The following is a 57,671-nucleotide window of genomic DNA, read 5'->3' on the forward strand; positions in this document are numbered from 1 at the left end:
CACTCGATGTGGCAAAAGCCGATGTGTTTGAATACATTGAGCGGTTCCACAACCGCCGGATGCGACGGAGGACCGCCAAGCGCGATCTGAAGTTCTCAACCCTTTCATAACTGTCCGTGATTTCGGGGGTGAACCCAGCTGCGGAGTCGAGCCGCAGATTCCAGTGCCAGTAGGGTTCGCAGAGAGGGCGGTCGATACATGGATGGATTGTTACTTTAATTCACATCTCGCGTCCATATTTCTCGTTCGGCACCGGTCGGCGCGGGACCTATCGTATGCAACATCCACCGGCCAGGTCCGCGACCACTTTGCCCTGACCGGTGCGCCCAGCCCCTTTGAGCAAGACCAACCGACATGACCAAATTCAGCTTTTTAGACGACTACAGCGAGGGCGCCCATCCAGAAATCCTCCAGCGCTTGGTCGCGACAAACCTGAGCCAGCAGACCGCCTATGGCGCCGACGAATACAGTGCTGACGCGGCGGCTCTGATTGCAGCTCAGCTTGGGCCAGGTTTCGCCGGCGCCGTGCATTTTGTGGCCAGCGGAACCATGGCGAACATCGTTTCCATTGCGAGCTGCCTGCGGCCACATGAGGCAGTTATCTGTGTCGAATCGGGTCATATCGTGACGCGAGAGGCCGGCGCGATAGAGGCCACCGGCCACAAGCTCATTACGGTTCCAGCAGTCGACGGCAAGATCACTCCTGTCGAGATAAAGCGCGCCTTGGCCTCCAATGCGCACTTCCCGCATATGGCGCGCCCCAAGCTCATCTACCTATCCAACGCGACCGAAACCGGGACTGTCTACACCTTGGGTGAGCTGAAGGAGATTTCCGAGTTGGCGCGGGCCAATGGGCTGATCCTGTTCCTCGATGGCGCGCGACTTGGCGCCGCAATGGCTTCCCGCAAAAACGACATGACTCTGGCCGATATCGCTCAGTTGGTCGACCTGTTCTGGATTGGTGGGACCAAGGTGGGCGCGCTACTCGGGGAGGCTATTGTGGTTGTCAATCCGGCCCTCACAGAAGATTTCGCATTCAATCTCAAGCAACGCGGCGGGATGCTGGCCAAAGGACGGTTGCTCGGCATCCAGTTCCAAGCACTTTTCGGAGATAGGAATCTGTTCTTCGAACTGGCCGTGCATGCAAACGCCATGGCAACACGTTTGGGAGATGGAATTCTGAAGGCTGGCGGCCAGTTGGTGGCCGAAGCGCAAACCAATCAGCTGTTTGCGGTTCTTCCCGACCGTGCAGTGAGCGCGCTGCAGAAACGCTTTGCGTTTTACATTTGGGACAAGGCGGATGCGGGTCACTCTGTGATCCGACTGGTAACTTCCTGGGCCACCGAGGAAGCGAAGGTGGACGCATTCCTGGATGAGCTGCGCACCGCCATGGCTTAGTTACAATGACCCCGCCGAGAACTCACCCAGGTGCTGGTTTCCTCAACGCAGACACCGCTGAGTAATGCCACGCAGGAAACAATTCGAGCGACAGCATTGATACTAGCCCACGGCTTCGGCGATATGCGTCGTAGCGGCTATCGCTATTATCAACAACTTCATGGGCAACGCTTTCAGTCATTCCGCCGCGATAGCGCAAGAGCGTGATCGACTCAAGTCCGAATCGATCCACGGGTATCCGCGACTTTGGGGAATAATGCGCTTCATCTGGAAGGAAAAGCGTGCCACCTTGTTGGAACTCGTGGTGGCCATGGTCTTTGTTTATGGCGCAATGATTGCAATCCTTATCGCGTCAGTTTTAACAACGTTACGCGCGATCGAGTGATCTCATGACCTCTGGCTTGTGTAGATCTTCCCAGCTTTTGTACGGATCTTCTATCGGGCCACGCGTCGCTTTATCCATTCCGGGCAACCAACACCTGTTCGAGATTCACACCCTCAAATCGTTCAATTGGGTGGTTTCGTTGCGTTTCGCGACGCTGAACCGCCATTGCGCATTGCAGCTTGCTTTCGTTTGATACCAACTCCTAGACTCCGCTACATCACAGGTGTCCTGCCGCCGTCATGGTGCGCAGGGTGAAACGGGAAGCCGGTCAGATGCCGGCGCTGCCCCCGCAACGGTAGGCGAGAAAGCCCGACGGATGACCACTGCGCTTGGCGCGGGAAGGTGTCGGATTGATGCGTCATGCATCGCTCGCAAGCCCGGAGACCGGCCTGTGCGGGATGTCTGGAAAGACATCCATCTCGGGCGTTGCGGTGGGCGACTCGGCGAGCTGATTGGGCCGCCGTCTGTGCCCGTCATCTTGTCCTGTCCCCCACCCCGCCTTTGTTCGCGGGTGTGCGATTTGGAGACGGGAAATGAATGAGATGCATCGTGTTGCGGTCAATGCCGCAACGGTCAAGCTGCTGATCGACGGAGAATTTGTCGAGTCCGGCAGTACCCAATGGTCTGACGTGGTCAATCCGGCAACGCAGGAAGTGCTGGCGCGGGTTCCCTTCGCCACCACCGCTGAAGTTGACGCGGCAGTCGCTGCTGCAAAAGAGGCCTTCACGAGCTGGCGCAGGACGCCTATTGGCACCCGCGCGCGCATTTTCCTGAAGTACCAGCAGCTTATCCGTGAACACATGGGCGAGCTGGCCGCCACTCTCACCGCCGAGCAGGGCAAGACCCTGCCCGATGCCGAGGGCGATGTGTTCCGTGGCCTGGAAGTGGTCGAGCACGCCGCCGCCATCGGCAATCTGCAGCTGGGTGAGATGGCCAACAACGTCGCCAACGGCGTGGATACCTATACCCTGCTGCAGCCACTGGGTGTATGCGCCGGTATCACGCCGTTCAATTTTCCCGCGATGATCCCGCTGTGGATGTTTCCGATGGCGATCGCTACCGGCAACACCTTCGTGCTCAAGCCGTCGGAACAGGATCCGATGGTGACGATGCGGCTGGTCGAGCTGGCCCTGGAGGCCGGCCTGCCGAAGGGCGTGCTCAATGTCGTCCACGGTGGCGAGCAGGTCGTCAATGCGATCTGCGATCACCCCGATATCAAGGCAATTTCGTTCGTCGGTTCCACCCGGGTCGGCACCCACGTCTACAACCGTGCCTCACTGGCCGGCAAGCGCGTGCAATGCATGATGGGCGCCAAGAACCATGCTGTGGTACTGCCTGATGCCAACAAGGAACAGACCCTCAACGCAATGACCGGAGCTGCCTTCGGCGCAGCCGGGCAACGCTGTATGGCAGCGTCGACCGTGGTGCTGGTGGCTGAGGCACGCGGCTGGTTGCACGACCTCGTCGCCAAGGCGAAGACGCTGAAAGTGAATGCTGGCACCGAGCCAGGCACTGATGTCGGCCCTGTTATCTCCTGCGCCGCCCGCGAACGCATCCAGGCGCTGATCGCCTCCGGACTGGAACAGGGTGCGACGCTGGAGCTCGACGGGCGCAGACCGGTCGTGCCTGGTTTCGAGCGCGGCAACTTCATCGGGCCCACTATTTTTTCTGGCGTGAAGCCGGGCATGCGCATCTACGACGAGGAAATCTTCGGCCCTGTATTGGTGATACTTGAAGTGGAAACGCTGGAAGATGCTATCGCACTGGTCAATGGCAACCCCAATGGCAATGGCACTGCGGTGTTCACCCAGAGCGGTGCAGCGGCGCGCAAATTCCAGGAAGAGATCGACGCTGGCCAGGTTGGCATCAATGTACCCATTCCCGTGCCGGTTCCGCTGTTCTCGTTCACTGGTTCACGTGCGTCCAAACTTGGCGACCTCGGCCCTTATGGCAAGCAGGTGGTTACCTTCTATACCCAGACCAAAACGGTGACCGCACGTTGGTTCGATGACGACACCGCTGCCCATGGCGTCAACACCACGATCAACCTGAAGTGATGGCCGCCGTCATGACCCTGCACGCCGTACTGCCGCCGCCGCTGGGCGAAGACCAGCTCGCCTTCCGTCAGGCCGCGCATGATTTCGCGCTGGCCGAACTTGCCCCGCACGCTGCGCAGTGGGATGCCGAAAGCATCTTCCCCCGCGACGCCATTGCCAAGGCTGGCGAGTTGGGCTTCTGCGGGCTGTATGTGGACGAAGCCGCCGGTGGCAGTGGGCTGAGCCGGCTCGACGCCACCATCGTGTTCGAGGAACTGGCAGCGGCCGATCCATCGACTACCGCCTTCATCAGCATCCACAACATGGCGACGTGGATGCTGACCGCACATGCCCTCCCTGCCCTGCGTGAAACATGGGGCGCGGCGCTAGCCAGTGGTGCGAAGCTGGCCTCGTATTGCCTGACCGAACCAGATTCGGGCTCTGATGCCGCCTCGCTGCGGACCCGCGCAGTACGTGAGGGCGACAACTTTCTATTGGATGGCAGCAAGGCCTTCATCTCCGGGGCTGGCGCGACCGACATGCTGGTTGTCATGGCGCGCACCGGCGGGGGGGGCGCAGGCGGCATCAGCGCCTGCGCCGCCCCCGCCGATTCCCCCGGTGTCATCTACGGCCGCAAGGAGGAAAAACTTGGCTGGCATAGCCAGCCCACACGCGGCGTCACTTTCGAAAACGTGCGCGTGCCGGCGGCCAACCTGCTGGGCAAAGAAGGCGAAGGTTTCAGAATCGCCATGAAGGGCCTGGACGGTGGCCGCCTCAACATCGCGGCCTGCTCGCTGGGTGCGGCGCAGGGTGCACTCGACGCCGCGCGCCGCTACCTGGGTGAACGCCGCCAGTTTGGCAAGCAGCTTGCCGATTTCCAGGCACTGCAGTTCAAACTGGCCGACATGGCAACCCAACTGGTTGCCGCGCGGCAGATGGTGCATACGGCAGCAAGCAAGCTCGATGCACACACCAGCGATGCCAGCGTCTGGTGTGCAATGGCCAAACGCTTCGCGACCGATGCCGGATTTTCCGTATGCAACGACGCCCTGCAACTGCACGGCGGCTATGGCTACATGCGCGAATACCCCATCGAGCGCCTGCTGCGCGACTGCCGCGTACACCAGATTCTGGAAGGCACGAACGAAATAATGCGCGTGATCGTCGCGCGACATCTGTTGAATACCGAAGAGGAATTGCGATGACCGTTGCCGCCAACAATCACTACCGCAGCCGTGAATGGGCTGGTCTGAAATTGGAGATCGACGACCACACGGCCGTGGTCACCCTGTCCAACCCGCCGGCCAACACCTGGACGGTGCATAGCCTGACAGCGCTACGTGAGCTCATCAAGGCGCTTGACGAAGACCATGGCATCTATGCGTTGGTTGTCACTGGCGAAGGCGAAAAGTTCTTCTGCGCCGGTGCCGACCTCAAGCAGTTCGCCAGTGGCGACAAGGCGTTGGCACGGGAAGCCGCACGCCGCTTCGGGGACGCATTCGAAGCACTGGCCGCATTCCGCGGTGTGTCGATCGCAGCGATAAACGGCTACGCAATGGGAGGCGGGCTGGAATGCGCCCTTGCCTGCGACCTGCGCATCGCCGAAGAACAGGCACAGATGGCGCTACCCGAAGCGACCGTTGGCCTGCTGCCCTGCGCCGGTGGCACCCAGAACCTGCCGCGTCTGCTCGGTGAAGGTTGGGCCAAGCGCATGATTCTATTGGGTGAGCGCGTCGATGCCAGCACCGCGTACCGGATTGGGCTGGTCGAAGATGTGGTCCCCAAAGGCCAGGCCAAGGCACGCGCTCTCGATTGGGCCAAGCAGGCGGGGAAGCAAAGCCCCAGCAGCGTGGCGGCCTGTAAGCGTCTGGTGCAGGCCACCCGCAATCAGCACCACACCACCGCGCTGCTTGCCGAGCGCGAAGCGTTCGTCGATCTGTTCGACCGCGCAGATCAGGCCGAGGGCGTCAACGCCTTCCTCGAAAAGCGTGCGCCGCAATGGAAGAACGCATGAACGCGGATGCTACCGAGGCACCGGTTCTGTTCGAGGAACGCGCTACCAGCAATGGTATGCGCCTGGGCATCGCCACGCTGAACTCACCAAAGGCTCTCAACGGCCTGTCATTGGAGATGGCAGGGCTGTTGAGCACGCAACTCAGCCAATGGGCGAGCGATGACAGCATCATCCTGGTCATCCTTCAGGGATCGGGCGAGAAGGCCTTCTGTGCAGGCGGCGACCTGCATGGCCTGTATCGCGGCATGCGCGAGCACCAGCAGCGCAATCGTTGGGAAGGCGATGCCTTCGCCGACCCGCGCGGCAATCCTCACGCAGAAGCCTTCTTTGAAACCGAATACCGGCTTGATTACAACATCCACGCCTACCCCAAGCCTTTACTGTGCTGGGGCCACGGCATCGTGATGGGCGGCGGCATAGGGTTGATGTCCGGGGCCAGCCACCGCGTTGTCAGCGAACGCTCTAAGCTGGCCTTCCCGGAAATCACGGTCGGACTATTCCCGGACGTGGGTGGCAGCTGGTTGCTGCATCGCGTGCCACAGCGTGCCGGTCTGTTCCTGGCGCTCACTGGCGCGCCGCTGGACGCCGGCGATGCCATCCACGCGGGCATGGCCGACGTGTTCATTCCCGAAGCACGGCGCAGTGACGTATTCGAGGCGTTGGCAGCGGAAGCGTGGATCGCCGACGGCAAGCATGCACAGCTGGATGCAGTGCTCGCTCGCTTTACCCAAGCTACCTCACCTGGACCGTTACAGCTCAACGCACCGCGCCTAGCCGCCATCTGCGCGCACGACACACTGGAGGCGATTGTCGGCGCTATTGCCGCGCTCGATGCCGGTGACGATCCCTGGCTGCGCACTGCGCAGACCACGCTGGCCGCAGGCTCTCCAGGCTCTGCTCGCCTGGGTTACGAGTTGCAGCAGCGCGCCGCAGCCTTGTCGCTGGCCGACATCTTCCGCATTGAGTACACCGTCGCCCTGCACTGCGCGGCACACGGTGATTTTGCCGAGGGCATCCGTGCGTTGCTTATTGACAAGGATCGCAGCCCACGCTGGCAGCCGGCAACGCTGGCCACCGCAACATCGGTCTGGGCGGAGGCATTCTTTGCCGCGCCATGGCCAGCCGACGCACATCCCTTGGCCGATCTCGGCCGCTGACGGAGAAACAGTTATGTCCCGCATTGCCTTCATCGGCCTTGGCAACATGGGTGGCCCTATGGCCGCCAATCTGGTCAGGGCCGGCCATCTGCTGAATGTCTTCGACCTCTCCCCTGCCTCGATCGCGACCGCCGTTGCCACCGGCGCCACGGCCGCGCCCAGCGCCGCCGAAGCGGTTGTTGATGCCGATATCGTCATCTCGATGCTGCCGGCCAGCCGCCATGTAGAAGGGCTTTACCTCGGCGACGCAGGCCTGCTGGCCCGCATTGCCGCCGGCGCCCTGATCATTGATTGCAGCACCATTGCACCAGCGTCTGCACGAAAGTTGGCAGAAAGTGCGGCAGCGCATGGTCTGGCCATGATCGACGCGCCGGTCTCCGGTGGCACCGCCGGTGCGGTTGCCGGCACGCTGACCTTCATTGTCGGCGGCGACAACGATGCACTCGAGCGCGCCCGGTCGGTGCTGTCCGCCATGGGCAGGAACATCTTCCACATGGGAGGCAGCGGTGCCGGCCAGGTGGCCAAACTGTGCAACAACATGGCGCTGGGCGTAATCATGGCCGCCACTGGCGAAGCGCTGGCGCTAGGCGCGGCGCATGGGCTGGATGCGGCAGCGCTTTCCCAGATGATGGCCGTCAGCACCAGCCGCAGCTGGGCCACCGAAGTCTGCAATCCGTGGCCTGGTGTACTTGAGAACGCGCCTTCCTCGCGCCAATACAGCGGTGGCTTCGGCAACGACTTGATGCTCAAAGACCTAGGGCTAGCAGCCGAAGCGGCGGTGGCAATGGGCGCCACCATTCCCCTGGGAGAGCTGGCCCGCAATCTGTACGCAATGAACAGCCGCCAAGGCAATGGCGGACTGGATTTCTCCAGCGTGATCAAGCTGATGACAGCAACCACATGACCAGCAGCCGTGAAAAGCTGGTTCTCCCCAACGGCGAGCATAAGCTGCTGCTGCACTCCTGCTGTGCGCCCTGCTCGGGCGAGCTGATGGAAGCGTTCGTCGAATCGGGCATCGACTACACCATTTATTTCTACAATCCCAACATCCACCCATTGAAGGAATACGAGCTCCGCAAGCAGGAGAACATCCGCTTTGCCGAGAAACACGGCGTGCCTTTCGTTGATGCCGACTACGACACCGACAACTGGTTTGCGCGGGCCAAGGGCATGGAGAACGAACCCGAGCGCGGCATCCGTTGCACCATGTGCTTTGACATGCGCTTTGAACGCAGTGCGCTGTATGCGCACGAGCATGGCTTCCAGGTCATGACCAGCTCGTTGGGCATCTCGCGCTGGAAGAACATGGCGCAGATCAACGACTGCGGTCATCGCGCCGCTGCTCCCTACGACGGACTCAGTTATTGGGACTACAACTGGCGCAAGGGCGGCGGCAGCTCGCGCATGATCGAAATCAGCAAGCGCGAGAATTTCTACCAGCAGGAATACTGCGGTTGCGTGTATTCGCTGCGCGACAGCAATCGCCATCGACGTGATCTGGGGCGCGACAAGATCCGCTTCGGGGTAAAGTTCTACGGCACTGAGGATGCCGAAGGATGAGTCTGCGCGGCGCCTGCTTACTTCTACAGGTAGCGGGCTGATGGCAAAGCCCACTTACCTGGTCACGGTGGTGCACCAAGGCAAGGAAGCGTTGTTCCAGGATCTCCTGAAACAGAAGTCGCAGCAGCGCTTTTCCGCCGATGCGGTAATCCTGTACGCCGAGGAACTAGCGTTCGTCGAGCCGATTCGCGCGAGCAACCGACGCGAAGCCTTGGTTCTGGCCCGGGCGCTGCATCCGGGTCATGCCATCGCTGCTCGGATCGTCAAGCGGGCAGCGCGACCCGGTCGCAGATGAACTTGGCAATGGTCGGACACACGCGGCACCTGACTCTTTGGCCAGCCCTGCTCATACTTACATACGCGCAACCACCTCATAGGCTGCGGCGTTGTTTGGTGCCTCTCCTGCGTTCCTACTGGCTACGGGCGCGGTAATGCTCCACCCAGTCCACGGACTTTTCGATACCGCCGAACGGGAAGACATGCAGGCTCACCGTTCCATGTGCTTCCGTCAGCCCGCTGGCCAGGCGATCAACAAACCGATCCGGTCCCGCCGTTCCAAACAGCTTGCCAATCGAAATACCGTACTTGGACCAGATTGACGCGCTCGCGCTGACGCCGCACATCGCCGCGTAGCGCGCCAGTACCGCAACCCCTGCTGGACCTGGCACGCCCACACGCACCGGGTACTCGATGCCGCGCTCTCGCAGTGCCGCCAACCACATCAGCACGATGTCCGCATCAAATCCGAACTGGGTGACGATCAGCGGTGCCATGCCCCGGCTTTCGATGCTGCGGCACTTGCGCGCAAGCATCTCCCAGCGCTCGCCTTCACTCATCACCGGGTGACCTTCCGGATGCCCGGCCACACCAACGAGCTTGATGCCTAAGCGTTCGAGCACGCCGGTTTCAATCAATGATGCGCTATCCGCAAACGGACCTTTTTGGTTTGGCGAGTCCCCGGCAATCACAAAGCAACGCTCGACACCGGCCTCATCAACCGCACGAATGATGAACGACTCCAGCTCAGCGAGTGAGGCAATGCGCCGTGCCGGTACATGCAACATGGGTTCAAAGCCCAATCCACGAACTGTCGCGGCTGCAGCCAACCGGGCTGCGTTGTCTTCACCCGGCAGGTAGGGAATGAAAACAGTCGATCCGGATGCGATCCGGGCTGCTGCTGCGGTCAGCGCTGGAAGAGCTTTGGCGCTCACTTCCAAGGAGTAACCAGCGGTGATGTCGTTCACGTGCATGGGCATATCGGGATGATTCAAGGGTCTTACCGTAATGGCTTTCAAGTGAACACTCCGCCCCGCTCTCTGATCGAGCGGACGAGGCGCCAGTCAGCAGCTTGCTCGTGGTGTTCGCCAAGCAGCGTCGGTGGTCTAGGTTCAACGACGTGGCTTATCGTCTGCCGCCTTTCCGATGCTCGAAGCAGCCACTGCGGTTGAATGCCGAGCCAGTTCGATGAAGGCACGCACGTAGTCGATGCTGGTGTCCGTTTCACGCGCACCGAGGAAGATCTGCTTGGCGATGCCGCGTGCGCCCAGCCGCACCGGCACCACGTCCATCCTGCTTGCATACTCCTCCACCAGCCAGCGCGGCAGCGCGGCCACGCCGCGGCCACTGGCCACCATCTGCACCATGATGTCGGTGGTTTCGATGGCTTTGTGCCGTCTGGGGGTGATGCCCGCAGGCAACAGGAACTGGCTGTAGATATCCAGACGCTCGATATCCACCGGATAACTGATCAATACCTCGCGGGTCAGCTGCTGCGGCTTCACGTACGCAACGGAAGCCAGTGGATGGTCCTTGGCTACCACCAGTACCTGCTCGTAGTCGAACACTGGCTCGAACTTCAGGCCCGGCTTGAACAAGGGATCAGGCGTGACCAGCAGGTCGATCTCGTAGCCAAACAGCGCCCCGATTCCGCCGAACTGGAACTTCTGCCTGACATCCACGTCCACGTCCGGCCACGCCGCCAGATAAGGCGACACCACCTTGAGCAGCCACTGGTAGCAGGGATGGCATTCCATACCGATGCGCAGCTCCCCGCGCTCGCCCTGGGCGAACTGGCCCAGGCGCTCTTCGGCCAGGTCCAGTTGCGGCAACACCCGGTTGGCAACCGCCAGCAGGTACTGCCCGGATTGGGTAAGCCGCAGGCTGCGACCTTCGCGCAGCCAGATGTCGGTGCCCAGCTGCTGTTCGAGCTTGCGGATGCTGTGGCTCAGGGCTGACTGGGTCAGGTTCAACACGCCCGCTGCGGCAGTCAACGAGCCCTGCTTTTCGACCTGCTGGACGATGCTCAGATGGATGCGCTCAAGCATATGAATGAATTTTCTTCATGGAATGGTGAAATTAAACCATTTTACCTCATGGAAAACCGCAACTAGGATCGAACCTCAGCAGCGGCTCCATTCAGCTGGCGACGACCCAGCCCACATGAAGGCAAACATGATCCACCCTCCCCCACTTCGCGTCGTAGCAGTTTCCGGCGGCCTGCAGCGTCCCTCCAAGGCCGCAGCTCTGGTCGAGCATTTGTCGAACCTGATTGCTGCCGAGGTCCAGTGCGAAACCCAGCTCGTCGAGCTGGGCCAGCTTGCCCCTCACCTTGCCGGTACGGTCAGGCGCAGCGAACTGCCAGATACGGTGGAGCTCGGTTTGTCAGCAGTCGAGCAGGCTGATGTGCTGGTGGTGGCCACGCCGGTCTACCGCGGCTCGTATACGGGGCTGTTCAAGCACTTCTTCGACTTTATTGACCAGGATGCGCTGATCGACACACCGGTCCTGTTGGCCGCAACCGGCGGCAGTGAGCGCCATGCGCTGATGATCGATCACCAGTTACGACCACTTTTCAGTTTCTTCCAGGCACGCACGCTGCCGCTGGGCGTGTACGCCACCGACAGGGACTTCGCCGGTCACACGCTGGACAACGAGGATCTGATCCAACGCGCCAAGCTCGCGGTCGAACGGGCATTGCCGGTGCTTGAGCTGACCCGCCGCACGGCAGCAAACCCCAACAGAACCATCGCAGCTGCCTGAAATTGAACTCCCCCACCGAATCAGCATGACGTTGTGCTGGACCCTATCCGCAGAACCTACGGTAGCGCACCGCAATGAAAGACAATTTTGAATTCAGCATCAAGCGCATCTGCTTCGATGAAAACTACCAGCCATTGGACAGTACCCGGCTGACGACCAACTTCGCCAACCTGGCCCGGGGCAACAGCCGCCAGGAAAACCTGCGCAATACGCTGAAGATGATAGACAACCGCTTCAACAGCCTCGCCGACTGGGACAACCCGATGGGCGACCGCTATGCCGTAGAGCTTGAAATCATCTCAGCCGAGATGGGTGTGTCCGGCGAAGGTCAGACAGAGGCATTCCCGCTGATCGAGATACTGAAAACAACCATCGTTGACCGTCAGACCAAGACGCGCATCGAAGGGATTGTAGGCAACAACTTCTCCTCCTATGTGCGTGACTACGACTTCAGCGTGCTGTTGCCGGACTACAACAGCAACCGGGCTGCTTTTGCCGCACCGGATGACTTTGGCGACCTCCACGGAAAGCTGTTCAAGCACTTCGTGAACTCGCGCGTCTACAAAGAGAACTTCAACAAGCCGCCGGTGATCTGCATCAGTGCCTCGAGCAGCAAGATCTACCACCGCACTGCCAACCAGCACCCCGCACTGGGCGTGGAATATCTGCAGAACGAGCTGTCCTCAACCGACCAGTACTTCGCCAAGATGGGGATGCAGGTCCGCTTCTTCATGCCGCCGGACAGCGTTGCGCCGTTGGCGTTCTACTTCTTCGGCGACCTGCTGGGAGACTACACAGATCTGGAATTGATCGGCACCATCAGCACGATGGAGACCTTCCAGAAGATCTATCGGCCCGAGATCTACAACGCCAACTCCGCAGCAGGAAGTGTCTACCAGCCCAGTTTGAAGCACCAGGACTACTCACTGACGAAGATTGTCTATGACCGTGAGGAACGCAGTCAGTTGGCAATCAAGCAGGGACGCTTTACCGAAGAGAACTTCATCAAGCCTCACCGGCAAACACTTGAACAGTGGGCCGCCACCTGCGCGCTCTGATCAACCCAAGGAATTAGAAATAGCCCGCCATGAAGAAATTGTTGCCCACCTCAACCGCCGGCAGTCTTCCCAAACCCGCTTGGCTCGCCCAACCCGAGAAACTCTGGTCACCGTGGAAGCTGCAGGACGAGGAACTGCTCGAAGGCAAGCAGGATGCGCTGCGTCTTTCCCTGCACGAACAGTTGCAGGCAGGTATCGACATCGTCAGTGATGGAGAGCAGACCCGCCAACACTTCGTCACCACCTTCATCGAACACCTCGACGGCGTTGATTTCGAGAAGCGCGAGACAGTGAGGATCCGCAATCGCTACGACGCCAGCGTGCCAACCGTCGTCGGCGCCGTCAGCCGGCAGAAGCCGGTGTTCGTCGAGGATGCCAAGTTTCTGCGTCAGCAGACCAAACAGCCGATCAAGTGGGCCTTGCCCGGCCCGATGACGATGATCGATACGCTCTACGATGATCACTACAAGAGCCGCGAGAAGCTTGCCTGGGAATTCGCCAAGATACTCAATCAGGAAGCCAAGGAACTTGAAGCGGCCGGCGTTGACATCATTCAGTTCGATGAGCCTGCCTTCAATGTCTTCTTCGATGAAGTGAATGATTGGGGTGTTGCCGCCCTTGAGCGGGCGATTGAAGGGCTCAAATGCGAGACCGCCGTGCACATCTGCTACGGCTACGGCATCAAGGCCAATACAGACTGGAAGAAGACCTTGGGCTCAGAGTGGCGCCAGTACGAAGAGTCTTTCCCGAAACTGCAGCAGTCCAACATCGACATCATCTCGCTGGAATGCCAGAACTCGCATGTACCCATTGACCTGATCGAACTGGTACGTGGCAAGAAAGTAATGGTGGGCGCGATCGACGTGGCCAGCGACATCATCGAGACCGCCGAGGATGTAGCCAATACCCTGCGCAAGGCGCTGCAATTTGTGGACGCAGACAAGCTCTATCCGTCCACCAACTGCGGCATGGCACCGCTGCCTCGCCACGTGGCCAGAGGCAAGTTGCATGCACTCAGTGCAGGTGCGGAGATCGTTCGTCGCGAGCTGTTGGCCTGAGTTCTGTGGCCCGGGCGAGCATGCAGCGCGCTCGGGTTATGAATTCGATAGCCGTCAGACGCAGGTATCGGGGTCTAGTCGAAATGTCGATTGGACGGTAGAAACGCTATCTTCCGCTGCAGCCAGTTATGAACCGCACGCACGCCGGTAGTGCATGGCGACTACGCCGTTGTGAAGTGGCGTCGACGACATCAGCTCCAATCGTCGCGTATTGTTCAACCCGCGCTGGTACAGAGTTGGCCCGTGTCCGGCGATCCTGGGGTGGACGAGGAACTTGTACTCGTCGATCAGATCGAGCCGGTCCAGCCCGGTAGCGAGCATGCCACTCCCGAGCAGTACGCCAGCAGGGGTTGCATCCTTGAGTTTCTGAACGCTCGTGCGCAGGTCGCCGACGATGTGGTGGCTATTGCTCCACGGGAAGTTCGTTCGCGTGGACGCCACCACGTATTTCGGTTTGGTCTCCAGCTTGACCGCCCAGTCGCGCATCGCCGCTGTGGCCTCTTCGTCGCCACGAGCGACCGCCGGCCAATAGGCCTCCATCATCTCGTAGGTGATACGACCCCAAAGCATCGCCCCAGCCTCGTCCATGAGGTGACTGAAGAAGGCGTGGGTTTGTTCGTCGGCGACTCCCTCTTGGTGGTCGACGCAACCGTCCAGGGTGATGTTCAGGCTGAAGGTCAGAAGTCCCATGCGAGCTTGCTCAGAGTTGGGCGTTCCATTGGATTGTCGCTTGTCGACGAGCACCTTGCAGCACCGGACTGGCATCCGTGCCGCGATCAGCCCGCACCCGCGTGCACCCCGGCAACTGACAAGGCCAGGATAATCTGGGCCACATAGTAGAGCGGCAAGCCCCAAAGCTTATTGCTGGCACCCGGTGCCACGAAACGGTTGCGGGCGACTGCGATGTCCGAGATCGCGAATGCCAACGCCCCGACTGCCAGTAGCCACATTCCGGACGCAGCACTCGCCGCTGTCGCAAAGGCGCACATGGCCACTATGGCTGCCACGTACGCGGTAACGGCGATGCGATAGAGGGCTTTCAAGTGATTCCAAAGCCAAGCGAGAACCACGATTCCGATACCGCTCATGAGAGCGAGCCCTGCTACCAACGCCGCACCATCAATAGGCCTGGACGCAAAGGCCATGGCAAAAACTAAGTGAGCAAGCAGGAAGCTGGCCAAGCCAAACAGGAAGAGTCGACTCTTCTGAGAAAGCAGGAGAACGTCGCCCACCCAACTAAGCACAAGCGCCACCAGGATCAATCGACCATAAGTTGATCCCGCTGCGTGGAGTTGAATCGCCAAAGCCAAGAATGCCGTACTGGCGACAATTTTCAGTATGCCTTTGCCGACCTTCCAGCCGCCGTACTCGCAGAAGACAAGCGCGCCACAGGCCACCAGACAAACAATGATTGTGAAGCTGGTTCCGGTCACCATCGTGGTCTGCATTGTCCCCAGCACCATGGTTGTGCCGAGCCGCAGAGCAGGGTTCGGCGTGGGTGATTACTGGCTACCATCTGGCACGGCTCTGTCTCGCTTACCAAGCTGACACCCGCGGCCTTACGCAGGGAATACGCCATCTATTTTTCGTTTAACTTCGACGTCTCATGGCAAAACCATCCTGCTGTTTTGGCTAAGTTCCGCCTATTTTCTCCGGGATTAAATGGTTCGATAAGCCCGTAGATGGTCATTTTACGTCAGGGCTCCACTTTGGGGGTCGCTGACAACAGCGACCACAAGTGTCCAGCTGCAGCACCCAACCGCCACCCGCCGCCAGCCATGCTCAATCGTCTTTCGCGAGACTCGCCCAAGGCGTAGCATCTCTAGCGCCATGCTGCCAGAACGGCAGCCGCTGTCCCGCACCCAGGCCTCCACCGAAGATGAATCCGTTCCCATCGTCACGATGCACATTGAGAGATCATGCAGATGACGTTCCGCAATTTTTCCGCGTTGGCGCTTGTCGTCCTCTCGAGTTTAGCGCCCCTCCTTCGTGCGGAGGAATCGCCCGCCCCTGTTGAAGCCAGGGTGCCGTTCGCCCCTGAAATGTTCATGGGCAGCGACGGTCTGGCCCACCTCGCCTATGAGCTGCACGTCACCAATTTCTATGGCGACACAGGCCCATTGATTCCCATGCACCTGGAAGTCAGTTCGGATACATCCAAGGCTCCGTTGCTGATACTCGACAAACACCAGCTGCGCAAGCAGGCACAGCCCGCGACTGCTGACGCCGAGGCGCTGGTGATTCCTCCAGGAAAGCGACGGATCATCTTCATCTGGATCACATTGGCTGCCGGCGATCCCGCGCCACATCAGCTGAAGCACAAGATCGATTTCGAAACGGACAAGCACACGATCGTTACGCTTGATGGCGCAACGATTCACGTCAACGATCAGGAGCCGATGACATTCGCCGCCCCTGTGCGCGGCGGACGCTGGCTCGCACATGAAGGGCCGGGCTCAGCGCAGTCCCATCATTGGGACTGCTTGGTCGCCGTCAACGGCGAACTTACGATTCCGCAACGCTTTGCGCTGGACCTGGTTGGCGTCGATCAATCAGGCAGAGCCTTGCGTGAAGGCGTGAAAGACCTGCAGAAAACCCAACACACAGATTGGGTCGGGTATGGCTGGGACGTGATCGCGGTCGCCGATGGCATCGTGCGAAACACGCGCAACGACGCGCCCGAGCACCCTCCCCTCAGTCGGCAGCCCGAGCCCCTCGCCTTGACTGCCGATGGTCTGTTCGGCAACTACGTTGTGTTGGAACTCGCACCCGGCGTGTACGCCAGTTACGCCCATCTGAAGAAGGACAGCCTGAAGGTGCGCCCAGGAGACCACGTGCACCGCGGCCAGCTACTGGCGCAGCTAGGACAATCTGGAAATTCGGCGGCCCCGCACCTTCACTTCCAAGTATCGAATGCCGCGACGTTCGAAGGAGCTGAAGGCATCCCCTATACGTTCGAGGCATTCGACCTCCTGGGACCCGAGTCCGAGGCCCAACTGTTTGCACAGGGAGCGCCATGGAAACAACTTCCCCCAGCACCACATCAGCAGCAGTTGCCACTGAATGACGTCGTGATCCGCTTTCCTGATCATTGATTGAAGCACTCCCACCCAAGATCGCTCCGACCTGTTCGCTCGGGCGGACCTCCTTCAACTCAAGGCGATTCAGCTGCCACAATCAGCCCGCTTCACACGCACTGTTATTGTCAGGAGTACGCAGTATGCAAGGCCGCCGCGTTGAGCGAGTCGAAGGTCGCGGGTACGGCATTCAAAGCTTTTCCTGCTGAATTCAGTGATGAATCACGAAGTTGGGCCAGCGAGTATGTGTTTCGCCTGCGACAACGGTGGTTCGCTGCTCCAGATCCCCGGCTACAACAACCCTGTCCACTCGCAGCCGCCGTAGCCGTCGATTGCTGATCGTGAACCCATCCACCTCACCTGACGCCTTCCGGGTAAACGTAATCGTGCCGCGCGAACCCACAAAACGGTCGCCGCCTACAGCTTCGAGCGCAACATCGTATTGCCGCTGCCAGCTGAGCATCAACTTCCCATCTACGATTCGCACCGTATAGGTCTTGTCGGTTTCGTCGCTGTGGTATTGCCCCGCGAATGATGCCAACGCGACGGCACTCGGCATGGGCTCGACTACGCGATTGAAAACTCGTTCAGTCGGCCAGGAATCTTTGATGCGAAGTTCTGGCTGCGCAGCAGCTTGTGCCTCGGCGGCAGGTAGAATGAATCGCCACTCGTGTGATAGCTGGCCCGGACGGAAGGCACCACCACCAATCGGTACGAATGCCGCGGGAACGCCGAGTTGGCGCAGCGCGCCATCCTTCCATTCCATTCGTACCACTTCGTCGGTCAACCGGCTCCAGTAGGTACCTACCAATGCCAACTGTTCGGCTTCCGGCATCTCCTTCGCCGGCGCCAGCGCGGCGGCGGTCATGCTCTCGCCCAGGTACAGGTCGGCCACCTTGCGCACGAGCTCGCCCGGCGCGATGTTGGATCCGTTGCAGAGCGCGACGACCGCGAACCGCTGGTCAGGGAAAAGAATTGTTTCCGTGCGGTAGCCGCCATGCACGCCGTCGTGGCCTACCGCGCGCAGGCCGCGATAACCGGCCAATCGCAAGCCGCCGCCGTAATCGATCACGGTGCCATCATTCAACTTGCCAGAGGTTTGTATCGACGTGATCAGCGCTTGCCCGCCAACGCGTGCATCAATCAGGTTCTGCTCCCACCTGAGCAGATCACCGACCGTGCTGAACACGCCAGTCGAGCCGAAATAATCACTATTGGGGACACTGATCCGCCAGCCACCTTCGCGCGGACTGTACGCCGATGCGCGCCGCGGCACGATCTCGTTGTGGTCGTCGTGGTAATGGGTATTGGTCATTCCGAGCGACTTGAAGATCCGTTCGTCGGCGAATACCCGCAACGACTTTCCGGACACGCGCTGCACGATCGTCGCCAGCAGTGTGTACGCGGAATTGCCGTAGACCACCTCAGTACCTGGATCGAAGTTGGTACCGCGCTGGCGGGCTATCGCCCAAAGCGCGTCTGCTTGTGTATACAGGTCGTCGTCGCGCCAGCCGGCCAGGTTCAGTAGTTGGCCTTGTTCGCGCAGGCCGTTGGTGTGGTGCATCAGCTGCGCGATGGTGATGGTCTTGCCGTAGCCCGGCATTTCCGGCAGGTACTTGCGGATGTCGTCATCGAGCGCCAGTTTGCCGTCCTGCGCGAGCAGGCCAATCGAAAACGCAGTGAACTGTTTGGAGAGGGAAGCGATATAGAACACCGAATCCGGCGTGATCGATACTTCGTTCTCCAGATTCGACATGCCGTAGCCACGTGCGTAGTCCACTTCGCCATCGCGCGAGATCCCCACTGCGCAGCCTGGCGTTGCCCTGCCTGTCCACGGTGCGAAAAGCGCGTCCACCTGCTGGTGTCGATCGCCGGGCCCGGTGTTGGTGGCATCTGCCTGGCTCGACTGCAGTGTGCAGGCTGCGGCGATGGCCGCCATCAACAACACGGAGCGTGTGGCGTACATCGGGATCTGCACCTTGGAATGTAACGGCGGAGCCCTGCAAGCTAGCACTGCGGTGCGCGGCGCATCGCCCCCCAGAAGTCATTCCAGAAGTCATTGATGTAATGCCCGCGCAGTGCCCGCGCTGGTCACGCAGAGTCATCGACCAGGGTCTTCGCAGCCAACGCTTGGCGAGTCGCTGGAAGCTGCCGGAATCCGTGCAATTCAACCCTATCGTTTAGGTTCGTGAGCTTTGCAGTAGCGGCAGTTCCGGCCGGGGGGCGGCAAGGTTTGGCCCTCCAACCCTTCCAGTTGCGCCAACTCCCCGCCTTCAGGCCATCAAATAGCCCCAAAAGGCGGCCTGCGCTCCCCGCTGCAGCCCAAGATTGGCGCCAACCCCCTGATATCTGGGACAATTGCCGCCGACCAGGCGTTCCCGGTCCGCTACAGCATGGACCCGCATCGAGGCGGTCATCGCTCTGCTGTCCATTCACGGCTTGCCGCCGCTCTTTCCGGATTGTCATTTGAACACCACCGACACAGCTGTTGCCCCTGCCCTGCCCTTGGCCGATCGCCTGCGCGAAGCGCTGGATCTGCTGGAGGCCATTGAAGCCGATCGCGGCATGCTCGACGCGCTGCCCGAAGCCGACCGCGTGCGCCTGCACCAGGTCGTGGCCAAGGTATTCCACCCCGAACCGAAGGCGCGCCGGCAGATGCTCAAGAAGCAGGCCCGTGAACGCCATCAGGAAAAGGTACGCAAGTCCGAGGCACTGCTCGACCAGACCGGTATCCGCGCCCTGCGCCGCAAGCCGGTGTTCAGTACGCCGAACTATTTTCCGCCGCACGCTGCTGGCCTGCACGATGCCAGCAACGGTGAAGGCGCTGCCGCAGCCGAAGAGGCCGTGCATTCGCCCGAGCTGCGCCATTGCTATGTGTGCAAGCAGAAGTTCACCCAGCTGCATCACTTCTACGACCAGATGTGCCCGGCCTGTGCCGACTTGAACTACATCAAGCGCACCGAGACCGCGGACCTGCGTGGACGCGTAGCGCTGCTGACCGGCGGCCGGGTCAAAATCGGCTACCAGGCGGGTTTGAAGCTGCTGCGCGCCGGTGCCGAACTGATCGTGACCACCCGCTTCCCGCGCGACTCGGCGGCACGTTATGCCGAAGAGCCCGATTTCGCCGTGTGGGGCCATCGCCTGCAGGTGTACGGGCTGGATCTGCGCCACACGCCCAGCGTGGAAGCGTTCTGCAGCGAGCTGCTGGCCACGCGCACGCGCCTGGACTTCATCATCAACAACGCCTGCCAGACCGTGCGCCGCCCGCCGCAGTTCTACGCGCACATGATGGCCGGCGAAACTGTTGCCGTGCAGAGCCTGCCGGATACCATCCGCAAGCTGATCGGCAACTACGAAGGCCTGCGCAGTGCCGACCTGTTGCCGGTTGCGGCGGCCGCACTGCCGTCGCCGCACGCTGTCGGCAAGGACGGCTTGACCCGCGCTGCCGAGCTGTCGCAGGTTCCACTGCTGGCTGACGAACTATTGGGCCAGCGTCATCTGTTCCCCGATGGCCGCCTGGATCAGGATCTGCAGCAGGTGGATCTGCGCGACAGCAATTCCTGGCGTCTGCGCATGGCTGAAGTGCCGTCGGTGGAACTGCTGGAAACCCAGCTGGTCAATGCCATCGCACCGTTCATCATCAATGCGCGCCTGAAGCCGCTGATGCTGGCCACACCAGAGCGCGACAAGCACATCGTCAACGTGTCGGCGATGGAAGGCCAGTTCTACCGCAACTTCAAGACCACCCGCCATCCGCATACCAACATGGCCAAGGCCGCGCTGAACATGATGACGCGCACCTCGGCCGCCGATTACCAGAACGATGGCATCCACATGAACAGCGTGGATACCGGCTGGGTGACCGACGAAGATCCGGCAGGCCTGGCCGCCCGCAAGGTGCAGGAAGAACGCTTCCACCCACCGTTGGACATCATCGATGGCGCCGCCCGCATCGTTGACCCTATCATCCACGGCTTCAACAGCGGTGAGCATGTATGGGGCCAGTTCCTGAAGGACTATGCACCTACCGACTGGTGAGGCCGCAGCGGCCGATTGAATCGGTAGTCCTGCCACGTGGATCGGGCCAGAACTGCCGACGATTCAAATGCACCCCGAATATAGTGATGCACCACTAAATCAGGCGGTGCAACGTACCCAAATCCAGCATCGGTCCGCACCGACCAATGCTCATCCCCTGTTTCACCAGATCTCCCGCACTTCCGATGGCGCGTAGCCCCGGTACCCGGTGGGACAGTCGACAGCGCACTCGCCTGGCCATAGGATTGCGCCACGACATGGGGGTCTTTGATGAACACAGGGAATGCTGCGGGCATGCTGCTCGTGCTGGTGTTGTTGGCGGGCTGTGATTTTCTTGATCGCCCGCAGGAGCAGGAAAAGCAGGGAGGAAGCCTTGCCGGTGCGGATGCAGGCGAGGACGGCTCATCCCCGCCTGTTTCGCACGCTACTGATATCGACCCTGCCGGTAAAAGCGGCGCCGTTTCATCTGCTCCCACCAGCGCGTCGGCACCGCTGAACGAAAACGCAGCGCCGACTGCAGAAAGCCGCCTGGTGCCGTTCCAACCCAACGCCGCTGCAGCGTCGCCTTCCGGGCCTACGGCCTGCGAAATGCCAGGCCTACCTGCAAAGTTTATCGTCTACGCCGCCGGTGCCTATTCCGGCCGCAAGCTGGACTACCAGATTGACCAAAGCGGCCATGAAGCGACCCAGATTGACGTCGCCGTCAACGAATCCAGCGCCCCCGTGGTGTTGATGCTGGGCGCTTACGAGCCCACAGTCTGGAACATTGGTTGGTCCGCTCAGACACGCATCGTCGGTGTACTGGTCAGTGGCTATCACCGGCAAACCATTGCCGGCTTACCAGCGTCGGTGCCGCGCTTGAACAGTAGTTACGACAACAAGGGCGCGTGCGGCTACTTTTATCTGAGCGAGAGCAGGCTTGATCAGATCAACCCGATCGCGCGTCGGCTGTTTGGTCAGCCGGTGGCGCGGGCATTCATCGCCAACAACGGCTTCGTTACCGTGGGGGCTGCGACCGGCACAGGGATGATCACCGATGCCAGCCAGTCTCCAGACCAGTTCCGCGACCGTAGCGCGCCGCTGGCCGGCGAAGCCGGCTTGCGCGATGCCGTCGCCAAGGGCTTGCTGCGTGAAGCGCGGTCCAGCGACGCACAGGAATGGCAGGTCGCCTACGACGCCGCAAACAAAAAGGATGTCCCGCCCGTATCGGGTGCGAGCGACAACCGGCGTAGCCGGTCCTATCTGCATAACGGCTACGTCGTGCTGAAAGCGATGCAGATTCCTGCTGGGCTGTACGGAGCCCACTCGGCCACCTTCATCGTGCCCTACGGGGTTCCGCGCCCCACCGGCAATCCGGGTCATTCGACGTTGCTGGACTACAACACGATGACCTGCGCCGGGGCCAGTTGTGGGATGGATTAGGAGCCATACCGGGGTATTTCATGGAACGAGAACGCCAGGAACCAACATTCGGCAAGGCCGATCTGAGCGCGGTGGAAATCCGTCCGCGGCACCGGCATGGGGCACGAACTTCCGCCAATGCCCTGCCTTCGGACGAGTCCAGATTCTGGTTGCGGGCGATCATCCTGGTCGTCGCAGCCGTGCTGATCGCCATGGGTTTGATCGAGTGGAATGCAAGACGGCAGGTGGCTGCATTGGAACGCGCACTGACTCCCACGCCAGAACAGCAGGCGAAAATTGAAGCAGAATTGAAGCAACTCGAGCGGCAGATGGCAGCCGCAGACAGCGTTGGCGCAGCGGAAGCCGCTCGGCTGCGGCAACTACTGTGGGAGCAATCCCGGCCTGCCCCACTTCGCGCGGGGCAACGCTGCATCCAAGGGCGTCGACTGGAGCGCATTGAAGGCGGATGGCGCGACCTTCCCAAGGAGCCCTGCTGACAGGGAGCCCCACGCGCAGGCGCTGCGTTGCGGGTAGGATCGGCCTATGAAGTCTCTTCTTGAACGCACCCTGGTGCTGCCACGCGAGTTCTATCGCAGGCATCCCACTGTGGTGGCGCCGGAGCTGCTCAACAAGATCCTGCTACATGACGACGGCCGCTGTGCGCGCATCGTTGAAGTTGAGGCCTACGCAGGCAGCGAAGATCCCGCGGCTCACTCATTCCGCGGCAAGACCGCGCGCAACGCGACGATGTTCGGCCCTCCGGGACATCTGTATGTCTACTTCACCTATGGCATGCATTGGGGCAGCAACGCAGTGTGTGGTGAGCTTGATGAAGGCGTGGGCGTGTTGCTCAGGGCTGCGCAGCCCTTGCATGGTTTGGATCTGATGTATGCACTCAGGCCTGCTGCAAAAGGTCCCGTGGATCTGGCAAATGGCCCGGGCAAGTTATCCCAGGCATTTGGTATCAATCGCGAACACGACGGCGCTGATCTGGTGAGCGGTGATCGTGGCATTCGGATTGTCTCCGATGGGGCGCATCCTCCTGTTACGCCTGGACAAGGCCCTCGCGTCGGCATATCAAAAGCAGTCAACCTGCCCTGGCGCTGGTGGGTTACCGACAACCCCTGTGTTTCTGGAACAACCAAGCGGTAAGGCGCCGGCCTCCGACTGCCTGCAAGCGCGAGCACGCTGCCGTGGAAGACGAGCGCAGGCCGTTGACGCGTTCGTCAGCGCTTTGGATCAGGCAACGACAAAATTCCTATGCACGTCCTTCAAAGCAACGGGTTCTCGCCTTGCGCCTCGCCCTGCAGCCAGTCCAGGAATGCGGCGATTGCCGGTTTGCCCTCTGCGACCGGAAGGGTCACCGCATAGTAGGCAAACTCAGTGGGCCATGGTTGATCCAATGCGATCGCCAATCTGCCGCTGGCCACTTCCGCCTGCACGTAGACATCGCGCACCAAGGCAATGCCCTGCCCCGCCTCTGCCGCGCGGATCAACAGCACATCATCATCGAATGCAGCGCCTCGTTCTATGCGCGGATCGTCCGCGACACCCAGTGCTTTGTACCAAAGCCGCCAATCACTGCGATCGGAGTCCTGTAGCAATGGGAACTTGAGGCAATCGGCCGGCTTGCGGATCGGTTTGCCGCCAGCGAGCAACCCAGGACTCGCTACTGGCAGGAACACCGGTGCAGCGAGGTGCCTTGAAACCAATCCCGGGTACTCGCCAAGCCCATGGCGAATCGCAATGTCGATCCGGTCGCGGCGTAGATCGACCAAGGCAGATGAGGCTTCAACGCGCACCTCGATATCGGGATGCTTCTCGGTAAAACGGCCCAGTCGCGGCACCAACCAGGATGCCGCAAACCCCGGCACGGTGCTGATGGTCAACGTCTGTCGCCCGTTGATAGCCTCCAGTACGGCCATGCTGTCCTGGATGGTGTCGAAGGCGCGAAGCAACGCCGGATACACCTGCGCGCCCGCAGGACTGAGCGCAACACCGTAGCGATTGCGAGTGAACAGCGTGACACCCGTGCGATCACTCAGCAATTTCAGCTGCTGGCTGACCGCACCTGGTGTAACGCCCATGACCTCGGCAGCAGCCTTGAGGCTGCCATGACGACCGGTCTCAACAAACGCGCGCAGCGCCAACAATGGTAGGACCGCACCCATCAGCTCAGTTCCTCTGACTTTCAAGCATGGAAGTAAACGCCATCTCGGCACGCCAACGCCGATCGAACCAAGCCAGCTTGGGGCATGTTTGAAGATGAGAAAAGATAAATTTCATGGGGACAGAAATGCTCCGATCTCGCGGAAGCGAGAATCCGCCGTCGATCAACCGGCGTGCACGCGCCACGTTCTCGCTCAAATGGCTAATTTTCCTGTCTCAATGTGGCGCTTACGGCGTTGTAGACACACGAAGGAAACCTTCTCCAAGGCTGCGAATGGAGTGCCGATACAGAGCCACTAATCATTAGAAAATCTAACTTATACAGCCAAATAAAATCGTTTTCTCAAGCCTTCCCCGGCCCCTAGACTGCAGCCATTCCCAGCTGGCAGGACGTCAGAACAAATGAATCATGAAGCGCCCAAAGGGTGCGGCCTCGGGGACGTACATTCGCAAAACCCCTCACCTCGCTTCCCTCACTAAGCAAACAGCAGCCACCTGCGGTCACCGGGCGCCCGCGTTGTTTCCGCCTTCCCTATTGCTCCCATCGCCACGCCGCCGGCTTCGCCCAGGATGCGCTCGGTGAGCTGCACCCCTAAACAAGGACAGCCTCGTGCACCACCCAACACTTCATCTGTACACCGACAGCTCGCCAAACGGATTCAAGATATCCATTGCGTTGGAAGAGCTCGGATTGCCGTATCAGGTACACCACGTGCGCATCGCCAATGGCGACCATCAGCAACCGACGTTTCTGAAATTACATCCTCACGCGCGGATTCCGGTGCTTGTCGACGAATCCACTGGCATCACCGTTTTCGAGTCAGCCGCCATCCTGCTCTATCTGGCAGACAAGACCGGCCGCCTTCTGCCACAGCAGCCGGCCACACGATGGGAAGCGATTACCTGGCTGATGTTCCATGCAGCCAGCGTCGGACCAATTCTCGGCCAGCGCGTTCACTTCGAGATGTTTTCCGAAGCCCCACTTCCAGTAGCCATTGAGGGCTATCGCCGCTTGAGCAACGAGTTCTTCGCCACCTTGGATGAGCGCCTGGCCGACCAACCTTGGCTTGCCGGAGACGAGTACTCCATTGCCGATATTGCCGGCTTCGGCTGGACGCATATCGCCCGCATCATCGATATGGATTTCAGCGCCTATCCGCATCTGAGCGATTGGCATGTGCGCGTCGCTCAACGACCCGCCGTACAGCGCGGCGTTTTGATCCCCGAACCAGCGACGGCCCATGATTGAGAACCAGAACATGACGTCATTGAACAACAGCTTCCCCACCCCAGCTGCGTTGGCCGGAGCATCAGCCCCTGCTTTCGCACACCACCTTGGTTACCAACGGATGTTCCGCGAAGGCGCGTTGAGCCTGGGCATCTTCCTGCCGCTGCGTTTCTATCGTGGCGACATGCGGGTCCTGGCAGGGCAATCAGCGCTGGTTGGCCAGCTTGATCGCGCCGGATTCGCCGCGGTTTGGGTCCGCGACGTTCCCTTGTTCGATCCATTGTTCGGCGACGCTGGGCAGGTATTCGACCCCTTCACCTATCTGGCGTTCCTTGCGGCGCAAACCGAGCGGATCGCATTGGCTACGGGCAGCGCCATCTTTTCGCTGCGACACCCTATTGATCTGGCCAAGTCTGCAACCACGATTGACCAATTGTCCGGCGGACGCTTGGTGATGGGTATCGCCTCCGGCGACAGGCCGGTGGAGTTTCCCGCCTATGGTCTGGAGCATGCACAACGTGCCGAACGGTTCGCCGATACCGTCAGTTATGTGCGCCAACTGATGCAACCGGGCGTACTGAACATCGACTCCCGCCTTGGCAGCGCCCAAGGGATTGAGCTGCTGCCCAAGCCGGTAGCCGGCGCGGTGCCACTCCTGGTTACCGGCACCTCCCGGCAATCGCTGCAATGGGTGGCCGAGCATGCCGATGGCTGGCTGACGTATCCAGACGCCACGCATCACGCCGGCGGGCCGAAGCGTCTGGCCGAGAAGATACGCGCGTGGCGAGGGTTGATCGGGGACGGCGGGTTCCGTCCGCATGTCACCAACGAGTGGCTGGATCTGGTCGAAGATCCCAATCATCCAAGAACGCCGATCGATGGCGGCTACACCTTGAGGACCGGCCGCAACGGCTTGATCGACCTGCTCGGCGAATGGCAGCAGGCGGGTGTCAATCATGCGGCGCTGGGAATCCAGTTCAGTCAGCGCCCGGCGCAGGACGTCTTGCAGGAACTGGCGGTGCACGTGCTGCCACTATTCCCTTCGCATGCTGCGCCGGTGCGAACGATACCGCATTGGTAGTGCTTTCGGCGTGGCGGACCTGAACGATCCGGACCCACTTCCGGTAGCTACCTCGCCGCAACGAGCTCACTAGCTTCCTTCCTGTTCGAATCCGATGCCGGGACCATGCGGGCCCCGGCATCGCGCGGGGACTTAGAAGTCCATCGTCGCCGACAACAACACAGTGCGCGGTGCACCCAGCGCAAGGCTGGAAAGCAGCGGCATGCCCCAATACGCCTTGTTGGCGACGTTATTGACGCTACCGCGCAGGGTCAGCTTTCGTCCATCAATCTCAGTGGCATAGCGAGCACCGATGTCGAACAGGGTGCGGCCAGCGACCGACAGCGAATTGTCGGCGCTGATGTACTGGCGTGACATCGCGGTAGCGTTGCCGGTCAGGGTCAAGCCCTGTAAACCGGGCACATCCCATTCGGCGCCGAGCTTGGCCTGGCGCTTCGGCACGCCAGTGGCGTTCTTGCCCTGGTTGACGCCGCCAGCGGTGCGGTTCAGCACCGGATCAACGTAGCTCACGCCGCCCATCAAGCGCAGCTGCTCCAACGGCGCACCAAAGAAACCCCACTCGATGCCACGGTTGCGTTGCTGTCCGCCAAACGAGAACAGGTTGCTTACCGGATCGGTATAACTGCTGGGCCGGGTGATCTCGAACACGCTGAAGCTCTGGGTGAAGCTGCCCAGGTCCAGCTTCTGGCCGGCTTCCTTCTGACGCGTCTTGAACGGGGCAAATACGTTACCGGCATTGGCCGCCGTCATTGGCGCGGTCGCGCCTTGGCTCAGTCCTTCCATGTAGTTGGCGTACAGCGACAGCCCATTGGCTGCCTTGTACAGCAGCGCCGCCGCGGGCGTGGTCGCACTTTCGTCATAGCGTGATGTGCGTGCGCCGGTACTGATGTTGTAGGTCTCGCTGACCACCTTCTGGCGACGCACGCCAACTGTCAGCTGCAGTTTGTCGTCGGCGAACGACACGGTGCCCGCTGCACCAACGCTTTGCAGGCGCAGCTCGGTATGCGAGATATGCGGAGTTATCAGCGGCGCCGCCGGCCCCCAAACCGGGTTGTAGATATTGGTCACCCAATCAGCGCCGGGTACGCTGCGGCGGCCATAGTCGTCCTGGTCATGGGCGTAGTGCGTGGCGTTCACTGCCCATTGATGGCCGATTTCACCGGTATTGCCGTTGCCACGTAGACCGACATCGGCTGAGTGCTTGTCCACGTCGAAGGCCAGCTGCCCGATCACGGTCTTGAAGTCACCGGCCGGATTGAGGATCTGCGCGGTAATCGAACCGTTGTACTTGTAGTCGGTCTTGCTGGTGCCGATCGCCGCATAGGCCATCACCTGTTCGCTGATATCGTACTCACTGCGCAGGATCGCGCCCTTGTCGCGGGTTTCCACGAAGGCCCAGGACGGGTTGATCTGGGTACCCGCCTTGGGTGCCTTTGGAATAGCGACGCCCGCTGCCAGACTGACGCCACGTGAGGGGCCGTCGACGCGGTCTTCGGTGCTGTATAGATCGGCCGACAAGCGGCTGCGCTCACCGCGCCAGTCCAAGGCCAGCGATCCAAGCTGCATCTTCTTGTCCTGGTCATCAATCGCGCCGTCGCCGTCGCGATATGCGCCATTGAAGCGGATACCGAACTGTTGCTTCGGGCCGAAGCGGCGGCCCACATCGATGTGCGCACCGAACTGCGCGTCGGAAGCGTAGTCGGCCGCGCAGGCCCGCTGGCTGCTGGCGACGCTGGCGTTCCACTGCCTCGCCGGCGCCGATGCAATCTACTCGGCCATCAACGTCGGTACCGGCATGCCGACGCCCGCACACGCTGCCGAGGAGGCCGAACTGGAAGCAGAGTTCGCGCATGGTATGAATGCCTTGATCGCAGGCGTACTGAGCACACCGCCGCTGCCAACCGCGATCTAGCACGACAGGCAGCGGAAACGGCCTGCTCGGCCCGCCCTAGTGCGGAGCGGGCTTGGGCAGACCATGCGATGCAACGCCAGTGCGGATGGACCCCGGGTAGTCGCTCCAGCCCGCGCAAGCCTCCGTCCGTATCCGTATGTACGGACACCGGTCACTCAGGGAACTCCGCCAGCTTTTTCCTAGGAAAAAGCTTGATTGACCGGTCAGAGTTTCATGGGTTAAAAGGCAGAAAATTCGCCAAACACCAACTGTACCCCGGAGCCCGCAATGCATGACGCAGCGCAGCACCACTGTAAGACGGTGTCCGACCAGAAATGGTCGCTCAGTACCTTCATGGAGTTCTACGAACGGGTGCTGGGCCCACGACTATTCAAGCCCTACGGCCAGCTTCTGGTCCAGGAGATCCGCAAGGATATCGATCCTGCCGCACCGCCAACAAACATCCTAGAAGTTGCCTGCGGCACTGGCCTCATCACCACCCATCTCTACGAGGACCTGGCCAAGCCGCTGAACATGCAGCTTGTCGCCACCGATCTTTCAAAGATCGCCGTAGACGTGGCCAAGAGGGTGCTAAGCGAAGAACTGCAACGCGAGGTCAGCTTTCAACACGATGTTGACATGGCGGACCTGCCATTCGCGGACAACAGCTTTGACATCATCGTCTGCGGCTTCGGTTTGATGTTTCCGCCGGATAAAGCCCGGGTCGCCCGCGAGTTCAAACGCGTGCTGCGTCCGGGCGGAAAGATCTACGGCACGGTATTTCATTACAACGAATTATTCGATCTGGCTCGGCGCCAATCACAGAAGCATTTTGGCACCCCGTCAGCGATCATGGATGCGGCGCTCAGCTTGAGCGATCACACACCCATTTCCCGTGCATTCGCCTTGGAGGGACTCGATCGCGGCGTCAGCGACGTAGCAACCTCGTGCCCTCACAGTTTCTTGCTGGACGATGCCGGTACGCGCGAGTTCCTGTTCAACGTCTGCATCCTGCTGGAAGAGTTCAACCAGTGCGACACTGCTACGCGCGAGCACTATCTGGACACCATGCTTGATGAGTTTCATGAGCAGGCGCCCGACCGCAGCTACCAGGTCAAGGCCTGGTTGCTGCGTGGGCAGGTTGATCTGGCCTGCAAGGAATCGGTCGCACCAGGCCCGCTCCCCGACTTCTCCGCACTGGAAGCGTTCCGGCAACTGACGCCAGAAGTCGCCGAAATGACGGCGAGCAGCCCTATCCCGCTGCATGACGCGCCGTTGCTGCAGCCGTATCAGGCGATGCGAGCAGCGTTCCTCGCCGAGAATCCGGGCTACCCTGACGCCGAAGTTGAAGCACTGCGCAAGGCAGAGTTCGCGCGACTGGATGCCCAGCAGGTGACCTACCTGGACCACGTGGGCGGCACACTGCCGCCGGAGAGCCTGCTTGAGCAGGACTTGCAGGTGCTCAAGAGCTCCATCCTCGGCAATCCACATAGCGGCTCGCAGACGTCGCAGGCGGCTTACGCCCAAGCGCGGATCGAAATCTTCCGATTCTTCAACTGCGCCCCTGACGAGTACGAAATTATTTTCACCGCCAATGCCAGTGGCGCAATCCGCCTAGTGGCCGAGTCCTTCCCGTTTGAAGCCGGCTCCGAGGTTCTGCTGACAAAGGACAACCACACCTCGGTCCACGGCCTGCGCGAGTACGCCAGATCCAAGGGCGCCTCGGTCAAGTACGTTCCATTGGACAAGACCCTGCAGATACACGACAGCTTGATGCAGCGCTCGCTCGAGCAGCTCACCCCCGGGCATCCGCATCTGCTTGCCTACCCTGCACAATCCAACGCCACCGGCACCCGCCACGACTTGAAATGGATCAAGCTGGCACAGGATCGCGGTGCAATGGTGTTATGCGATGCAGCGGCATTCGTTCCGCAGGCGGTGCTGGACTGCTCCATCCATCAGCCGGACTTCATCGCCATATCGTTCTACAAGATGTTCGGTTACCCAACTGGCGCAGGCTGTCTGATCGCAAAGAAGTCCTCGCTTGAGAAGCTCACACCGCCCTCTTTCGCAGGCGGTGCGGTGTGTTACTACTCTGGTCCGTGGTCGCCCACCGACCGGCTGCTTTATCGCGAGGAAGGACAGCGGTTCGAGGTGGGTACGCCCAACTACGCATCCTTCCCTTCCATCGCCCACGGGCTCCAGTTCATCAATCGGCTCGGGCTCGACCAACTCAGCATGCGCTCGAAGACGCTGGCCAGATGGCTTGAGACGCAGTTGTTGGAGCTACGCCACGATATCAAGAGCCAGACCCCGCTCTGTCGCATCTACGGGCCGCCGGAAGACAGCAAGGGCGCGACCATCATGTTGAACTTCTTCGATTGCTACAACGCCGTCTTTCCGAATGCGCTGGTCAGGCGCGCTGCTGATTCGTACGGCATCAGCGTGCGCAACGGCTGTTTCTGCAACCTGGGCGCGGTACAGCAGGCCACCTACACCACCGCAGGCGCAGAGCACTGCGAATTGGACAAAACCGAGAAGATCCTCGATTGCCGCACGTTCGACGACAAGATTCTTGGCAAGGGCGACTGCGGCGCCGTACGGGTCTCGTTCGGCCTCGGCTCGAATTTCGCCGACGCGTATCGCTTCTATCTATTTGCGCGGTGTCTGCTGAACATCGAAAGTCCGCGCCTGAAGGACGCACTGAGCGATACCACTCTGCACTGAGGGCCCACCCAGCAACCGCACCGGAGCTAAGGGGCTGCCGACGACTACTCGGCAGTTTCATCTTTCGCCATCGACCTGCCGATCTTCGGGCTTGCCGCAGCACGCTGACGCCAACTGCGACCGCGTGGGTAGGTCCTGCGGTAATCATTTGCTGCAGACCATCCTGCTGCCCAATCTCGCACACGTCGAGAACCAGATGGCACCCAACACATCAACGCCGCCATCCTGACGTTGGCCACCAAGGCCAACGTCAGGGGAACAGACTTCGTTGGCCCCTCGCTTTACGCAGACAGGGTCGCGTTGTCGATCACGAAGCGGTACTTGATGTCACCCTTGAGCATGCGCTCGTAGGCTTCATTGATGTCTTCGGCACGGATAAGCTCGATGTCGGCCACGATCTTGTGCTTAGCGCAGAAGTCCAGCATCTCCTGCGTTTCTGGAATGCCGCCGATCAGCGAGCCAGCCAGGGTGCGCCGCTTCATGATCAGGTTGAACACATTGGGTGACGGGTGCGGGGTTGCCGGTGCTCCGACCAGCACCATCGCGCCGTCACGCTTGAGCAGTGCAAGGAACGCGTCCAGATCATGCGGTGCCGCCACGGTGTTGACGATCAAGTCGAACTGCTTGGATTTGGCAGCCATAGCCGCCGGGTCGCGCGATACCACGACTTCATCCGCGCCCAGCGCCAACGCCGCCTCGCGCTTGGATTCGGAGGTGGTGAAGGCGACCACATGTGCGCCCATCGCATGGGCCTGCTTGATGCCCATATGGCCCAGACCGCCAATACCGACCACGCCTACTGTCTTGCCCGGGCCGGCGTTCCAATGACGCAGCGGCGAGTAAGTGGTGATGCCGGCGCACAGCAGCGGCGCTACTGCAGCCAACTGTTCCTCCGGATGACCAATGCGCAGCACATAACGCTCATGGACCACGATTTCCTGCGAATAGCCGCCCAATGTCCAGCCCGGCGCATCCGCGGTCGCACCGTTATAGGTGCCGACCATGCCATCGCAGTAGTTCTCCAGCCCGCTGTCGCAGTCGTCACAGTGTTGGCAGCTGTCGACGATACAACCGACCCCGACCAGATCTCCTGGCTTGAAGCCGCTTACGTGCGCACCGACTGCCGCAACCCGGCCGACGATTTCATGGCCTGGTACGCAGGGGTACTGGGTGCCTGCCCACTCGGAGCGCACCTGGTGCAGATCGGAATGGCAGATGCCGCAATAGGCGATGTCAATCTGCACATCATGCGCACCGGGCGCACGACGGCTGATATCCATCGACTCCAGCGGCTTGTCGGCGGCATGGGCGCCATAGGCTTTGACAGACATGGGAACTCCGGCAGTGATTGGGGGCTGGCGGCCATTGTCCACCGGGATGACTCGGTTGATAAGGTAATCAATGCTTCTAGCCACTATTAGCTGGACTAATCAATCAACCGTGCCACACTGCCACCATGGCACGACGTAACCTCAATGACCTGCTGGCCTTTGTCACGGTCGCCCGTGAAGGCAATTTCACCCGCGCCGGCGCGCTGCTGGGTGTTTCTCAGTCAGCGCTAAGCCAAGCCATCAAGGCACTGGAAGAGCGGCTGCAGATACGCCTGCTGACCCGCACCACCCGCAGCGTTTCGCCCACTCCGGCAGGCGAAAGGCTGCTGCTGGCCATCGGCAATCGCTTCGACGAGATCGAAGCTGAACTCGATGCCCTTACGGAATTACGCGACAAACCGGCCGGCTCCCTGCGCCTGACCTGTAGCGATCATTCGTTGCAGACCATCCTGCTGCCCAAACTGCTACCGCTGATGCACCGCTACCCGGATTTACGCATCGAGTTCGACGTCAGTTACGCACTGCGCGATATCGTCGCCGATCGCTTCGATGCCGGTGTACGCCTGGGCGAAAGCATCGACAAGGATATGATCGCGCTGCCGATCAGCCCCAAGGTGCGGATGGCAGCAGCAGCGTCGCCGGCCTATTTCGAGAAACACCCGATCCCGAAAGCGCCTGCAGACCTTACCCAACACAGCTGCATCAACATCCGCTTCGCTACTTCGGGCGGCCTGTACGTATGGGAGTTTGAACGCAACGGCAGGCAAGTGAACGTACGGGTCGAGAGCCAGGCAGTGTTCAATACCTCGCCGCCAATCGTGCAGGCGGCGGTGGATGGCCTGGGTATCGCCTTCCTGCCGGAGGAAGAGTTCGGCCCCCATATCGAACAAGGCAGATTGATCCGCGTGCTGCAGAACTGGTGCCCGCCCTTCCCTGGCTATCATCTTTACTACCCCAGCCGCCGCCAGCACTCGGCTGCGTTCGCGCTGGTGGTGGATGCGCTGCGACTAGCTGGCTGAGACAAGGTGTCCGACGGAACAGGCTCAACCCAGCACCTGCTCCGCCGTAGCGACATGTAGAGACAGCGGATTCGAATCTACGCCGACACTGCGCCCACGCGCCTGTTTGAAGGGCCCCTGGACCACGCCCGATGTCCACTAGCTTGGGTTGTTTGTGCCTTCCCTGCGTCGCCTTGACTCAGTGAAGTCCGGTCATAACGTACCTGTAGCGGTGACAGCCAGTGTGCCGGGTCATCAGTTCTCAAAGTCTGTTATGACAACACGGGCGATCGCGCCATCCTTCAACGAATCAAAACCTTCGTTGATCTGTGAAAGCGCGATTTTCTTCGACACCAAGCCCTCCAGATTCAAGCGCCCCGCCAGCGCCATATCCGCGTAGAAGGGAATGTCACGCTTCAGGTTTGACGAGCCCATATAGACCGTCTCAATCCGATTCTGGTTGAACTGAAGACTGAGGGTATGAAGGTCGATGGTTGTAGCTCCAGCGACGCCGACCAGATACAACCCGCCGCCCTTGGCCAGCATCTGCAAGCCCTGTTCGATCACGGTGCGAATACCCACGAAGTCGAATACATAGTCGGCGCCGTCTGGAAGCAATGCTTTCACCGCCTGTACCGGGTCGACTTCGCTGGAGTTGATCAAGTCGGTCGCACCAAAGCTACTGGCGCGTACAAGTTTTCCTTCGGCCACATCGATAGCGATGATCCGCGACGCACCGGCAAGTACCGCACCACCAATGCCGCTCAATCCAACGCCACCGGCGCCGATGATGATCACTGTCTGCCCGTGCTGCACCTTGGCCGTATTGAGCACCGCCCCCGCCCCGGTGAGCACCCCGCACCCCAATAGCGCGGCCTGCTCGAAGGGCAGCGTTTTCGGTACTGAGGCTATCTGGTTTTCATGCACCAACACCTGTGCGGCGAAACCACCCAGCCCATAGCCTTGATTGATTGCGCTGCCGTCCGTGGCGCGCAAGCGCGCTGGTTCGGCTTCGCCACGCAATGTCGCCTCCGGGTGCAAGCAACCGTGGGTGTGGCCGGAAAGGCATTGCACACATTTTCCACAGAACTGAATCAAGCTGGCGACGACATGATCGCCGACCTTCACATCGAACACAGCATCACCAATGGCCACCACAATCCCGGCGACCTCATGCCCAAGCACTACCGGCGGCGCATAGCCAATGCCAGCAACGGCGACCGTCAGATCGCTATGACACAGGCCCGAGGCCTTGACATCGATAAGCACCTCCCGGCCGATAGGTTGATCCAGCTCGATGTCCCGCACATCGAACCCCCCGCCCAATGAACTGACGACGGATGCCTTCATTGAAATACCCTCCAGATAGTGTTGCATTGCGTAGTGAATAGGAAACCCGATCCGCAGTGGGTCAGGTTGTCGCGAACATCCAGGGAGATCTCGCGGCAACTCTGCTCGATTCACCCACCGCTGCCCTGGAAGCGTGGCGAGCCCCAGAAAGACGACAACTGCTCAACTCTTGGCCAAGCCACTTTCCATCGGGCTGCATGCACCGGCGATATCAGTGCGCCATTGCGAGATCCGACTCGCGACGCGACTGATCCACGGCATTCCCAGGCTCAGCAGCCCATTTTTCCGACACGATGATCGCAACAGTGCACCATGCATTGGCAGGTACATCGGTCCACGACACATTGCGTGATGACTATCTGCTCAGCGCATGAAGCGGAAGATTAGGAGCGTTCGATCTCTACCGGGTAGCCAGATATCAGCAAGTTCTTGCCTGTTCCTCTCAATCCTTGAGACCGCTCAGTACCAGGTCCGTCGCCTGCAGCCCTTCACTCGGGCGAGTTGGCCGCAGAATGCTGTCGCGGAACACCACTGCGTCGCGTGATGGAGGTACGCCGAACATCTTCCTGTACTCACGACTGAACTGCGATGGGCTTTCGTAACCAACAGCAAACGCAATACTTGCAGCGCTTTGTTGCTGTGCAGCCAAGCGCCGCCGCGCTTCCTGCAGGCGCAATCGTTTCTGGTACTGCAAGGGGCTCATTCCGGTTACCGCTTTGAAATGTCGGTGCAATGAAGACAAGCTCATACCCACCTTCCTGGCCAACACCTCTACCCGCATCGGGCACGTGTACTCACGGCGAATGTGGCTGATCGCATTGCTGACCCGTGACAGCCGGCTGTCAGACAGCGCGAGCTGCCGTAGCATCGCCCCCTGTTCGCCGAGCAATAGCCGGTAAAGCACCTCTCGTTCATAAAGGGGCGCGAGCATCGCAATGTCGCCCGGCTGGGCCAATAGCCGCACCAGACGCGTCAGTGGATCCAGTAACCCGTCTCCCAGCGCCCCCACGGCCATACCGGCAGATGGCGGAAGATCATGCAACTGCTCCCCCATGTCCAACAGCACAGTGGCCAGAATCGTGGGATCCAAGCTCAGTGCGACACCCAGAAATGGCCGGGGGCGGCTTGCTTGGCAGACTTCGCCGGTCATCGGCAGGTCCACCGATGTCACCGCATAGCCTTGGGCGGGCAGTTCGAACAATTCCTCGCCCAGCGTCATTCGTACACGCCCCTGCGCGACCACCAGCAACCAAGCCTCGTAGACAGACTCCGAGGCGGCACTGACGTCGTCGGAGCGCATCAGCGCCAGGCGTGGAATGGCAGTAGGCGTAAAGCCGGCATCACTATGCCGGGCAATTGCTTCCTGCAGTTCCATCAACGTGGTCATGCAGTCAGCGTAGCCAGCCTTCAATGGAATGGAATGACCGAAACCCACATTCGCCAACAACCGGCAACTGCAACATGGCCGCTGATCCAATCCAACACCGATCACCTCAAAGCGGGAGCTCTTGCCCCAATGAAGCCTGGCAAGTTCAGCTGGACCCATATCGTCTTGGCAATGCCCAGGCTCGCTCCAGTTACTTCAACAGCGATTTGCCCTTGCTGTGGTGCCGACGCACCAGCTCTTCCAGGTAGATATCCAGCGCTGCCTTGGCATCCTGGGAGGTCTCCTTATGTTTCAACGCCCAATTCAGACGATCCATCAACACCGGGTCACGGCAGTCATCCAAGCTGCTTTCATCCCACTGCCGGGCTTTGCGATAGCGCTTGGCGCGCTCAGCCTGAGATAGCGGCGCAGCGTAAAGCCGTGGCCGGCCGCGCCGTTTTACGGGCGTTGGAGCAGCGTCATCCACGGTGCTTTGATCATCAACCATCATCATTCCCCACAAGATTGCACTCAATATTAATGTGATACATCACTTATTGCGCGCACTTTCGCCACCAGCCGCTCTTGCTCGGCGATCATCGGGAAACGCTCATCTAACGTGCTGTGATTTCCCTCAATGAAACCTCCGTTTCAAAGCAGCCACATCCCGTACCGCAACCACGCCTCCAGTGGAGCACAACGATGCCCACGTCTGCGCACAAAACCCCGCAAAACCAAGCCACGAACCTAGCTGCGACAACACTTGAAGCAGCTATAAGAGCAAGCTGGTTGCAAATGCAAACCAGCCCACCACCGCCCGAAGATCAGACATGTCCTATGAAGCCAGCGCATTGAATAGGACCTGTGGTGCTTACTTTGCGAGCACTACGCAAATAAAGTAACAACAGGCGCATAGCAACCCACAACCTCTTTGCACCTTCATGCCATGCGCCGGCTATCTGCGGCGTAGCTGTCTGCTCTGCAGAGGTTTCTCCCCCTTCAACAACTGAAGCCGATCCGCCATGAAGCCACTCAGCCTCCGCGTTGTTCTCGCGGACGATCACTCAGCCGTGCGTGCCGGCCTTCAGTACGTACTTACAACAGCTGGCACGATTTCCGTTACGGGATCGGCACGCAATTCGACCGAGCTTATGGATGTGCTTGCGCGCAGCCCGTGTGACGTTCTCATCTCCGACTATTCCATGCCGGGCGGGCGTTACGGCGACGGCATAGCGCTGTTCAAACTGGTCAAAAAACGTTATCCGTCCATCAAGATCGTAGTGCTCACCATGCTGGAGAATCCCGGCATCGTGCACTCACTTTTGACCTTGGGCATTTCCTGCATCCTGAGCAAGTCCGATTCGCTCAATCACCTTATGCCCGCCGTACATGGCGCATTTGCCAACGGCCGCTATCTGTCGCCGACCATCACCGAGATCGCCGGAACCGTCACCTCTGGAAGCTCGGGTGTGCAGACACTGACAACCCGGGAACTGGAAGTCATCCGCTTCTTTGTCTCTGGATTGACGGTCAACGAGATTGCCGAGCGCTTGAGCCGCAGCAAAAAAACCATCAGTACCCAAAAAGGCGCCGCGATGTTGAAGTTGGGCTTGAAGCGTGATGTCGACTTGTTGAGATACGGCATTGAATCCGGTCTGGCCGACGCCGAAGCTGGCCCTTCAATCGCCCGCGCGTCCTGAGCCGAGCAGATCACATGCCACCCCGTTCTTCGTCGCGCCCTCACGCCGACAACCGCCACAAGTCAGCCGCCAGAGCCCACTTGGGAGTCAATTCCGAAATCTAAGGGCCAACCAAAAGGCAAGATATCTCAGCCTTATTGGGACAGGTCCTATGGCTGCGCCAGACCGCTTGACACAACATGAGCAAATTCCTTGTGCGGCGCCAATGTGGCGCTCGCATGCGTGCTTTGCTTTTGAGCTGCGGCTGAGAACATACAAAGATGGACAAGAAAACCGCAGACGTGAGACGGCTGCTGATCGATTTCGCCCGACTATCCACCCTCCAGAAGAATCAGTTCCTGGAGACACTCAATCTATTCATGTATGCCTCGCCACAACGCAGGCGCAAGATCATGCTGCAGTGGGAGTCCGGCAAAACCGGGCTGGACGTCGAATGACCCAGCCCGGGTTTTCATGAGGATTGTGCAGTGGCTCTATACCCAACAGCTCAGCTTTCACTTGCCTCAGATGTGGCCGAGTTGCCACCTGAAGAAGTAACCAGCCCGTTCTCCATGGCGTAACGCAGCAGATCAACATCTTTCTCGATGGATAGCTTCTCCATCGCGCTGGCCTTCTGTGTGCTGATGGTTTTCTTGCTGCGATGCAGGCGCTCGGCAATCTCGTTGACCGTCAAGCCCGAGGCATAGAGCCGCACTACTTCGGACTCCCGGATACTCAAAACGCCCGCGGGGTTGCGGCTACGCCTGTTGAGTTCGATGCCCTGCACTACCTTCTCAATGGTGGGCGAGTAGTACTTGCCGCCGCTCTGCGCTGCATGGACCGCAGGCACCAGATGCGTCAGGGCATCCGACTTGCTGACGATGCACGTCACCCCCTGCGTCAGCAAAGTGTGCAGCACGGCCGGATTATCAAGCATGGTAAGCACCACCAGCTTTACTTGCGGGTAGCGCCTGGCGATCATTCCGAAAAGAGCGATCCCGTCCCCGAAGTCGCCGGCCGGCATTGCGTAGTCGGAGACCACGACATCGCATGCAACGCCGCTGAGCAGCGCCATCAACTCAGTCGAATCGGCGGCAGTCCCGACAAGCTCAAGGGTGCCGACCGATGACAGCTCGTACTTCACCCCAGCGATCATGCCCGGGTGATCGTCAGCCAAGATCACTCTGATCTTGAAACCACTCATGGCAAGGCTCTCCGTGAAGTGCGCTGGCAGCTGGCCAATCCAGGCTGAGGAGGCATCCCCTACCCTGCGAGGCACTTCAGGACAGAATTTATGTCACATCACGCTCAAAGACAAAGACTTCTGAGTAAAAATGTGGCCATTCGTTGCACTGAGGGTTAACTCCTTGCAGCCAAGCACTTGGTCAACGCCACACACGGCTGAAGCCCTGCTGCACTCGGACCGGAGGAGCGTTGCCCGCAAGCCGATACGGCGCCCCATAGCATCGCACCTCGCGGATGCTGCGATGCGCTGAGACCCACGCGGAAGATGGGGCTCGATCGCCCCCTCAACTACCCGAGCCCCGCCACCACTGCAGGCACCGCGTAAGCATCCAGCTCCGTCGTGCGCGGCCGGATGGCAAGCGTCGGCTTCGCATGCAAACCCACCAGGACGATCACGCCCAAAGCAGCGTCAACACTACCGGCTCCATACCAATACCCCCCGGGCCGTGCGGTCAGGGGGGATAAAATACACGCTATCGGCATCGGCATCGGCATCGGTGCCGGGCACAGAAAGTACAAGCTAAGCCACCGATCTACGCCTGGCATCTTCCTTGTTGCGCATGGCTCGAGTGCCAGCGCCCCATCGACTCAGTCCTGATGGCCGATGTAGTGCAGGTAGTCGGCCTTGGGCATTGCACGACCGTGCAGGTATCCCTGGGTTGTGTGACAGCCCAAGCTGCGCACCATATCCAGATCCATGTAGGTTTCCACGCCCTCGACGACGACAGTGGCAACCATCTGCCGGGCCATGGCAATGGTACTGGCAAGCAGACAGCGGGCATGGGCATGATCGCGTGCTTCCACCAACATGCTGCGGTTGATCTTCAGCTCGTTGAACGGCACCTGCAACAACCTGTCCAACGAGGAGTCGCCGCTGCCAAAATCATCAATGGCACAGTTGAAACCACGCAGGCGCAGCTGGGTAACCGCCCCGGCCAATGCCGGGTTGCACAACTCGCCGCCGTCCTCGGTGATCTCGATCACCACCCGGCTCGGATCGACACCTGCATGGTAGGCGTGGTCGGCAACAGATTGCGCCCAATGCACACCGGTCGCCACCCGCGCTGGAACGTTGACGGCCATCAACAACGACGAGCCAGAATCTTCACCGGCGATGCAGTCGAACGCACAGGACAACATGTAACTGGTGAGCGACTCAAGCAGCCCCTCGCGCTCAATTGCGGGGAGAAACTCGGCCGGTGCCAGCACCGAGCCGTCGGCCCGGTGCCACCGTGCCAGTACTTCAGCACCGCGCAGAACCCCGGTGATGGCGCAATGCTGCGGCTGGTAATAGGCCTGGATCTGCTGCTCCAGCAGCGCCCCCCGCAGCTCGTCGCGGGAGAACTCCAGCGCACCAGGCTTGACGGGTGACAAAGCGTCATGACTTGTAGCCGCCTGCTCGACCGATGCGGCGATGATGTTCCTGATCTGCTCCGCCTTCAGCGGCTTGCGCAGCGCGGCAACCACGGCAAGCCCTCGATGGGCTGCATAGGCCGATGCCGCGTTCAAAATCCGGCTCGGTTGGCTGCTCACGATGGCCAGCCGGGCGGTCCGGCAACGCTCGGCCAACAGGTCGATCACCTGCAGGCCGGTAAGGTCGACGATATCCAGATCGAGGACGACCAGATCCCAGCTTCGGTCACGTAGTGCAGCCACGGCGCGGGCTCCATCCAGGGCCGAAATAACTTCAGACACACCTGATTGACGCAATACCTTCACCATCGGAAGATGCTGCAATTCATTGCCATCAACCACCAGCGCATTCTGGATCATCCGGGCTTCCGGTCGTGGTGATACAAACTGGGCAAGAGCGTTCATGGGTGATGTCTCCACGCCAGGAGCGGCGGTATCAGGGAAGGGGCTGTTTTCGATGAGGTCATTGTTCCAGCGCAGCCGTCCGGCCTACATCGGCCCAGTCCGAATATTCACCCCTCAACCTTCAGACCAGGCCCTGAAACCGGGCTTTTCGCCACATCAACGGGCAGCAGCCAAACGTGAGTGAAATCCCAAATGGCCTCTGAGACAGGCAGCGCAAAGGAACATACGAGCCCTGATACGCCCTCCCGAGCAAATGCCTTGAAACTGCTGAGCCGGCACCAGCGCGGCCTGCTCTATGTTGGCGGCATCGTCACGACGCTGATCCTGGGGGCGGTGACCACAGTGGTGATCCACTCGCAGATCAGGGACTACATTGCGGAAAGACACGCCGACCAGACCAGTCGCCTGATCGCGCTGCAGTCGGTCTTTGCGATACGCGAAGGCGCAATGCGGATTACTACCGCACAGGAAGAGTACGCATGGGAGTCTCGGCAGGAACCCGACGACGCTCTTGTCAGCAGGTTCGCCGACAACCGCGGCCGCATGACGCTGCAGCGCTCGGCCAATTCACCGCAAGTACTTGTTCTTGGCGACACGGATCAAGGGCAAGCATTGGAGAGCTTTGCCCCTTATCTGAAGTTGGCCGATGAAGTCAGCCACCAGGCCGGCACCTTTGCCCGAGCGCTGACGGCATCCATCTATTTTTTCAACCCGGACAGAACCTTCCTCGGGGCCGGTCCACTGCCCGACAGCAACCTGCTCGCCGCGCACAAGAACGAGTCCACTACGACTCTCATCCAGCGTCTGACGCCTCATCAGCAGCACCCGCCCGCCACAGGCGGCCAGCAACCTACACCTGCTGGGCCGGTGTGGTTGCCCATTGCTGATGACCCGCTCACGGGCAGGCCTTCACTGTTTCTGCAGCAACAGGCCTTTTCCGAAGCGCAGCCATTTGCACTATTTGTTGCGTCTTACCCTGTGACCTTGGTGACTGCATCGCTCGCCTCAACGCAGACCGACGAGTTCTGGCTGATTGCCAGCCCTCAGGGCGATCTATTCCTCGGCCCTCAGCAACCAAACGCCCGTGAGATCGCGCGATTCCCGATCCAACGCTGGGCCACTGGAGCACCCGCGGACAAGCGTGGCAGGTTCGAGAAGATGGATGGGCGTTTTGTCGCAACGGATCCAGTCTCCACCGCCAACGCTGGCTGGCAGCTGATTCACACCTTTTCATGGCGGACCATCATCGCCGCGCTCTGGCCCACCCTATTGGCCTACATCGCTGCGATGCTGCTCGCAATAAGTTTTGTCTGGGCAGTGCTGTTGTTGATTGAACACAAGGTTTTCCGGCCCGGCTATTTACGCTCGGAACGGATCATCGAGAGCGAGAATCTGAACCGGACAATGGTCGAGACCGCGCCCTTCGGGCAAGCACTTCTTTCGCTTTCAACAGGCGAAGTGCTGCTGAAAAACTCGGTCATGGTCTCCTATGCATCGGCGACAAGCGATGCAGCACAACCGTTGCACCTGCGTTTTCTTGATGCGTTCAATGCGCATGACGCCGAGGCCATGGCTTCGCCGGGCATCGAGCTGGACATCCAGACCCGCGACGGCAACCAATGCGCATTGCTGACGAGCATCGTCCCCACCAAATACCAGGGAATGGATGTTCTATTGTGCAACTTCACTGATATCACCCTGCGCAAAAAGGTTGAGCAGGAGCTGGAGAACGCCCGCGCCGCATCGGAGGCTGCGAACGAAGCCAAGTCGACCTTCCTGGCCATCATGAGCCACGAGATCCGCACGCCGCTGAACGCAATCCTGGGCAACCTTGAGCTGCTGGAGCGCACTACGTTGACTACAGAACAAAGCAGTCGACTACACGCGGTCACCTCATCCTCCTCTGCCTTGTTGAACATCATCAATGACATTCTGGACTTCTCCAAGGTCGAGTCCGGACAGATGACGATTGAGTCGATACCTTTCGACCTGAATGAAGTCGCGCAACAATGCATCGATATGTTCTCACCCATGGCCCATGCCAAAGGGCTGGGAATCGAACTCATTGTTGATGATGGCCTGCACCCGCGCTATATGGGTGACCCAACACGCATTCGGCAGGTCATCTTCAACCTCATCAGCAACGCGATCAAATTCACCGAATCCGGCGATGTTCTGGTCGAGGTCTATCTGCAGGATGACTCAGCCAGCGACTCGGCCATCGTGCTCGGGGTGAGCGACACCGGCATTGGCATGAGTGCGGCGCAGCAAGCGGCGCTGTTCACTACTTTCTCGCAGGCCGACTCCACGATCGCGCGACGCTACGGCGGCACTGGGCTCGGACTTGCGCTTTGCAGGCGCCTGGCGGAGCTGATGCAAGGCAGCATCGAGGTGAAGAGCACCCCGGGCAATGGCAGCACCTTCATTGTTACCTTGCCACTGCCAGCTGCAGGCCCTGTCAGGCCCAATGAAAACTCGCTCCCAGACACTACGGTGACACCGCAGCACACCGCGCTGCATGTGCTGGTGGTCGATGACCACCCAGCCAACCGGAAACTGCTGCAGCTGCAGCTCGAGACGCTGGGCTGCAGCGCCAGTACGTTCGAAGACTGTGCTGCGGCGATCGCCACCTTCAGTAGTCAGAACTACGACTTGATTCTGACCGATCTGAACATGCCCGGCATGAATGGCTTCGCATTCTCCAGCACCCTGCGCAAGCAAGGGGTTACTACTCCCATCATCGCGGTTACAGCCCACGCTTCGGACCGCGACAGGTCGCGCAGCAAAGAGGCGGGCATCAACAGCATCCTGATCAAGCCAGTATTACTGGAAGCACTACGCACAACATTGGCTGCAATCAGCAAAAACACCCCTCCCGAGCTGGGCGTGCAGGTGCAGTGGGACATCGCTACCGGCGCATTGCCCCCTGAAGTGCATCTCCCACTGATGACATCATTGGAAGATTCCATTCTTGCGATCCAGCAGGCTCTTCATAACGTGACACCAGACAGCATCAGCCAACAAAGCAACGTTATCGGAAGGCACCTGCACTCTCTTCGCGGCGCGTTCGCCTTCATCCACGAAGCCGCCGTCGCCCAGAAGGCCGCAGCGCTGGAGAGACTTCTGGAACAACAAGCTCTGCGCGACCTGGAAGACGCACTCACTGGGTTTCATACCACTGCTCGGACAGCCCTTGAGCGCAGGCGCCGATAGACTCGCTTCAAGCAGGCATAAGGCCGGAGAGAACTGAGGCCAGCCTCATTGCGCTCACCCGCAGGAAAAATGCATTGAATGGGCCTATCCGCGATTGAAGCTTCGCCACTGCAATGCGGTGCAACCGATCCCCCCGCGGGCGACCGGCGGCCCACGATCACTGTTGCTGCAACCCGTCAGAACTCCCATAACTAAATACCGTCGCACAGACGCCACATCGCCGACTGATAGCTGCGCGCTCCACCTATCGACAACAGAAAAGCTGCTGCATCATTGCAGACCAGCTACTTGCAGGCTTGGTGAACCCTGTTGTCCCACAAGCTCGACATAGCAAAATCCCTTCTCAAGCCCGCTTTGGCATAGGCACGATCCCTGCCTTGTCGTGCTTTCTCGCAGGCACTCATCTTTGGCGCTACGTCACCGCGCCTGCGTTCAAGCCTGACATTGCGGTTCAACTGCGGCCTGTCCCGCTGCAGCTGACCACGGGTTTCAGCCAGGCGCCTGAGCGTCCGTTCATCTATCGGGTCAGGCACAACATTCCAGCGCTTCAGCTCAGCAGCCGTGCAAGGCAGCGATTGATAGGAGTACCCCTCTGCACCTACGCACTTGTAGACCATTGGGCCTTCGCTGCCACCTAAGAGGCAGCCCAGCACTACATATGAGAGAAGTTGCACAACGACACCCCTGGCAGGCCCAATCCCCAACCTCAGGTTGACACTGCCTCGTCGCCAAGGCTGCAGGGGACCAGCCCTGGCGGGCATCGGTGTTGTCCGCTGCAAGAGCTGGGAGCAGATCGCAGCCTTTTCAGCCCAATCTCATTGGACGAAGAAATTTCTTCACAAATCGCTTGCGGGAAATGTGAAGCCCAGCTATTATTTCTTTCTCGGCAACGACGTAACAACGTAACACCGGGGCCATAGCTCAGCTGGGAGAGCGCCTGCATGGCATGCAGGAGGTCAGCGGTTCGATCCCGCTTGGCTCCACCAAATCCAAACATTAGGCCGTTTGGATTGTCGACAATTTGATGAGTATAACGCGTCCCCATCGTCTAGAGGCCTAGGACATCACCCTTTCACGGTGGCGACCGGGGTTCGAATCCCCGTGGGGACGCCATTCATCAGGTACAAACGGACCCAGCCGTATCGGGTCTTTTTTTATCGGAGCAATCTTACAAAGAGATTGCACGGAAGAATAAAAAGCTTCCAATTCGATAAAAAGCCGCTATAATGGCGGGCTAGCAACAACGTGGGGCCATAGCTCAGCTGGGAGAGCGCCTGCATGGCATGCAGGAGGTCAGCGGTTCGATCCCGCTTGGCTCCACCAATTCAGGCCTTAGGCCGCCTGAATCTACAACTTGAGATTTAAAGAATACGCGTCCCCATCGTCTAGAGGCCTAGGACATCACCCTTTCACGGTGGCGACCGGGGTTCGAATCCCCGTGGGGACGCCATTTTTTAGAAAGCTCCGAGAAATCGGGGCTTTTTTTTGTTTGATGTTTTTGCAGGCAGTGCAATCCCCTGCCCGCTCGGGTTGAGCTCATCAGCCTGCAATCTGACGGCCGCGCTGTTGTTCGCGACATTCAACCAACGCGACGTCCTGCGATACCGCGCTTTGTAGGAGCGGCGTAAGCCGCGAAGCCTGGGATCTGCCAGGCACAAGACTGATCGGCAACTTCCGCGATCCTGGTTTTATAGCTGCGCCATTTCCGCGCCTTGATGTGCCGCGGCGAAAGCCATGCCGAGCATGGCTCGGCACTACGGCCCGTGCATTGCAGAATTGGTACTAGTGCTCCGACATCTGCAGGCAAGGGCTGGCATCGACCACGCGGATTCGAATAGCGTTTCCAGCCGCCAGCGCCGCCCCCTGCAAGGTGATGCATCAGAGAGGAAGCCCCTGCCGAGCATGGCTCGGCACTACAGCGCGTGCTTTTGCAGCAGAGGTAGTTGCGTTCCGAAATCTATGAGCCAAGGCTGGCATCAGCTACGCACACTAGACTGGCATCCGCAGCCGTCGGCGAGCTCGCAAGCATCTGCGCAATGACAGAACGGAATGGCCAGCCCGGGTCGATGACTGCGGAAATGCATCCCGAATTCCAGGCAAAGAAAAAGGCACCCAAGGGTGCCTGTTTTCTCTGGTGCCGAAGGGGGGACTCGAACCCCCACGCTTTTAAGGGCGGCGGATTTTGAATCCGCTGCGTCTACCGATTCCGCCACTTCGGCTGGCAGGAGCGGAATTATAGCGGAGCTTTTGGCGCTTGGGCAGACCCTGACTGAAAATATTTGTGTAATGCCTGTTTCGGCGACTGGCTATACTTCGATCGATCCAGGTACAGGGGAAAACGATGGGCTCGCTCGAAGGTACGAGAGTGCTGGTCGTCGAGAACGACGAGTTGAACGCCATGCTGCTGCAGATGCAGCTGGAGATGGAAGGCATGCAGGTGGGCGGCGTCGCCGCCTCGGTCAGCACTGCTCTGCAGATGATCGAGGAGCTGAAGCCTCAGCTCGTGTTCCTGGACTATTGGCTGGCATGCAACGAGAACAGCAGCCCGGTTGCAGAATGCCTGAGGCAGCGCGGTATTCCGTTCCTGGTAGCCACCGGGATGGATATCGATCAGCTGCCCGCAGTGTTCGATGCCGGCGTGAAGCTGTCCAAGCCCTATACCGGCAGCGATCTCAGCCAGGCACTGCAACGCGCGCTTGCTCCGGCTTGAGCTAGTCCTCTGTATTCATGCGTTGTGGGAGCGGCGTAAGCCGCGAAGCAGATAGATCATCGATCGGCACAGATGCCCGGTGCTTCAGCATTGTCAGCTTCGCGGCTTACGCCGCTCCTACAAGATTGATGCGGTCCTGCGGCAGCTGGCTCAGCTGCCGCGCTTTGCCCGTGCAAATGCGTCGGCCAGTGCGTTGTTGGCCGGCGCCGCAGACACTGCCGGTCGGCCGCCACCATTGCCCGCATTGTTGCGCTGGCCTCGTTGACCGTTGTCGCGCCCAGCGCCAGCAGCACGTCCCTGCCCTGCACCACGCTCGTCACGCTCGGACTTTTTGGCCGGCGCGGGCGCATCTTCCAGGCGCCGGGTCAGTGCGATGCGCTTGCGCGCCACATCCACTTCCAAGACTTTGACCTTGACGATATCGCCCGCCTTGACCACATCGCGCGGGTCTTTGACGAAGGTGTCGGACAGGGCCGAGATATGGATCAGGCCATCCTGGTGCACACCGATATCGACGAACGCGCCAAACGCGGCGACATTGCTGACCACGCCCTCCAGAATCATGCCTTCGCGCAGGTCCTTGATGTCCTCGATGCCCTCGGCGAAACGGGCTGCCTTGAACTCGGGACGCGGATCGCGGCCTGGCTTCTCCATTTCCTTGAGGATGTCACGCACGGTCGGCACACCGAACTTGTCGTCGGTGAACTGCTCGGCCTTCAAGCTGCGCAGGTAACTGCCGTCACCCAGCAGCGCCTTGATCGGTCGCGCGGCGGCAGCAACGATGCGCTGTACCACCGGGTACGCTTCCGGGTGAACCGCCGACGCATCCAGCGGCTCGTCGCCGTCGGCAATTCGCAGGAAGCCCGCGCATTGTTCAAAGGTCTTGTCGCCCAGGCGCGCCACCTTGAGCAGGTCTTTGCGACGCTTGAACGGGCCATTCTCGTCGCGGTGACGGACGATGTTTTCGGCCACCGTCGACGACAACCCAGACACGCGCGTCAGCAATGCAGCCGAGGCAGTGTTGACGAATACGCCGACGGCATTGACGCAGTCCTCAACGCGAGCGTCCAGCGCCTTGGCCAGGCGGAACTGGTCTACATCGTGCTGGTACTGGCCAACACCAATGGCCTTGGGTTCGATCTTGACCAGCTCAGCCAATGGGTCCTGCAGGCGACGCGCGATGGAAACGGCGCCGCGCAGCGATACATCCAGCTCCGGGAACTCCTTGGCAGCAAACTCCGACGCCGAATACACCGACGCACCGGCCTCGCTGACCACCACCTTCTGCAGCTTGGGATTGGCACAGGCTGCGATCGCCTCGCCCGCCAATTTGTCGGTTTCGCGGCTTGCAGTGCCGTTGCCGATCGCGATCAACTCGACGTTGTGCTTGATGCACAGCTGCTTGATCGTCTGCAGCGACTGCTCCCACTGCCGGCGCGGTTCATGCGGATACACCGTGTCGGTAGCCAGCAGCTTGCCGGTTGCATCGACCACGGCGATCTTGCAGCCGGTGCGGATACCCGGATCCAGGCCCAGCACGGCCTTCGGGCCGGCCGGCGCTGCCAGCATCAAATCCTTCAGATTGTCGCCGAACACCGTTATGGCCTCGGCTTCGGCTTTTTCGCGGGCCTGGTTGAACAGGTCCAGCAGCAGATGCATATGCAGCTTGGCGCGCCAGGTCAGGCGGCAGGCGTCCAACAGCCAACGATCGGCCGGGCGTTCCTTGTTGGCGATGCCCGCGTTATGCGCGACCCGGCCTTCCGCATACTGGTGACCGGCTTCAGCGTCACTGCCTGGGTCCAGTTCAAGGAACAGGAACTCTTCGCGACGCGCGCGGAACAGCGCCAACAGGCGATGCGAGGGGATCTTCGCCAACGCTTCGGCATGCTCGAAGTAATCGCGGTACTTGGCGCCTTCGGCTTCTTTACCTTCAGCAACGCGGGCCCGAATGATGCCATTGCCAGCCAGCCAGTTGCGCAGTTCGCCAACCAGTGCAGCGTCTTCGCCCCAACGCTCCATCAAGATCGCGCGCGCGCCTTCCAGCGCGGCCTTGGTATCGGCGACGCCCTTCTCGGCATCGACAAAGCCTGCAGCGAAAGTCTGCGGATCCAGCATCGGATCGCCGAGCAGGCCATCGGCCAGCGGTTCAAGCCCCGCTTCGCGGGCAATCTGCGCACGGGTGCGACGCTTCTGCTTATAGGGCAGATACAGATCTTCCAGCCGCGACTTGGTATCGGCGCCCATGATCTGCTCACGCAGCCCATCGCTGAGCTTGCCCTGCTCGTCGATGCTGGACAGCACCGCGCGGCGGCGATCTTCGAGTTCGCGCAGATAGGTCAGGCGACTTTCGAGATTACGCAGCTGGGTATCGTCCAGGCCACCGGTCACTTCCTTGCGGTAGCGGGCGATGAACGGAACGCTGGCACCTTCATCCAACAGCGCGATGGCGGCCTTGGCCTGAGTGGCTTGTGCGCCGATCTCGTCGGCGATTGTCTGCGCGATCTGCTGCGCGAGCTTGATGTCTTGCATTGCCGGTGCGGTAACCACGGTGACGGAAGCTGCCATTCTGGCAATGCACGGGCCTGGGGGAAAGCCGTTGACAGCACGCGCCGGACCTGCCGCCCGGCGCGTGTGCCTGAATACTCAGGCTAGATGCTGATACAGCCGTTGGCTGGCGATGTCGTCACGCAGGTCTTCCAGCACCATGACCCGCACTGCACTCCTGCCGGTCACGCTCATCATCCGTTCGACGTAAATTTCCGGGCCATGCTCGGTATCTGCGCGGGTTTTGCTGAAGCCGTACGGCAACACACCCTTATCGCCATCCTTGCTGCCACCGATATAAAGAACAACTGCCATGGTGGTTCGTGCTCCTGTTGGATCTGTAACAGGTGCAACGATACGCGGGGCGACGTTACAGAGATGTACATAAAAGGTTGTCGTTTGATGTCAGCACTTGCCGCAGTGACATCGATGAAGACTTTCTCAGTTACGTCCAGGCCACCAACCACGGCCGTGCATGGCGTAATAGTCCGCAGCACGCTCGAATGGATTACGCACGCTCACACCGCCGCACAGCAGGTACACCGGCAGAAACAGTGGGCCCAATACCAAATATTGAAAAACATGCGCGCGCTCATGATCGCCCAGGCGCACCCGCGGATGCTCGCAGCGGCCAGCGCGGTGCTCGTAGGTTTGACACAGACCATTGAGATCATCGCCGGTGTGCAGGATCACCATGCCAAAAGTGATCGCCCCGCCCGGCCCCCAAGGCCAGCGCCGGAATACCAGTGCGCACTCCTTGCGGCTCCAATACGGGCGTGCACCAGCAAGACTGCCCAGCACACCGCCGATCAAGCCGATCACGGTATTGGGCGAGGTCCAGACCCCACCCAGAATTCGCAACCACATCGGGGCCATTTCGAGCCGCATGAGACTCAGGCCTGCGCTGTCGATCTGGCGGTCAGCGCTGACATCAGCGGGCCGGTGTACGAAGGCGGCGCAGCTGCTGCAGGAACCACGCAGAGGCATCCTGCTCCGGCGCACCGCTGCAGGAAACCTTGTACGCCTTGCCACTCATGCTGCTGCGGCTGGCGGCGCGTTCGATGAACTGCTCGCTGCTGTCGACCATGTCGCGCTTGAGCAGATAATCGTATTTGCGCTGCAGGTGGCCTCGCGCGGCAACTGCGTCGTACCAGGTGCCATTGCGCTGAAAACGGCAACCGGAGGTTTCCAGCGCATGCATCAAACCGGTGATTTCACGTTGGGTCGCCGCGCTGGGGGCAGCAATTGCCGGCAAGGCGATCAGAGCCAAACTTGCGGCGAGCAGAAAATTGAAGATCAGCTTCATGCGCGTTTACTCAACCAGTCGTTGATGGCACCGGGCACTTCACGCTGGGCACGTCCCGACACGTAGATGCCGATGTGCCCACCGCGGAAACCCAGCTCGGTGTAATCCTTGCTGCCAACCTGCGCCTGCATCGCCTTGGATGCGGCCGGCGGCACCAGATGATCCTGTTCGGCATAGATGTTCAGGATCGGCATCTGCACCTGCGCCAGATCCACCGCTTCATCACCAATGCGGATGCTACCGTTCATCAGGCCATTGGCCTGATAGAACTGTTTGACGAACTGGCGGAAGGTTTCGCCCGCCAGATCGGGGGAATCGAAGATCCACTTTTCCATCCGCAGGAAGTCTTCCAGGGCCTGCTTGTCGTCGAGCATATCCATCAAGCCCACGTACTTCTGCACGTTCAAGCGGAACGGCTTGAGCATCAGGTAACTGGCGTTCATCAGATCGGCCGGGATGTTGCCCAGGGTATCGACGAACAGGTCCACGTCCACATGCCGGGCCCAATGCGAGAGCATGTTGTCCGCTGTGTGGAAATCGATCGGTGTCACCATGCTGATCAGGTTCTGCACCTTGTGTGGACGCAGCGCGCTGTAGCACAGCGCGAACACGCCGCCCTGGCAGATGCCGAGCAGGTTGACCGGCGCGCCATCGCGTTGTGCACGCAGGTGGTCGACCGCGCCGTCGATATAGCGCAGCAGATAGTCTTCCAGGGTCAGGAAGCGCTCGGAGCGGTCCGGATAACCCCAGTCCAGCACATACACGTCCTGGCCGAGCGCCAGCAGCTTCTGTACCAGCGAGCGGCCATCCTGCAGGTCGACCATATAGGGCCGATTGACCAGCGCATAGACAATCAACAGCGGCGGCTTGCTGGTATCGGCCTGATCGTTGACGAAGCGGTAGAGCTTTACCTTGCCATCGCTCCACACTTCCTGGCGTTCGGTGACACCGTAGTCCACATCTTCAACGCCGGGCAGCAGCTTCAAACCATCGACCAGTTTGCGCTGCCACTGCAGGGTTTCCTGCAATAGATCGTCATTGCCAAAACCCAGCGGGCCCTTCATTTGGCACTCCTACGACGGGCCGGCGCGGGCTTCGGTTTCGGCTTCGCGGCCGCCGCTGTTTTCCTGGGGATCGGCTTCTTCGCGACAGCCTGCTTCGCCGCGGCCTTCTTCGCTATAGGCTTCTGCGCGACCGTCTTTGCGGCTTTTTTGGCGACCTTCTTTTCAGCCGGCGCAGCCGGTCGAACTGCACGCTTTGCAGGCTTGGCTGCCGGCTTCGCAGCCGATGTCTTTGCGGGTTTGGCGGCTGCCGTTGATTGCGCGGGGGCATTCGCCTGCTCTGTTGCAGCAATCAGACGACGCACCTGCCGCTCCAACTCGGCAATCCGCCGATGCGCCGCATCCATCTCCGTGCGGGTAGGCACGCCCATCGCATCACAGGCGCGCTCCAGCTCACTCTGCGACGCTGCGCGCAGACGCATCTGGGCGTTGGCCAGCTCGCCATAGATACGCTGGAAATCTTCGGATAGCGCGACTTTGGCATACGCTTCTTCAGCTGCATCGATCCAAAGATCGAACATCGCCCGCGCACTGGTCAACTGGCTACCGGGCACTTCGTGCTCGGCCAACTTGGCCTCAAAGCGTTTGAAGGCATCGTCCAGAACGCTGCGGATCGTCTCCACATAGGCTTCGGCGCGCGCCTGATACTCCTGCTGGATCTTCAGCAAGGCCTGCCAACGCGCCTGATGCTCGCGCGCCGGACCGAATGCCGGCGCATTCAACCAATCGCCGCCGCCGAAACCACTCTGCGCAGCCTTGGCGAACTCGCGCAGCCAGGGTTGATCGTTCAGTGCATTGCCACCGCGTGCGGCACCCAGCATCCACTGCAGCAGATCCTCGCCCTGCCCGGCCTGCACGGCTTCGCGCCAGGCACCGGCGACTTCCGCGGCCGAGGTGTCACGGCCGGCAAAGCGTGCAGCAACCTGCTGCATCATGCCCAGCCAGTCGCCGGCCTGATGCTGGAAGCGCGCGCCCAGCGCCTGAACTTCCGGGGGCGTATCGGTGCTGACCAAACGGGTCCATTGGGCGATGCTTTCACGCCAGGGGAAATCACCGCCTGCCGCTGCGCCAGGGCCGTGCATGGCCTGTGACCATGCCTCCCACGCGCCACGCATGCTGGCCTCGAAATCCGCGTTGTCGTTGTTGCCTGCCGCCGCCATTGCTTTACTCCCGGGATGCCCGGTGATGATAGCAATGCGACCGGCTTACCGGCGTCAGGGCTTGGGAATCCGCAGCGTCTTGCTGATCATCAATGAGCCAGACAGCGCAAACAGCAGGACCAGCGGATGCAGCTGCCACGGGCCCAGCTGCCAGCTACCGCCCCACAATGCCGGGCCAATCGCATTGAAGTGGGCCGCCAAGGCCAACACGATGACCAAGGCCAAACTGGTCGGAATCGGCGTGCCTTCGAAATACGGCACCTTGTCCGACTCACCGGCGATTTCCACGGCGGTCACGTTGTAGCGGGCCAGGCGGCTGACGCCGCAGCAGACGAAGTAGCTCAGGATCAACCAGTCCCAACCGCCTTGCATACCGCAGGCATAGGCCAGAGCAGCCGGCGCCACGCCGAAGGAAATGACATCGGCCAGTGAATCCAGCTCCCGCCCAAGGGTGGACGAGGACTGGCGCCAACGCGCAACCCGCCCATCCAGCGCATCGAAGATAAACGCCAGCGGGATCAAGGCCATGCCGAACATCAGGAAGCCGCGTTCACCGTCCTGCAGGAAGCGCATTGCCGCGAACACCGCGCCGGTGCCGCAGAACGCATTGCCGAGGGTGAACCAATCCGCGAGCTGGAACTCACGGAGCATCGAGAAATGGCGTTTCATGGGAACTCGCGGGACATGGACTGCAACAGGGTACCGCGAGCGCCTGAACAGTGGACAGTACCCGCACTTGGCCAGCCTGCTTGGCGACAGCTACAGCGCGGGGACATCAACCCAGCGCTGGACCCGCCGCGCTCGACTCCAGATCGCTCGACCTGCTTCGACACCAGCGCTGCCAGCCGGAGCGGGCGCTGCCATTGCACCGCTCCGGCACGCCATTACAGCCGCGTGTAACTCCAGGACTGCATGCGCCCGTCGCGGTACGGCATCACCCCGTGGAACGGGCGCGGATCCGCATCGAACACCAATGGCAGGAAGTGGCGATCACCCTCCCATAGTGGCAGTGACTCCAGCTGATCCACCGCCACCCACTCCAGGGTGCCTTCCGGATTTACCTCCATCGGCGTGCCGGTGTAGTCATCGATGACGAAGATGAAGGCAAACCAGTCCTCGCCGTTCTTGCCGAAGCCCGGCCAGCTGATGCTGCCGCGCAGACGGGTTGTACCGCACTCGATGCCGGCTTCTTCGCGGATCTCGCGATGCATGCAGGCAAGGATGTCCTCGTCGGCTTCCATCTTGCCGCCCAGCCCGTTGTACTTGCCCAGGTGCATGTCGCCGGGCCGGGTATTGCGGTGGATCATCAAGGCCTTGCTGCCGTCGGCAGACAGTACGTAGCCGAGCGTGGCCATAATCGGGGTGTACGGCATAGCGACAACCGGAACCAGAGGGGCGTGCAGTATGACCGATGCGTAGCGCGAGCCTCAGCCCGGCAACACACCCATGCGCCGCATTGGCACCACGGTGTCATCGACGCGACGCAATGTAGCGACGCTATGGCCGCGTTCGGCCAGATATTCCAGCCATTTCCCAAGGAAGGTGTTCATCCGCATGCGGTGGCTGATCAACGCTTCCGGCGGCGGATACATTCCCATCACATCCTGCCAGCGCCTGCCCACGTAGCAATGCGTGGTTTCGGCTTGGCGTGCATCGCGATACAGGCGCACGAACGCCGAAGGATCAGGCTCGCCGGTGACCGGATCGCACAGGTCGTAGGTCATCCGCAGCTCCACCGTGTAGCGGTGGCATTCGATCACGTCCAGGCGCAGATCCAGACCGTCACCGATGCTGGAGAGGTGGCTGCCCACTTGCAGGCGATCCGGTGCGAACAGGCGCATCAAGTGGTCATGATTTTCCGCGTACAAGCCCATCAACCAGCCGAGACGGCTGAGTCTGGGAATGCGATCAATGCGGGAGAGTGCGCCTGCCATGTGGCTGATCCTACACGCCGAGGCGTGTAGGACGCAGCAACATCAATCACCAGCGACCGGTCGTAGTGCCGAGCCATGCTCGGCAGAGGCCTTCCCAGTGGTCCCGAACATTGTGGGAGCGGCCTCATCCGCGAAGCCTGCGTCAATGAAATCGCAGGGCGACCTGCAATTCCAGTGAACCATCAGCTTCGCGACTGACGCCGCTCCCACAAGACAAATCGCGGTCAAACATGGTTTACCGGTACCGCCTCTGCCGAGCATGGCTCGGCACTACCGGAAATCCTTGGCTCAGAACATCTCGCGCTGCAGGCCCAGCGTGCCCAGCACCTTGCTGGAAATCTCTTCGATCGATGTGTGGGTGGTACTCAGGGTCGGAATGCGTTCCATGCGGAACATGGTCTCGGCCGCGGTGACTTCGCGCTTGCAGGTCTCGAAGCTTGCGTAACGCGAATTCGGCCGACGCTCCTGGCGAATCTGCTGCAGGCGCTCCGGGTCGATGGTCAAACCGAACAGCTTGTTGCGGTACGGGCGCAGACGCGGTGGCAGGCGATCCTGTTCCAGATCTTCCTCAGTCAACGGGTAGTTGGCCGCGCGGATTCCATAGTGCAGCGCAAGATAGATGCAGGTTGGCGTCTTGCCGGCGCGCGACACCGCGACCAGCACCACATCGGCCTCGTCGTAGTTCACCGCAATGCCATCGTCGTGGCTGAGCGCGAAATTCATCGCATTGATGCGGCGATGGTAGGTATCAAAATCGACCATGCCGTGCGCCTGACCCACCTTGGAGTGGCGCGCGGAACTGAGCTCCTGTTCCAGCGGCCCGATGAATGGGGCAAACACATCCAGGACAAGGGCTCCGCTCTCTTCCAGGATCATCCCGAGGCTGGAATCGACGCAGGAGCTGATCACGATCGGACGCACCTGGTAGCGCTCGCCAGCGGCCCTGATGCGCGCCGCGGCCTCATGCGCCTTGTCGGCATCGTCCACGAACGACATGCGATCGGTAACGAAACTGAAGCCATTGAACTGGGTCAACAGACTGTGACCCACGGTCTCGGCGGTGATGCCTGTGCCGTCAGAAACATAGAAAACCGGCCGGATTGCCGTCATGAAAGCTCCCTTCAGAATGTGATCCTGACCACAGGTCAAGCGTGATGGCCTAGCCTGTCCCAAAAAAGACAAGCACAAGACAAAGTATTGTCACAAGCTTGTGCGGCTTCGGTGTGCACTGCATCATATTGGCTTCTTCCTACGGACGTGGCCATCCCAAGCCCGCCACGGGCGATGGCCTCAACGGAGCATCGCGCTTGAACGAGAATATCCTGTGGTTGCATGAGCTGCGCTTGGCCGATTTGGCCCGCGTAGGTGGCAAGAACTCCTCGCTTGGGGAGATGATCGGCAATCTAGCCGGTCTGGGGGTGTCCGTCCCCGGTGGTTACGCAACCACCTCCGAAGCGTTCAAGGACTTCATTGCCCATAACGACCTGTCCAAGCGCATTTTCGACAAGCTGGCCACGCTTGACGTGGAAGATGTCGCCGCCCTGACCGTTGCCGGCAAGGTCATCCGCGACTGGGTGATCGATGCCCCGCTGCAGCCGCAGCTGGACCAGGACATCCGCGCCGCCTACGCCAAGCTGAGCGCCGAAAACGGTGGCGGTGACATCGCCGTGGCCGTGCGCTCCTCGGCGACCGCCGAAGATCTGCCGGATGCCTCCTTCGCGGGTCAACAGGAAACCTTCCTCAACGTGACCGGTGCCGACGACGTCGTGCACAAGGTCAAGGAAGTGTTTGCCTCGCTGTACAACGACCGCGCCATCGCCTACCGCGTGCACCACGGTTTCAAGCACGAAGACGTGTTCCTGTCCGCTGGCGTGCAGCTGATGGTGCGCTCGGGCGTGGGTTCCTCGGGCGTGCTGTTCACCCTGGACACCGAGTCCGGCTTCCGCGACGTGGTGTTTGTCACCTCTTCGGTCGGCTTGGGCGAAATGGTCGTGCAGGGTGCGGTCAACCCGGACGAGTTCTACGTCTACAAGCCCAGCCTGCATGCTGGCAAGCCGGCGATCCTGCGCCGCTCGCTGGGCTCCAAGGCCATCCGCATGGTCTATTCGGACGTCCCGGGCGAGCGCGTCAAGATCGAAGACACCCCGCTTGAACAGCGCAACACCTTCTCGATCAGCGATGAGGACGTGCAGGAACTGTCCAAGCAGGCGCTGGTCATCGAAAAGCATTACGGCCGCCCGATGGATATCGAGTGGGCCAAGGACGGCGTCAGCGGCAAGCTGTTCATCGTCCAGGCGCGCCCGGAAACCGTGAAGTCGCGCGCCAAGGCCACCCAGATCGAGCGCTACGCGCTGCAGGGCAAGGGTGAAGTGATTGCCGAGGGCCGCGCCGTCGGCGCCAAGATCGGCTCGGGCGTGGCCCGCGTGGTCAAGTCGCTGGAAGACATGGCCCGTGTGCAGCCCGGCGACGTACTGGTCGCCGACATGACCGATCCCGATTGGGAGCCGGTGATGAAGCGTGCTTCGGCCATCGTCACCAACCGTGGTGGCCGCACCTGCCACGCCGCGATCATCGCGCGCGAGCTGGGCGTGCCGGCCGTGGTTGGCTCGGGCAATGCCACGCAGCTGATCCAGGATGGG

General features: G+C 60.5%; 48 protein-coding genes, 5 tRNA genes, 1 pseudogene and 1 riboswitch (1 of these 55 running past the window's edge). Of the genes and pseudogenes, 30 read left to right on the top strand and 24 right to left on the bottom strand.

All coding sequences use genetic code 11. From position 1 onward, the window contains the following. The first annotated feature begins 354 nt into the window (after positions 1-354). The 9 genes from ACVOMB_RS13290 (at position 355) to ACVOMB_RS13330 (ending at position 8,845) form a co-directional block, all read left to right on the top strand. A complete protein-coding gene (locus ACVOMB_RS13290; protein WP_481531606.1) occupies positions 355-1,398 on the top strand; it encodes a threonine aldolase family protein in 1,044 nt (347 codons plus the stop codon). A gap of 160 nt (positions 1,399-1,558) precedes the next feature. Further along, on the top strand, positions 1,559-1,783 hold the full coding sequence (locus ACVOMB_RS13295) for a hypothetical protein (RefSeq protein WP_481531607.1): 225 nt from the start codon (positions 1,559-1,561) through the stop codon (positions 1,781-1,783). Positions 1,784-1,987: 204 nt separating this feature from the next. After that, positions 1,988-2,190, top strand: a riboswitch (cobalamin riboswitch). A 135-nt stretch (positions 2,191-2,325) separates the two neighbouring features. Further along, entirely contained in the window at positions 2,326-3,840 is a 1,515-nt protein-coding gene (locus tag ACVOMB_RS13300) for a CoA-acylating methylmalonate-semialdehyde dehydrogenase (protein ID WP_481531650.1), read from the top strand. A gap of 11 nt (positions 3,841-3,851) precedes the next feature. Further along, on the top strand, positions 3,852-5,024 hold the full coding sequence (locus ACVOMB_RS13305) for an acyl-CoA dehydrogenase family protein (RefSeq protein WP_481531608.1): 1,173 nt from the start codon (positions 3,852-3,854) through the stop codon (positions 5,022-5,024). Further along, complete coding sequence (locus ACVOMB_RS13310) at positions 5,021-5,833, top strand: enoyl-CoA hydratase (protein WP_481531609.1); 813 nt, start codon at positions 5,021-5,023, stop codon at positions 5,831-5,833. The genes ACVOMB_RS13305 and ACVOMB_RS13310 overlap by 4 nt, the downstream gene beginning before the upstream one ends. Continuing rightward, positions 5,830-6,990 carry an enoyl-CoA hydratase/isomerase family protein gene (locus ACVOMB_RS13315; RefSeq protein ID WP_481531610.1) on the top strand — a complete coding sequence of 387 codons (1,161 nt, stop codon included), beginning with the start codon at positions 5,830-5,832 and terminating at the stop codon, positions 6,988-6,990. The genes ACVOMB_RS13310 and ACVOMB_RS13315 overlap by 4 nt, the downstream gene beginning before the upstream one ends. 13 nt (positions 6,991-7,003) lie before the next feature. Continuing rightward, positions 7,004-7,894, top strand: a complete 891-nt coding sequence (gene mmsB, locus ACVOMB_RS13320) for a 3-hydroxyisobutyrate dehydrogenase (protein ID WP_481531611.1) — start codon at positions 7,004-7,006, stop codon at positions 7,892-7,894. Next, positions 7,891-8,550, top strand: coding sequence for an epoxyqueuosine reductase QueH (locus ACVOMB_RS13325; protein WP_481531612.1), 660 nt, complete (start codon positions 7,891-7,893; stop codon positions 8,548-8,550). The genes mmsB and ACVOMB_RS13325 overlap by 4 nt, the downstream gene beginning before the upstream one ends. A 40-nt stretch (positions 8,551-8,590) precedes the next feature. Beyond that, positions 8,591-8,845, top strand: a complete 255-nt coding sequence (locus ACVOMB_RS13330) for a hypothetical protein (RefSeq protein WP_481531613.1) — start codon at positions 8,591-8,593, stop codon at positions 8,843-8,845. Positions 8,846-8,960: 115 nt separating this feature from the next. On the opposite strand, the gene ACVOMB_RS13335 is transcribed toward ACVOMB_RS13330, so the two are convergent. Next, complete coding sequence (locus ACVOMB_RS13335) at positions 8,961-9,806, bottom strand: methylenetetrahydrofolate reductase (protein WP_481531651.1); 846 nt, start codon at positions 9,804-9,806, stop codon at positions 8,961-8,963. A 132-nt stretch (positions 9,807-9,938) separates the two neighbouring features. Beyond that, positions 9,939-10,874 carry a LysR family transcriptional regulator gene (locus ACVOMB_RS13340; RefSeq protein ID WP_481531614.1) on the bottom strand — a complete coding sequence of 312 codons (936 nt, stop codon included), beginning with the start codon at positions 10,872-10,874 and terminating at the stop codon, positions 9,939-9,941. A 127-nt stretch (positions 10,875-11,001) separates the two neighbouring features. Here ACVOMB_RS13340 and msuE point away from each other — a divergent pair, with 127 nt between their 5' ends. The 3 genes from msuE to ACVOMB_RS13355 all read left to right on the top strand — a co-directional run bounded on the left by msuE (position 11,002) and on the right by ACVOMB_RS13355 (position 13,705). After that, a complete protein-coding gene (gene msuE / locus ACVOMB_RS13345) occupies positions 11,002-11,589 on the top strand; it encodes an FMN reductase (protein ID WP_481531615.1) in 588 nt (195 codons plus the stop codon). A gap of 74 nt (positions 11,590-11,663) precedes the next feature. Next, positions 11,664-12,647 (top strand): DUF1852 domain-containing protein, encoded by a 984-nt coding sequence (locus ACVOMB_RS13350; protein WP_481531616.1) that lies wholly within the window; start codon positions 11,664-11,666, stop codon positions 12,645-12,647. A 29-nt stretch (positions 12,648-12,676) separates the two neighbouring features. Continuing rightward, the gene (locus ACVOMB_RS13355) at positions 12,677-13,705 is read left to right on the top strand and encodes a methionine synthase (RefSeq protein WP_481531617.1); all 1,029 of its coding nucleotides are present in this window, start codon (positions 12,677-12,679) and stop codon (positions 13,703-13,705) included. 126 nt (positions 13,706-13,831) lie between these two features. Here the strand turns inward: ACVOMB_RS13355 and ACVOMB_RS13360 are convergent, their stop codons facing one another. Both ACVOMB_RS13360 and ACVOMB_RS13365 read right to left on the bottom strand, forming a co-directional pair. Further along, positions 13,832-14,395, bottom strand: coding sequence for a dihydrofolate reductase family protein (locus tag ACVOMB_RS13360; protein WP_481531618.1), 564 nt, complete (start codon positions 14,393-14,395; stop codon positions 13,832-13,834). Between the two features lie 86 nt (positions 14,396-14,481). Then, entirely contained in the window at positions 14,482-15,153 is a 672-nt protein-coding gene (locus tag ACVOMB_RS13365) for a lysoplasmalogenase (protein ID WP_481531619.1), read from the bottom strand. A gap of 471 nt (positions 15,154-15,624) precedes the next feature. On the opposite strand from ACVOMB_RS13365, the gene ACVOMB_RS13370 reads away from it, so the two are divergent. After that, entirely contained in the window at positions 15,625-16,800 is a 1,176-nt protein-coding gene (locus tag ACVOMB_RS13370; RefSeq protein ID WP_481531620.1) for a M23 family metallopeptidase, read from the top strand. Positions 16,801-16,993: 193 nt separating this feature from the next. Here ACVOMB_RS13370 and ACVOMB_RS13375 read toward each other — a convergent pair whose 3' ends face one another. Next, entirely contained in the window at positions 16,994-18,748 is a 1,755-nt protein-coding gene (locus ACVOMB_RS13375) for a serine hydrolase domain-containing protein (RefSeq protein WP_481531621.1), read from the bottom strand. Positions 18,749-19,248: 500 nt separating this feature from the next. Here ACVOMB_RS13375 and ACVOMB_RS13380 point away from each other — a divergent pair, with 500 nt between their 5' ends. From ACVOMB_RS13380 to ACVOMB_RS13395, 4 genes are all read left to right on the top strand, one after another. Next, positions 19,249-20,820 (top strand): SDR family NAD(P)-dependent oxidoreductase, encoded by a 1,572-nt coding sequence (locus ACVOMB_RS13380; protein ID WP_481531622.1) that lies wholly within the window; start codon positions 19,249-19,251, stop codon positions 20,818-20,820. Between the two features lie 294 nt (positions 20,821-21,114). Beyond that, positions 21,115-22,242 (top strand): hypothetical protein, encoded by a 1,128-nt coding sequence (locus tag ACVOMB_RS13385; RefSeq protein ID WP_481531623.1) that lies wholly within the window; start codon positions 21,115-21,117, stop codon positions 22,240-22,242. A gap of 20 nt (positions 22,243-22,262) precedes the next feature. Beyond that, the gene (locus ACVOMB_RS13390) at positions 22,263-22,718 is read left to right on the top strand and encodes a hypothetical protein (RefSeq protein WP_481531624.1); all 456 of its coding nucleotides are present in this window, start codon (positions 22,263-22,265) and stop codon (positions 22,716-22,718) included. Positions 22,719-22,764: 46 nt separating this feature from the next. Next, complete coding sequence (locus ACVOMB_RS13395; protein ID WP_481531625.1) at positions 22,765-23,373, top strand: DNA-3-methyladenine glycosylase; 609 nt, start codon at positions 22,765-22,767, stop codon at positions 23,371-23,373. Between the two features lie 119 nt (positions 23,374-23,492). Here the strand turns inward: ACVOMB_RS13395 and ACVOMB_RS13400 are convergent, their stop codons facing one another. After that, positions 23,493-24,392, bottom strand: coding sequence for a LysR substrate-binding domain-containing protein (locus ACVOMB_RS13400; protein WP_481531626.1), 900 nt, complete (start codon positions 24,390-24,392; stop codon positions 23,493-23,495). Positions 24,393-25,000: 608 nt separating this feature from the next. Here ACVOMB_RS13400 and ACVOMB_RS13405 point away from each other — a divergent pair. Both ACVOMB_RS13405 and ACVOMB_RS13410 read left to right on the top strand, forming a co-directional pair. Further along, entirely contained in the window at positions 25,001-25,639 is a 639-nt protein-coding gene (locus ACVOMB_RS13405; protein ID WP_481531627.1) for a glutathione S-transferase family protein, read from the top strand. Positions 25,640-25,649: 10 nt separating this feature from the next. Continuing rightward, a complete protein-coding gene (locus ACVOMB_RS13410) occupies positions 25,650-26,699 on the top strand; it encodes an LLM class oxidoreductase (RefSeq protein ID WP_481531628.1) in 1,050 nt (349 codons plus the stop codon). Positions 26,700-26,831: 132 nt separating this feature from the next. Here ACVOMB_RS13410 and ACVOMB_RS13415 read toward each other — a convergent pair. Next, positions 26,832-28,406, bottom strand: a pseudogene (locus ACVOMB_RS13415) (TonB-dependent receptor); the annotation flags it as partial. Positions 28,407-28,878: 472 nt separating this feature from the next. Here ACVOMB_RS13415 and ACVOMB_RS13420 point away from each other — a divergent pair. After that, on the top strand, positions 28,879-31,317 hold the full coding sequence (locus ACVOMB_RS13420) for an aminotransferase class V-fold PLP-dependent enzyme (RefSeq protein ID WP_481531629.1): 2,439 nt from the start codon (positions 28,879-28,881) through the stop codon (positions 31,315-31,317). 281 nt (positions 31,318-31,598) lie between these two features. Here the strand turns inward: ACVOMB_RS13420 and ACVOMB_RS13425 are convergent, their stop codons facing one another. Further along, positions 31,599-32,648, bottom strand: a complete 1,050-nt coding sequence (locus ACVOMB_RS13425) for an NAD(P)-dependent alcohol dehydrogenase (RefSeq protein WP_481531630.1) — start codon at positions 32,646-32,648, stop codon at positions 31,599-31,601. 125 nt (positions 32,649-32,773) lie between these two features. Here ACVOMB_RS13425 and ACVOMB_RS13430 point away from each other — a divergent pair, with 125 nt between their 5' ends. Continuing rightward, on the top strand, positions 32,774-33,667 hold the full coding sequence (locus ACVOMB_RS13430; protein WP_481531631.1) for a LysR family transcriptional regulator: 894 nt from the start codon (positions 32,774-32,776) through the stop codon (positions 33,665-33,667). 234 nt (positions 33,668-33,901) lie between these two features. Here the strand turns inward: ACVOMB_RS13430 and ACVOMB_RS13435 are convergent, their stop codons facing one another. From ACVOMB_RS13435 to ACVOMB_RS13445, 3 genes are all read right to left on the bottom strand, one after another. Further along, positions 33,902-34,996 carry an alcohol dehydrogenase catalytic domain-containing protein gene (locus ACVOMB_RS13435; protein WP_481531632.1) on the bottom strand — a complete coding sequence of 365 codons (1,095 nt, stop codon included), beginning with the start codon at positions 34,994-34,996 and terminating at the stop codon, positions 33,902-33,904. Between the two features lie 442 nt (positions 34,997-35,438). Further along, entirely contained in the window at positions 35,439-36,371 is a 933-nt protein-coding gene (locus ACVOMB_RS13440) for an AraC family transcriptional regulator (protein WP_481531633.1), read from the bottom strand. Between the two features lie 202 nt (positions 36,372-36,573). Next, complete coding sequence (locus ACVOMB_RS13445; RefSeq protein ID WP_481531634.1) at positions 36,574-36,870, bottom strand: hypothetical protein; 297 nt, start codon at positions 36,868-36,870, stop codon at positions 36,574-36,576. A 514-nt stretch (positions 36,871-37,384) separates the two neighbouring features. On the opposite strand from ACVOMB_RS13445, the gene ACVOMB_RS13450 reads away from it, so the two are divergent. Further along, complete coding sequence (locus ACVOMB_RS13450) at positions 37,385-38,062, top strand: response regulator (protein ID WP_481531635.1); 678 nt, start codon at positions 37,385-37,387, stop codon at positions 38,060-38,062. Positions 38,063-38,322: 260 nt separating this feature from the next. After that, positions 38,323-38,499 carry a hypothetical protein gene (locus tag ACVOMB_RS13455; protein ID WP_481531636.1) on the top strand — a complete coding sequence of 59 codons (177 nt, stop codon included), beginning with the start codon at positions 38,323-38,325 and terminating at the stop codon, positions 38,497-38,499. Between the two features lie 50 nt (positions 38,500-38,549). On the opposite strand, the gene ACVOMB_RS13460 is transcribed toward ACVOMB_RS13455, so the two are convergent. Both ACVOMB_RS13460 and ACVOMB_RS13465 read right to left on the bottom strand, forming a co-directional pair. Further along, complete coding sequence (locus tag ACVOMB_RS13460; protein WP_481531637.1) at positions 38,550-39,245, bottom strand: response regulator; 696 nt, start codon at positions 39,243-39,245, stop codon at positions 38,550-38,552. Between the two features lie 629 nt (positions 39,246-39,874). Beyond that, positions 39,875-41,104 carry an EAL domain-containing response regulator gene (locus ACVOMB_RS13465; protein ID WP_481531638.1) on the bottom strand — a complete coding sequence of 410 codons (1,230 nt, stop codon included), beginning with the start codon at positions 41,102-41,104 and terminating at the stop codon, positions 39,875-39,877. A 258-nt stretch (positions 41,105-41,362) separates the two neighbouring features. On the opposite strand from ACVOMB_RS13465, the gene ACVOMB_RS13470 reads away from it, so the two are divergent. The 5 genes from ACVOMB_RS13470 (at position 41,363) to ACVOMB_RS13490 (ending at position 45,767) form a co-directional block, all read left to right on the top strand. Then, positions 41,363-44,317: an ATP-binding protein gene (locus ACVOMB_RS13470; protein ID WP_481531639.1), complete on the top strand. Its 2,955-nt coding sequence runs from the start codon at positions 41,363-41,365 to the stop codon at positions 44,315-44,317. A gap of 910 nt (positions 44,318-45,227) precedes the next feature. Beyond that, a tRNA-Ala gene (locus ACVOMB_RS13475) sits at positions 45,228-45,303 on the top strand. A gap of 51 nt (positions 45,304-45,354) precedes the next feature. After that, positions 45,355-45,430, top strand: a tRNA-Glu gene (locus tag ACVOMB_RS13480). Positions 45,431-45,564: 134 nt separating this feature from the next. Next, positions 45,565-45,640: transfer RNA gene (locus ACVOMB_RS13485), tRNA-Ala, on the top strand. A gap of 51 nt (positions 45,641-45,691) precedes the next feature. Beyond that, a tRNA-Glu gene (locus ACVOMB_RS13490) sits at positions 45,692-45,767 on the top strand. A 682-nt stretch (positions 45,768-46,449) separates the two neighbouring features. Here the strand turns inward: ACVOMB_RS13490 and ACVOMB_RS13495 are convergent. Beyond that, positions 46,450-46,536: transfer RNA gene (locus ACVOMB_RS13495), tRNA-Leu, on the bottom strand. A gap of 122 nt (positions 46,537-46,658) precedes the next feature. Between ACVOMB_RS13495 and ACVOMB_RS13500 the strand changes: the two genes are divergently transcribed. Continuing rightward, the gene (locus ACVOMB_RS13500) at positions 46,659-47,027 is read left to right on the top strand and encodes a response regulator (protein ID WP_481531640.1); all 369 of its coding nucleotides are present in this window, start codon (positions 46,659-46,661) and stop codon (positions 47,025-47,027) included. Between the two features lie 150 nt (positions 47,028-47,177). Here ACVOMB_RS13500 and ACVOMB_RS13505 read toward each other — a convergent pair whose 3' ends face one another. The 10 genes from ACVOMB_RS13505 to ppsR form a co-directional block, all read right to left on the bottom strand. Beyond that, positions 47,178-49,556 (bottom strand): Tex family protein, encoded by a 2,379-nt coding sequence (locus ACVOMB_RS13505; protein ID WP_481531652.1) that lies wholly within the window; start codon positions 49,554-49,556, stop codon positions 47,178-47,180. A 114-nt stretch (positions 49,557-49,670) separates the two neighbouring features. Then, positions 49,671-49,886, bottom strand: a complete 216-nt coding sequence (locus tag ACVOMB_RS13510) for a hypothetical protein (RefSeq protein WP_481531641.1) — start codon at positions 49,884-49,886, stop codon at positions 49,671-49,673. 126 nt (positions 49,887-50,012) lie between these two features. Further along, positions 50,013-50,447 (bottom strand): hypothetical protein, encoded by a 435-nt coding sequence (locus ACVOMB_RS13515; RefSeq protein WP_481531653.1) that lies wholly within the window; start codon positions 50,445-50,447, stop codon positions 50,013-50,015. Between the two features lie 55 nt (positions 50,448-50,502). Continuing rightward, positions 50,503-50,877 carry a YfeK family protein gene (locus tag ACVOMB_RS13520; protein ID WP_481531642.1) on the bottom strand — a complete coding sequence of 125 codons (375 nt, stop codon included), beginning with the start codon at positions 50,875-50,877 and terminating at the stop codon, positions 50,503-50,505. Next, on the bottom strand, positions 50,874-51,941 hold the full coding sequence (phaC, locus tag ACVOMB_RS13525) for a class III poly(R)-hydroxyalkanoic acid synthase subunit PhaC (RefSeq protein ID WP_481531643.1): 1,068 nt from the start codon (positions 51,939-51,941) through the stop codon (positions 50,874-50,876). The genes ACVOMB_RS13520 and phaC overlap by 4 nt, the downstream gene beginning before the upstream one ends. Continuing rightward, a complete protein-coding gene (gene phaE, locus ACVOMB_RS13530; protein ID WP_481531644.1) occupies positions 51,938-53,098 on the bottom strand; it encodes a class III poly(R)-hydroxyalkanoic acid synthase subunit PhaE in 1,161 nt (386 codons plus the stop codon). Before phaE ends, phaC begins: the two co-directional genes overlap by 4 nt. Positions 53,099-53,152: 54 nt before the next feature. After that, positions 53,153-53,767, bottom strand: a complete 615-nt coding sequence (locus tag ACVOMB_RS13535; protein ID WP_481531645.1) for a CDP-alcohol phosphatidyltransferase family protein — start codon at positions 53,765-53,767, stop codon at positions 53,153-53,155. Positions 53,768-53,982: 215 nt separating this feature from the next. Then, entirely contained in the window at positions 53,983-54,471 is a 489-nt protein-coding gene (locus ACVOMB_RS13540; RefSeq protein ID WP_481531646.1) for an NUDIX hydrolase, read from the bottom strand. 54 nt (positions 54,472-54,525) lie between these two features. Continuing rightward, positions 54,526-55,032: a DUF1249 domain-containing protein gene (locus ACVOMB_RS13545; RefSeq protein ID WP_481531647.1), complete on the bottom strand. Its 507-nt coding sequence runs from the start codon at positions 55,030-55,032 to the stop codon at positions 54,526-54,528. Between the two features lie 288 nt (positions 55,033-55,320). Next, positions 55,321-56,142 (bottom strand): posphoenolpyruvate synthetase regulatory kinase/phosphorylase PpsR, encoded by an 822-nt coding sequence (gene ppsR, locus ACVOMB_RS13550; protein ID WP_481531648.1) that lies wholly within the window; start codon positions 56,140-56,142, stop codon positions 55,321-55,323. Between the two features lie 197 nt (positions 56,143-56,339). Here ppsR and ppsA point away from each other — a divergent pair, with 197 nt between their 5' ends. Next, positions 56,340-57,671: the 5' portion of a phosphoenolpyruvate synthase gene (ppsA, locus tag ACVOMB_RS13555; RefSeq protein WP_481531649.1), read on the top strand. It continues 1,044 nt past the right edge of the window; only the first 1,332 of its 2,376 coding nucleotides appear in the window; its start codon is at positions 56,340-56,342; the stop codon falls past the right edge of the window.

It is taken from the genome of Stenotrophomonas sp. STEN018, assembly GCF_056760235.1.

What these genes read in the sequence shown, in the direction of transcription:
- ACVOMB_RS13510 (WP_481531641.1), bottom strand. Translation starts at nt 49,886, where the DNA reads ATGGCAGTTGTTCTTTATATCGGTGGCAGCAAGGATGGCGATAAGGGT.
- ACVOMB_RS13425 (WP_481531630.1), bottom strand. Translation starts at nt 32,648, where the DNA reads ATGTCTGTCAAAGCCTATGGCGCCCATGCCGCCGACAAGCCGCTGGAG.
- ACVOMB_RS13310 (WP_481531609.1), top strand. Translation starts at nt 5,021, where the DNA reads ATGACCGTTGCCGCCAACAATCACTACCGCAGCCGTGAATGGGCTGGT.
- ACVOMB_RS13410 (WP_481531628.1), top strand. Translation starts at nt 25,650, where the DNA reads ATGACGTCATTGAACAACAGCTTCCCCACCCCAGCTGCGTTGGCCGGA.
- ACVOMB_RS13440 (WP_481531633.1), bottom strand. Translation starts at nt 36,371, where the DNA reads ATGGAACTGCAGGAAGCAATTGCCCGGCATAGTGATGCCGGCTTTACG.
- ACVOMB_RS13435 (WP_481531632.1), bottom strand. Translation starts at nt 34,996, where the DNA reads ATGAAGGCATCCGTCGTCAGTTCATTGGGCGGGGGGTTCGATGTGCGG.
- ACVOMB_RS13375 (WP_481531621.1), bottom strand. Translation starts at nt 18,748, where the DNA reads ATGTACGCCACACGCTCCGTGTTGTTGATGGCGGCCATCGCCGCAGCC.
- ACVOMB_RS13370 (WP_481531620.1), top strand. Translation starts at nt 15,625, where the DNA reads ATGCAGATGACGTTCCGCAATTTTTCCGCGTTGGCGCTTGTCGTCCTC.
- ACVOMB_RS13430 (WP_481531631.1), top strand. Translation starts at nt 32,774, where the DNA reads ATGGCACGACGTAACCTCAATGACCTGCTGGCCTTTGTCACGGTCGCC.
- ACVOMB_RS13395 (WP_481531625.1), top strand. Translation starts at nt 22,765, where the DNA reads ATGAAGTCTCTTCTTGAACGCACCCTGGTGCTGCCACGCGAGTTCTAT.
- ACVOMB_RS13305 (WP_481531608.1), top strand. Translation starts at nt 3,852, where the DNA reads ATGACCCTGCACGCCGTACTGCCGCCGCCGCTGGGCGAAGACCAGCTC.
- ACVOMB_RS13325 (WP_481531612.1), top strand. Translation starts at nt 7,891, where the DNA reads ATGACCAGCAGCCGTGAAAAGCTGGTTCTCCCCAACGGCGAGCATAAG.
- ACVOMB_RS13335 (WP_481531651.1), bottom strand. Translation starts at nt 9,806, where the DNA reads ATGCCCATGCACGTGAACGACATCACCGCTGGTTACTCCTTGGAAGTG.
- ACVOMB_RS13295 (WP_481531607.1), top strand. Translation starts at nt 1,559, where the DNA reads ATGGGCAACGCTTTCAGTCATTCCGCCGCGATAGCGCAAGAGCGTGAT.
- ACVOMB_RS13450 (WP_481531635.1), top strand. Translation starts at nt 37,385, where the DNA reads ATGAAGCCACTCAGCCTCCGCGTTGTTCTCGCGGACGATCACTCAGCC.
- ACVOMB_RS13330 (WP_481531613.1), top strand. Translation starts at nt 8,591, where the DNA reads ATGGCAAAGCCCACTTACCTGGTCACGGTGGTGCACCAAGGCAAGGAA.
- ACVOMB_RS13360 (WP_481531618.1), bottom strand. Translation starts at nt 14,395, where the DNA reads ATGGGACTTCTGACCTTCAGCCTGAACATCACCCTGGACGGTTGCGTC.
- ACVOMB_RS13535 (WP_481531645.1), bottom strand. Translation starts at nt 53,767, where the DNA reads ATGAAACGCCATTTCTCGATGCTCCGTGAGTTCCAGCTCGCGGATTGG.
- ACVOMB_RS13420 (WP_481531629.1), top strand. Translation starts at nt 28,879, where the DNA reads ATGCATGACGCAGCGCAGCACCACTGTAAGACGGTGTCCGACCAGAAA.
- ACVOMB_RS13340 (WP_481531614.1), bottom strand. Translation starts at nt 10,874, where the DNA reads ATGCTTGAGCGCATCCATCTGAGCATCGTCCAGCAGGTCGAAAAGCAG.
- ACVOMB_RS13545 (WP_481531647.1), bottom strand. Translation starts at nt 55,032, where the DNA reads ATGGCAGGCGCACTCTCCCGCATTGATCGCATTCCCAGACTCAGCCGT.
- ppsR (WP_481531648.1), bottom strand. Translation starts at nt 56,142, where the DNA reads ATGACGGCAATCCGGCCGGTTTTCTATGTTTCTGACGGCACAGGCATC.
- ACVOMB_RS13460 (WP_481531637.1), bottom strand. Translation starts at nt 39,245, where the DNA reads ATGAGTGGTTTCAAGATCAGAGTGATCTTGGCTGACGATCACCCGGGC.
- ACVOMB_RS13465 (WP_481531638.1), bottom strand. Translation starts at nt 41,104, where the DNA reads ATGAACGCTCTTGCCCAGTTTGTATCACCACGACCGGAAGCCCGGATG.
- ACVOMB_RS13455 (WP_481531636.1), top strand. Translation starts at nt 38,323, where the DNA reads ATGGACAAGAAAACCGCAGACGTGAGACGGCTGCTGATCGATTTCGCC.
- msuE (WP_481531615.1), top strand. Translation starts at nt 11,002, where the DNA reads ATGATCCACCCTCCCCCACTTCGCGTCGTAGCAGTTTCCGGCGGCCTG.
- ACVOMB_RS13445 (WP_481531634.1), bottom strand. Translation starts at nt 36,870, where the DNA reads ATGGTTGATGATCAAAGCACCGTGGATGACGCTGCTCCAACGCCCGTA.
- ACVOMB_RS13520 (WP_481531642.1), bottom strand. Translation starts at nt 50,877, where the DNA reads ATGAAGCTGATCTTCAATTTTCTGCTCGCCGCAAGTTTGGCTCTGATC.
- ACVOMB_RS13540 (WP_481531646.1), bottom strand. Translation starts at nt 54,471, where the DNA reads ATGCCGTACACCCCGATTATGGCCACGCTCGGCTACGTACTGTCTGCC.
- ACVOMB_RS13390 (WP_481531624.1), top strand. Translation starts at nt 22,263, where the DNA reads ATGGAACGAGAACGCCAGGAACCAACATTCGGCAAGGCCGATCTGAGC.
- mmsB (WP_481531611.1), top strand. Translation starts at nt 7,004, where the DNA reads ATGTCCCGCATTGCCTTCATCGGCCTTGGCAACATGGGTGGCCCTATG.
- ACVOMB_RS13500 (WP_481531640.1), top strand. Translation starts at nt 46,659, where the DNA reads ATGGGCTCGCTCGAAGGTACGAGAGTGCTGGTCGTCGAGAACGACGAG.
- phaE (WP_481531644.1), bottom strand. Translation starts at nt 53,098, where the DNA reads ATGGCGGCGGCAGGCAACAACGACAACGCGGATTTCGAGGCCAGCATG.
- ACVOMB_RS13505 (WP_481531652.1), bottom strand. Translation starts at nt 49,556, where the DNA reads ATGCAAGACATCAAGCTCGCGCAGCAGATCGCGCAGACAATCGCCGAC.
- ACVOMB_RS13365 (WP_481531619.1), bottom strand. Translation starts at nt 15,153, where the DNA reads ATGCAGACCACGATGGTGACCGGAACCAGCTTCACAATCATTGTTTGT.
- ACVOMB_RS13315 (WP_481531610.1), top strand. Translation starts at nt 5,830, where the DNA reads ATGAACGCGGATGCTACCGAGGCACCGGTTCTGTTCGAGGAACGCGCT.
- ACVOMB_RS13300 (WP_481531650.1), top strand. Translation starts at nt 2,326, where the DNA reads ATGCATCGTGTTGCGGTCAATGCCGCAACGGTCAAGCTGCTGATCGAC.
- phaC (WP_481531643.1), bottom strand. Translation starts at nt 51,941, where the DNA reads ATGAAGGGCCCGCTGGGTTTTGGCAATGACGATCTATTGCAGGAAACC.
- ACVOMB_RS13515 (WP_481531653.1), bottom strand. Translation starts at nt 50,447, where the DNA reads ATGGCCCCGATGTGGTTGCGAATTCTGGGTGGGGTCTGGACCTCGCCC.
- ACVOMB_RS13350 (WP_481531616.1), top strand. Translation starts at nt 11,664, where the DNA reads ATGAAAGACAATTTTGAATTCAGCATCAAGCGCATCTGCTTCGATGAA.
- ACVOMB_RS13385 (WP_481531623.1), top strand. Translation starts at nt 21,115, where the DNA reads ATGCTGCTCGTGCTGGTGTTGTTGGCGGGCTGTGATTTTCTTGATCGC.
- ACVOMB_RS13355 (WP_481531617.1), top strand. Translation starts at nt 12,677, where the DNA reads ATGAAGAAATTGTTGCCCACCTCAACCGCCGGCAGTCTTCCCAAACCC.
- ACVOMB_RS13400 (WP_481531626.1), bottom strand. Translation starts at nt 24,392, where the DNA reads ATGGGTGCGGTCCTACCATTGTTGGCGCTGCGCGCGTTTGTTGAGACC.
- ACVOMB_RS13290 (WP_481531606.1), top strand. Translation starts at nt 355, where the DNA reads ATGACCAAATTCAGCTTTTTAGACGACTACAGCGAGGGCGCCCATCCA.